Annotated in this window: 57 protein-coding genes and 1 pseudogene (1 of these 58 running past the window's edge); 53 read left to right on the forward strand and 5 right to left on the reverse strand. The window is 48.5% G+C overall.

The window, feature by feature from the left end:
* The 9 genes and pseudogenes from EGV91_RS03085 to mtnN form a co-directional block, all read left to right on the forward strand.
* On the forward strand, window positions 1-222 hold the 3' portion of the coding sequence (locus EGV91_RS03085) for an IreB family regulatory phosphoprotein (protein WP_135500710.1). Its footprint begins 51 nt before the window's first position; only the last 222 of its 273 coding nucleotides appear in the window; its start codon lies off the left edge, out of view; it ends in the stop codon at window positions 220-222.
* Window positions 219-638 (forward strand): annotated as a pseudogene (gene ruvX, locus EGV91_RS03090) (Holliday junction resolvase RuvX). The gene EGV91_RS03085 and the pseudogene ruvX overlap by 4 nt, the downstream one beginning before the upstream one ends.
* A gap of 10 nt (window positions 639-648) precedes the next feature.
* Window positions 649-957 carry a DUF1292 domain-containing protein gene (locus tag EGV91_RS03095; RefSeq protein WP_135500711.1) on the forward strand — a complete coding sequence of 103 codons (309 nt, stop codon included), beginning with the start codon at window positions 649-651 and terminating at the stop codon, window positions 955-957.
* A 99-nt stretch (window positions 958-1,056) separates the two neighbouring features.
* Complete coding sequence (gene mltG / locus EGV91_RS03100) at window positions 1,057-2,181, forward strand: endolytic transglycosylase MltG (RefSeq protein WP_135500712.1); 1,125 nt, start codon at window positions 1,057-1,059, stop codon at window positions 2,179-2,181.
* Window positions 2,182-2,280: 99 nt separating this feature from the next.
* Window positions 2,281-2,892: an O-methyltransferase gene (locus EGV91_RS03105; protein ID WP_135500713.1), complete on the forward strand. Its 612-nt coding sequence runs from the start codon at window positions 2,281-2,283 to the stop codon at window positions 2,890-2,892.
* A gap of 29 nt (window positions 2,893-2,921) precedes the next feature.
* Window positions 2,922-3,545 carry a uridine kinase gene (gene udk, locus EGV91_RS03110; RefSeq protein ID WP_135500714.1) on the forward strand — a complete coding sequence of 208 codons (624 nt, stop codon included), beginning with the start codon at window positions 2,922-2,924 and terminating at the stop codon, window positions 3,543-3,545.
* Window positions 3,546-3,624: 79 nt separating this feature from the next.
* Window positions 3,625-4,101, forward strand: coding sequence for a transcription elongation factor GreA (greA, locus tag EGV91_RS03115; protein ID WP_135500715.1), 477 nt, complete (start codon window positions 3,625-3,627; stop codon window positions 4,099-4,101).
* 136 nt (window positions 4,102-4,237) lie between these two features.
* Complete coding sequence (locus EGV91_RS03120) at window positions 4,238-4,957, forward strand: YrrS family protein (protein WP_135500716.1); 720 nt, start codon at window positions 4,238-4,240, stop codon at window positions 4,955-4,957.
* A gap of 68 nt (window positions 4,958-5,025) precedes the next feature.
* Window positions 5,026-5,727, forward strand: coding sequence for a 5'-methylthioadenosine/S-adenosylhomocysteine nucleosidase (mtnN, locus tag EGV91_RS03125; protein WP_135500717.1), 702 nt, complete (start codon window positions 5,026-5,028; stop codon window positions 5,725-5,727).
* A gap of 43 nt (window positions 5,728-5,770) precedes the next feature.
* On the opposite strand, the gene pssA is transcribed toward mtnN, so the two are convergent.
* A complete protein-coding gene (gene pssA / locus EGV91_RS03130; protein ID WP_135500718.1) occupies window positions 5,771-6,310 on the reverse strand; it encodes a CDP-diacylglycerol--serine O-phosphatidyltransferase in 540 nt (179 codons plus the stop codon).
* A 93-nt stretch (window positions 6,311-6,403) separates the two neighbouring features.
* Between pssA and EGV91_RS03135 the strand changes: the two genes are divergently transcribed.
* The 14 genes from EGV91_RS03135 (at window position 6,404) to EGV91_RS03200 (ending at window position 18,074) form a co-directional block, all read left to right on the forward strand.
* Window positions 6,404-7,177 (forward strand): phosphatidylserine decarboxylase, encoded by a 774-nt coding sequence (locus EGV91_RS03135; RefSeq protein ID WP_135500719.1) that lies wholly within the window; start codon window positions 6,404-6,406, stop codon window positions 7,175-7,177.
* Between the two features lie 36 nt (window positions 7,178-7,213).
* Window positions 7,214-7,738 carry a YqeG family HAD IIIA-type phosphatase gene (locus tag EGV91_RS03140; RefSeq protein WP_277751533.1) on the forward strand — a complete coding sequence of 175 codons (525 nt, stop codon included), beginning with the start codon at window positions 7,214-7,216 and terminating at the stop codon, window positions 7,736-7,738.
* On the forward strand, window positions 7,735-8,838 hold the full coding sequence (gene yqeH, locus EGV91_RS03145; RefSeq protein WP_135500721.1) for a ribosome biogenesis GTPase YqeH: 1,104 nt from the start codon (window positions 7,735-7,737) through the stop codon (window positions 8,836-8,838). The genes EGV91_RS03140 and yqeH overlap by 4 nt, the downstream gene beginning before the upstream one ends.
* 10 nt (window positions 8,839-8,848) lie before the next feature.
* Entirely contained in the window at window positions 8,849-9,676 is an 828-nt protein-coding gene (gene aroE / locus EGV91_RS03150) for a shikimate dehydrogenase (RefSeq protein WP_135500722.1), read from the forward strand.
* Window positions 9,663-9,962, forward strand: coding sequence for a ribosome assembly RNA-binding protein YhbY (yhbY, locus tag EGV91_RS03155; protein WP_135500723.1), 300 nt, complete (start codon window positions 9,663-9,665; stop codon window positions 9,960-9,962). The genes aroE and yhbY overlap by 14 nt, the downstream gene beginning before the upstream one ends.
* Window positions 9,959-10,561 carry a nicotinate-nucleotide adenylyltransferase gene (locus tag EGV91_RS03160; RefSeq protein ID WP_135500724.1) on the forward strand — a complete coding sequence of 201 codons (603 nt, stop codon included), beginning with the start codon at window positions 9,959-9,961 and terminating at the stop codon, window positions 10,559-10,561. Before yhbY ends, EGV91_RS03160 begins: the two co-directional genes overlap by 4 nt.
* Window positions 10,515-11,090 carry a bis(5'-nucleosyl)-tetraphosphatase (symmetrical) YqeK gene (gene yqeK / locus EGV91_RS03165; RefSeq protein ID WP_135500725.1) on the forward strand — a complete coding sequence of 192 codons (576 nt, stop codon included), beginning with the start codon at window positions 10,515-10,517 and terminating at the stop codon, window positions 11,088-11,090. Before EGV91_RS03160 ends, yqeK begins: the two co-directional genes overlap by 47 nt.
* The gene (gene rsfS, locus EGV91_RS03170; protein WP_135500726.1) at window positions 11,087-11,425 is read left to right on the forward strand and encodes a ribosome silencing factor; all 339 of its coding nucleotides are present in this window, start codon (window positions 11,087-11,089) and stop codon (window positions 11,423-11,425) included. Before yqeK ends, rsfS begins: the two co-directional genes overlap by 4 nt.
* Window positions 11,422-12,144, forward strand: coding sequence for a class I SAM-dependent methyltransferase (locus tag EGV91_RS03175; RefSeq protein ID WP_135500727.1), 723 nt, complete (start codon window positions 11,422-11,424; stop codon window positions 12,142-12,144). The genes rsfS and EGV91_RS03175 overlap by 4 nt, the downstream gene beginning before the upstream one ends.
* 207 nt (window positions 12,145-12,351) lie before the next feature.
* On the forward strand, window positions 12,352-12,921 hold the full coding sequence (locus EGV91_RS03180; protein WP_135500728.1) for a helix-hairpin-helix domain-containing protein: 570 nt from the start codon (window positions 12,352-12,354) through the stop codon (window positions 12,919-12,921).
* A gap of 82 nt (window positions 12,922-13,003) precedes the next feature.
* Window positions 13,004-13,576, forward strand: coding sequence for a ComE operon protein 2 (locus EGV91_RS03185; RefSeq protein WP_135500729.1), 573 nt, complete (start codon window positions 13,004-13,006; stop codon window positions 13,574-13,576).
* Window positions 13,577-13,680: 104 nt separating this feature from the next.
* The gene (locus EGV91_RS03190; RefSeq protein ID WP_135500730.1) at window positions 13,681-15,846 is read left to right on the forward strand and encodes a DNA internalization-related competence protein ComEC/Rec2; all 2,166 of its coding nucleotides are present in this window, start codon (window positions 13,681-13,683) and stop codon (window positions 15,844-15,846) included.
* A 160-nt stretch (window positions 15,847-16,006) separates the two neighbouring features.
* Window positions 16,007-16,372, forward strand: coding sequence for a hypothetical protein (locus EGV91_RS03195; RefSeq protein ID WP_135500731.1), 366 nt, complete (start codon window positions 16,007-16,009; stop codon window positions 16,370-16,372).
* 295 nt (window positions 16,373-16,667) lie between these two features.
* Window positions 16,668-18,074 carry an LVIVD repeat-containing protein gene (locus EGV91_RS03200; protein WP_158290561.1) on the forward strand — a complete coding sequence of 469 codons (1,407 nt, stop codon included), beginning with the start codon at window positions 16,668-16,670 and terminating at the stop codon, window positions 18,072-18,074.
* A 51-nt stretch (window positions 18,075-18,125) separates the two neighbouring features.
* Here the strand turns inward: EGV91_RS03200 and EGV91_RS03205 are convergent, their stop codons facing one another.
* Window positions 18,126-18,260: a YqzM family protein gene (locus EGV91_RS03205; protein ID WP_135500732.1), complete on the reverse strand. Its 135-nt coding sequence runs from the start codon at window positions 18,258-18,260 to the stop codon at window positions 18,126-18,128.
* A gap of 156 nt (window positions 18,261-18,416) precedes the next feature.
* Between EGV91_RS03205 and holA the strand changes: the two genes are divergently transcribed.
* The gene (gene holA, locus EGV91_RS03210; RefSeq protein WP_135500733.1) at window positions 18,417-19,451 is read left to right on the forward strand and encodes a DNA polymerase III subunit delta; all 1,035 of its coding nucleotides are present in this window, start codon (window positions 18,417-18,419) and stop codon (window positions 19,449-19,451) included.
* Between the two features lie 51 nt (window positions 19,452-19,502).
* On the opposite strand, the gene rpsT is transcribed toward holA, so the two are convergent.
* On the reverse strand, window positions 19,503-19,751 hold the full coding sequence (rpsT, locus tag EGV91_RS03215; RefSeq protein WP_135500734.1) for a 30S ribosomal protein S20: 249 nt from the start codon (window positions 19,749-19,751) through the stop codon (window positions 19,503-19,505).
* A gap of 217 nt (window positions 19,752-19,968) precedes the next feature.
* Between rpsT and lepA the strand changes: the two genes are divergently transcribed.
* The 20 genes from lepA (at window position 19,969) to recO (ending at window position 40,572) form a co-directional block, all read left to right on the forward strand.
* On the forward strand, window positions 19,969-21,798 hold the full coding sequence (gene lepA / locus EGV91_RS03220; protein WP_135500735.1) for a translation elongation factor 4: 1,830 nt from the start codon (window positions 19,969-19,971) through the stop codon (window positions 21,796-21,798).
* Window positions 21,799-22,437: 639 nt separating this feature from the next.
* Window positions 22,438-23,580 carry a radical SAM family heme chaperone HemW gene (hemW, locus tag EGV91_RS03225; RefSeq protein WP_135500736.1) on the forward strand — a complete coding sequence of 381 codons (1,143 nt, stop codon included), beginning with the start codon at window positions 22,438-22,440 and terminating at the stop codon, window positions 23,578-23,580.
* A gap of 196 nt (window positions 23,581-23,776) precedes the next feature.
* Complete coding sequence (gene hrcA / locus EGV91_RS03230) at window positions 23,777-24,808, forward strand: heat-inducible transcriptional repressor HrcA (RefSeq protein WP_135500737.1); 1,032 nt, start codon at window positions 23,777-23,779, stop codon at window positions 24,806-24,808.
* A 19-nt stretch (window positions 24,809-24,827) separates the two neighbouring features.
* The gene (gene grpE, locus EGV91_RS03235; RefSeq protein ID WP_135500738.1) at window positions 24,828-25,418 is read left to right on the forward strand and encodes a nucleotide exchange factor GrpE; all 591 of its coding nucleotides are present in this window, start codon (window positions 24,828-24,830) and stop codon (window positions 25,416-25,418) included.
* A 23-nt stretch (window positions 25,419-25,441) separates the two neighbouring features.
* On the forward strand, window positions 25,442-27,268 hold the full coding sequence (gene dnaK / locus EGV91_RS03240) for a molecular chaperone DnaK (protein ID WP_135500739.1): 1,827 nt from the start codon (window positions 25,442-25,444) through the stop codon (window positions 27,266-27,268).
* 110 nt (window positions 27,269-27,378) lie between these two features.
* Window positions 27,379-28,491, forward strand: coding sequence for a molecular chaperone DnaJ (dnaJ, locus tag EGV91_RS03245; protein WP_135500740.1), 1,113 nt, complete (start codon window positions 27,379-27,381; stop codon window positions 28,489-28,491).
* Window positions 28,492-28,506: 15 nt separating this feature from the next.
* A complete protein-coding gene (gene prmA, locus EGV91_RS03250; RefSeq protein ID WP_135500741.1) occupies window positions 28,507-29,448 on the forward strand; it encodes a 50S ribosomal protein L11 methyltransferase in 942 nt (313 codons plus the stop codon).
* Window positions 29,449-29,460: 12 nt separating this feature from the next.
* Window positions 29,461-30,198, forward strand: coding sequence for a 16S rRNA (uracil(1498)-N(3))-methyltransferase (locus EGV91_RS03255; protein WP_135500742.1), 738 nt, complete (start codon window positions 29,461-29,463; stop codon window positions 30,196-30,198).
* A 42-nt stretch (window positions 30,199-30,240) separates the two neighbouring features.
* Entirely contained in the window at window positions 30,241-30,909 is a 669-nt protein-coding gene (deoC, locus tag EGV91_RS03260) for a deoxyribose-phosphate aldolase (protein ID WP_135500743.1), read from the forward strand.
* Window positions 30,910-31,004: 95 nt separating this feature from the next.
* Entirely contained in the window at window positions 31,005-31,178 is a 174-nt protein-coding gene (rpsU, locus tag EGV91_RS03265; protein WP_008431605.1) for a 30S ribosomal protein S21, read from the forward strand.
* Between the two features lie 288 nt (window positions 31,179-31,466).
* Window positions 31,467-32,792 (forward strand): NfeD family protein, encoded by a 1,326-nt coding sequence (locus tag EGV91_RS03270; RefSeq protein ID WP_241666094.1) that lies wholly within the window; start codon window positions 31,467-31,469, stop codon window positions 32,790-32,792.
* A 3-nt stretch (window positions 32,793-32,795) separates the two neighbouring features.
* Window positions 32,796-33,782 (forward strand): flotillin-like protein FloA, encoded by a 987-nt coding sequence (gene floA, locus EGV91_RS03275; RefSeq protein ID WP_135500745.1) that lies wholly within the window; start codon window positions 32,796-32,798, stop codon window positions 33,780-33,782.
* Window positions 33,783-33,808: 26 nt separating this feature from the next.
* Complete coding sequence (locus EGV91_RS03280) at window positions 33,809-34,252, forward strand: hypothetical protein (RefSeq protein WP_135500746.1); 444 nt, start codon at window positions 33,809-33,811, stop codon at window positions 34,250-34,252.
* A 147-nt stretch (window positions 34,253-34,399) separates the two neighbouring features.
* Window positions 34,400-35,362, forward strand: a complete 963-nt coding sequence (locus EGV91_RS03285; RefSeq protein ID WP_135500747.1) for a PhoH family protein — start codon at window positions 34,400-34,402, stop codon at window positions 35,360-35,362.
* 109 nt (window positions 35,363-35,471) lie between these two features.
* On the forward strand, window positions 35,472-37,595 hold the full coding sequence (locus EGV91_RS03290) for an HD family phosphohydrolase (RefSeq protein WP_135500748.1): 2,124 nt from the start codon (window positions 35,472-35,474) through the stop codon (window positions 37,593-37,595).
* Window positions 37,596-37,609: 14 nt separating this feature from the next.
* Window positions 37,610-38,092, forward strand: coding sequence for an rRNA maturation RNase YbeY (gene ybeY / locus EGV91_RS03295; RefSeq protein ID WP_135500749.1), 483 nt, complete (start codon window positions 37,610-37,612; stop codon window positions 38,090-38,092).
* A complete protein-coding gene (locus EGV91_RS03300; RefSeq protein WP_135500750.1) occupies window positions 38,079-38,432 on the forward strand; it encodes a diacylglycerol kinase family protein in 354 nt (117 codons plus the stop codon). The genes ybeY and EGV91_RS03300 overlap by 14 nt, the downstream gene beginning before the upstream one ends.
* Before the next feature lie 19 nt (window positions 38,433-38,451).
* On the forward strand, window positions 38,452-38,862 hold the full coding sequence (locus EGV91_RS03305; RefSeq protein ID WP_135500751.1) for a cytidine deaminase: 411 nt from the start codon (window positions 38,452-38,454) through the stop codon (window positions 38,860-38,862).
* The gene (era, locus tag EGV91_RS03310; protein WP_135500752.1) at window positions 38,846-39,766 is read left to right on the forward strand and encodes a GTPase Era; all 921 of its coding nucleotides are present in this window, start codon (window positions 38,846-38,848) and stop codon (window positions 39,764-39,766) included. Before EGV91_RS03305 ends, era begins: the two co-directional genes overlap by 17 nt.
* 11 nt (window positions 39,767-39,777) lie before the next feature.
* Entirely contained in the window at window positions 39,778-40,572 is a 795-nt protein-coding gene (recO, locus tag EGV91_RS03315; RefSeq protein ID WP_135500753.1) for a DNA repair protein RecO, read from the forward strand.
* Between the two features lie 199 nt (window positions 40,573-40,771).
* On the opposite strand, the gene EGV91_RS03320 is transcribed toward recO, so the two are convergent.
* A complete protein-coding gene (locus tag EGV91_RS03320) occupies window positions 40,772-42,148 on the reverse strand; it encodes a glycine--tRNA ligase (RefSeq protein WP_135500754.1) in 1,377 nt (458 codons plus the stop codon).
* A gap of 312 nt (window positions 42,149-42,460) precedes the next feature.
* Here EGV91_RS03320 and ccpN point away from each other — a divergent pair, with 312 nt between their 5' ends.
* From ccpN to EGV91_RS03360, 8 genes are all read left to right on the forward strand, one after another.
* Window positions 42,461-43,099, forward strand: a complete 639-nt coding sequence (gene ccpN, locus EGV91_RS03325) for a transcriptional regulator CcpN (RefSeq protein ID WP_135500755.1) — start codon at window positions 42,461-42,463, stop codon at window positions 43,097-43,099.
* Window positions 43,100-43,109: 10 nt separating this feature from the next.
* On the forward strand, window positions 43,110-43,913 hold the full coding sequence (locus tag EGV91_RS03330; protein ID WP_135500756.1) for a pyruvate, water dikinase regulatory protein: 804 nt from the start codon (window positions 43,110-43,112) through the stop codon (window positions 43,911-43,913).
* Window positions 43,914-44,113: 200 nt separating this feature from the next.
* On the forward strand, window positions 44,114-45,922 hold the full coding sequence (gene dnaG, locus EGV91_RS03335; RefSeq protein ID WP_135500757.1) for a DNA primase: 1,809 nt from the start codon (window positions 44,114-44,116) through the stop codon (window positions 45,920-45,922).
* Window positions 45,923-45,956: 34 nt separating this feature from the next.
* The gene (gene rpoD, locus EGV91_RS03340) at window positions 45,957-47,111 is read left to right on the forward strand and encodes an RNA polymerase sigma factor RpoD (protein WP_135500758.1); all 1,155 of its coding nucleotides are present in this window, start codon (window positions 45,957-45,959) and stop codon (window positions 47,109-47,111) included.
* Between the two features lie 129 nt (window positions 47,112-47,240).
* Window positions 47,241-48,380, forward strand: coding sequence for an acyl-CoA dehydrogenase (locus tag EGV91_RS03345; protein WP_135500759.1), 1,140 nt, complete (start codon window positions 47,241-47,243; stop codon window positions 48,378-48,380).
* 128 nt (window positions 48,381-48,508) lie between these two features.
* Window positions 48,509-48,901 (forward strand): cytochrome c550, encoded by a 393-nt coding sequence (cccA, locus tag EGV91_RS03350; RefSeq protein WP_135500760.1) that lies wholly within the window; start codon window positions 48,509-48,511, stop codon window positions 48,899-48,901.
* Window positions 48,902-48,976: 75 nt separating this feature from the next.
* Window positions 48,977-49,690 (forward strand): tRNA (adenine(22)-N(1))-methyltransferase, encoded by a 714-nt coding sequence (locus EGV91_RS03355; protein WP_135500761.1) that lies wholly within the window; start codon window positions 48,977-48,979, stop codon window positions 49,688-49,690.
* The gene (locus EGV91_RS03360; RefSeq protein ID WP_135500766.1) at window positions 49,677-50,786 is read left to right on the forward strand and encodes a Nif3-like dinuclear metal center hexameric protein; all 1,110 of its coding nucleotides are present in this window, start codon (window positions 49,677-49,679) and stop codon (window positions 50,784-50,786) included. The genes EGV91_RS03355 and EGV91_RS03360 overlap by 14 nt, the downstream gene beginning before the upstream one ends.
* Window positions 50,787-50,848: 62 nt before the next feature.
* On the opposite strand, the gene EGV91_RS03365 is transcribed toward EGV91_RS03360, so the two are convergent.
* The gene (locus tag EGV91_RS03365) at window positions 50,849-51,829 is read right to left on the reverse strand and encodes a 4-hydroxy-3-methylbut-2-enyl diphosphate reductase (protein ID WP_135500762.1); all 981 of its coding nucleotides are present in this window, start codon (window positions 51,827-51,829) and stop codon (window positions 50,849-50,851) included.
* Between the two features lie 125 nt (window positions 51,830-51,954).
* Between EGV91_RS03365 and EGV91_RS03370 the strand changes: the two genes are divergently transcribed.
* The coding region (locus tag EGV91_RS03370; RefSeq protein WP_135500763.1) for a DEAD/DEAH box helicase at window positions 51,955-53,152 on the forward strand (1,198 nt) is incomplete at its 3' end.

Here is a 53,152-nt window from a genome sequence, read left to right on the forward strand (position 1 = left end):
GAGCAGGAAGTGAAGCAAGTGATGCTTCAAGTCCATACGGCACTTGAAGAAAAAGGCTATAACCCGATCAATCAGATTGTCGGATATTTACTGTCAGGTGATCCGGCTTATATTCCTCGCCATCAGGATGCACGCAATATGATTCGCAAACTTGAACGGGATGAAATTCTGGAAGAGCTTGTGAAATTCTATATTAAAAAGAATAACGGGGAACAAGAATGAGAATAATGGGACTGGATGTCGGTTCGAAAACGATCGGCGTCGCCATCAGTGATGCGCTGGGCTGAGACTGCCAAGGCATTGAGACCGTCAAGATTAATGAGGCGGCTGGGGAGTTCGGCATGGCGCGCCTGGGCGAATTGATCAAACAATTCGAAGTGACCCAAGTCGTCGTCGGATTTCCGAAAAACATGAACAATACGATCGGTCCGCGCGCGGAAGCATCGCAAAAATTTGCAGCTTTGCTCGAAGAAGTATATGCTATACCGGTGGTACTATGGGATGAGCGGCTCACGACAATGGCTGCAGAGAAGATGTTGATCTCTGCGGATGTCAGCCGCAAAAACCGCAAGAAAGTAATCGACAAGATGGCCGCAGTGATGATACTGCAAGGCTACCTTGACTTTAAAAAATTATGAGGTGACGTAAATGGAACACGGACAAGAGCACATTACAGTCGTTGATGAAAACGGCAACGAACAATTATTTGAGGTTTTATTCACATTTGAAAGTGAAGAATTCGGAAAATCATACGTATTGTATTTCCCGGTTGGCGCTGAGGAAGATGACGAAGGCGAAATTGAAATCCAAGCATCTTCTTTCACAGAAAACGCTGATGTAGACGGCAAAATCGCAGGCGGAGAACTTCGCCCGGTTGAGACGGATGAAGAATGGGATATGATCGAAGAAATGCTTAACGCGTTCCTTGACGACGAAGAAGAGAACGAAGAACAGTAATCTCAAAAGGAGAGGGACGGAATTGCTTGTTGATTCCGTCTTTTTCTTTTGTCAGGAATTAGGTATACTGATAAAGGAAAAAGCTAAGGGGGGGAACCCGTGGACAAGCAATCAAAAAAAGAGATTATGTTTGAACGGATGAAAGAAAAAAAGAAAGAAGGAAAAACCGTGAGGCGCATCGTAGCAATCATCGCGCTTGTTGTGTTATTGATCGTCGGCATCGCCGGCTTCCAGGTATACAATTTCGTGAGCGGAGCATTAAAGCCGGTTGATCCGGATTCTGAAAAAGTGGTGGAAGTAGAAGTGCCGATCGGTTCGAACCTCGACAGCATCGCGGAACTTCTTGAGAAAAACGGCATCGTGAAAGATGCACGCGTCTATAAATATTACGTCAAATTCAATAACGAATCGGAATTCCAGGCAGGCACTTACGGCTTGCTGCCGTCGATGACGCTCGATGAAATCACGCAAAGCTTGAAGACCGGGAAAGTCTACCGCGAGCCGCTATTTACGATTACGGTTCCAGAAGGGCTGACGCTTGAGCAGATTGCCGAGAATGTCATCGCCAAGAAAACCGATTTCACGGCGGAGCAATTCATGGAGAAGGTCAACGACGAAGCTTACATCGATGAGCTGATGGTGAAATACCCGACTTTGTTGACAGACGAGATCAAAAATGAAAATGTCCGCTACGCGCTGGAAGGCTATCTGTATCCGGCAACCTACCCATTCTATGAAGAAGACCCGTCGCTGACGCTCATCATCGAACAAATGCTAAACGCGACACAGTCAAACGTTGTGCAATACGAAGCGGTGCTGCAGGAGATGGAGAAGACGCCGCATTGGCTCTTGACTTTCGCTTCGCTGCTTGAAGAAGAGGCGACAAGCTTGAGCGACCGCCAAACGATTGCCAGCGTCTTCTACAACCGCATCAATGATGACATGCCGTTGCAGACCGATCCGACGGTCATTTACGCCAAGGACGAAGAGACAGACCGCCTTTTCAATAAAGACTACGAATTCGAGCACCCGTACAGCACTTACACCAATAAAGGGCTGCCGCCGGGGCCAATCGCTTCAGCGGGGATCGAATCGATCCAAGCCGTACTGGATCCAGCAGATACGAAGTATTTCTATTTCCTGGCGGATTCGACAGGCAAAAACCATTTTGCGGAGACCTATGACCAACATTTGGCAAACCGCGATAAATTCATCGGCCAATAAAACACAATAACCCGACAAGAAGGAAGCGACCTCGCATTCCTTCTTGTTTTATGTTAGTATAAGTAGTAATTTTTGCTAGCGCGAGAAGGGGCTTGAATAATGGGACAACAACAATTGGCGGAGACGCTGGAGTCGATTAAAAGCTACGCTGTTCAGCATCATGTGCCGATCATGGAAGAGCAAGGCATTGATGAACTGACCCAGCTGCTGGACCAGCAGAAGCCGGCCTCCATTTTGGAAATCGGTGCGGCCATCGGCTTTTCAGCGATAAAAATGGCGCAGGCTTTGCCGGTTTGCAAAATCGACACAATTGAGCGGGATGACAGCAGATTCGGGCAGGCTGAGAAGTTCATCTTGGAATCGGGCTATGGAGAACGCATCCGTATTTTCCATGCCGATGCACTCGAAATGGATTTTTCCGTATTGCAGCCTTCTTATGACGCCATCTTCATTGATGCTGCCAAAGGGCAATACGAGCGCTTTTTCGAGAAATACGAAACGCTGCTGCCGGAAGGCGGAATCATTTATTGCGATAATATGCTGATGCACGGGATGGCTGACCAGCCGCTCGCCGATATACCGCGAAGAAAGCGGACGATGATCCGCAACATCAAGAAATTCAGGGAACAAATGATGGCCAATCCGCTGTACGACGTGCAATTGCTGCCAGTAGGCGACGGCATCATGGTCTGTAAAAAGAAAAGCCAATAAAAAAGTCGATTTGCAAGGAGCTTGGAATAATGTCGAAAAACCGTCCGGTGGTAATCGGGATAGCAGGAGGTTCGGGCTCGGGTAAAACCAGCGTCACGAATTCCATTTATGAAGTGTTTAAAGAACATTCGGTCGTTGTGATCGAACAAGATTATTATTATAAAGACCAAAGCCATTTGGCTTTTGAAGAGCGTCTCGAAACGAATTATGACCATCCATTGGCGTTCGATACGGATTTGCTTATCGGCCATGTCAATAAGCTATTAGGCCGTGAAGCGATCGAAAAGCCGATTTACAACTACGCAATCCATACACGCGCTGATGAAACGGTACATATTGAGCCGAAAGACGTCATCATCCTGGAAGGCATTTTGGTCCTCGAAGACCAGCGTCTGCGGGAATTGATGGACATTAAATTATTCGTTGATACCGATGCGGATCTGCGTATCATCCGCCGTCTGCTGCGGGACATCAACGAACGGGGACGGACAATCGATTCAGTGATTGAACAATACCTGACTGTCGTGCGGCCGATGCACAATCAATTTATCGAACCAACCAAGCGCTACGCGGACGTTATCATCCCTGAAGGCGGGCAGAATGAAGTAGCAATCGACTTGATGGTTACAAAAATTAAAACAATTCTTGAATAGATTGCCAGATTATAATATGATGATACGAGACTGACGGATGCACCGCATCTAGGGTCAGCAGTTGAAGGAGTGGGGAAAAATGGCTACCGAAAAACAATTTCCGATGACAGCTGCAGGAAAGCAGAAGTTGGAGGATGAACTAGACTTTCTGAAAACGATCAAACGCAAAGAAGTGGTTGAACGGATTAAAATCGCCCGTGATTTTGGTGATTTATCTGAGAACGCAGAGTACGACTCCGCAAAAGAAGATCAGGCATTCGTCGAAGGACGCATTTCGACATTGGAATCGATGATCCGCAACGCAGTAATCATAAATGAAAACGAATCGAATAAAGATATGGTCCGCTTGGGCACAACGGTGACTTTCGTCGAAGTTCCGGACGGCGACGAAGAGTCTTACACAATTGTTGGATCGGCAGAAGCGGATCCGCTTGAAGGCCGTATTTCCAATGATTCGCCAATCGCGAAAAGCATGATCGGCCGCACTGTCGGCGAGATCGTCAAAGTGTTGACGCCAGGCGGCGAAATGGAAATCAAAATCGTATCGATCACTTGATTTAGAAAAACGGCCATTCCAACAAAGAATGGCCGTTTTTGGTAAAAATCGCTCTCCCTTGGAACATTACGTGCGTCTAGACGTTCTATTCGTTATGTGGCAGCACGCAAAAAACATTTGAAGAGGAGGCATTTAAATGGCCAATGAAGAAAAACGATATCCTTCTCGCTTGAATAAGAAGAATCGGTCCAACCCTGTCATGGATAAAAACCGGTCGAACTCGGTCTTGAACATGATGATCGGGCTGGTCTTCACTTTGATCCTCATTACAGGAGCATTTATCTTTCTTGATAAGGAAGAAGGAAGCATTGAGCAACCTGAATCCGTAAAAATCGCTTCTGAAGCGGAGCTGGAAGAAGGCAGCACAGCAAATGAACCGGAAGGCGAACCTGCTGGCAGCGGCACTGAAGCTGACTCAGAAGAAGAAGTTGAAAAAGAAACCGAAGAAACTCCTGCTGATAAGGAAGCGGAGCCTGAAGAAACAAAAGAAGGCAAAGTAACTGGCGGGACCATCACGAAGGAAGATTCAAACGATCCGGTCGTTGAAGAAACAATCATCAACACAAGCTGGGAGCCTGTCGGCACAAAGCAAAAAGGCGAGCACGTTTCTGTTTATGAAAAAGGCTCAGCAGACTGGAATGAAAAAATCAAAGCGATTTCTTACGCCACGGGATTGGCGGCGGACGATATGTACATCATGATGATTAAAAACGGCGGAGGCCCGCAGAAATCAATCGGAGTGGTGCAGTCCAAAGACCAATCGAAGAAATACCGCGTCCATATGGAATGGGTTGACGGCAAAGGCTGGAGCCCAGTAAAATTGGATGTCCTAAAAACACTGAAGGGCGCCTATTAAAAAGGCGTCTTTTTTTATGGCAAGTTTTTGAAAAGAATTTATAGAATCATAGAAGGGATGTAGAATAGATGAAAATCGGAGTAATCGGTGCAATGGAAGAAGAGGTTCATTTGCTGCGTGCAAGCCTCGACAATGTGAAGACGGAGGAAATCGCGAATTGCGAATTCACTTCAGGTACGTATAAAGGGCAAGAAGTTGTCTTATTGAAAAGCGGCATCGGCAAAGTGAATGCAGCGATGTCCACAACGCTGCTGCTTCAGCAATTCAAACCGGATGTTGTCATCAATACCGGTTCTGCAGGAGGATTTGATGCGGATCTTGAAGTTGGAGCCATCGTCATTTCCGACGAAGTCCGCCATCACGATGTTGACGTCACTGCTTTCGGCTATGAAATGGGCCAAGTGCCGCAATTGCCGGCAGCATTCCTGTCGAGCGCGGATTTGATGGATCACGCGATTGCCGCGGTTGAAGAGCTCGGGGAGCACGCTTATGCAGTGGGCCTTATCGCTACCGGCGATTCGTTCATGGACGACGCAGAGCGCGTCGAAAAAGTGCGCGGACATTTCCCGTCGATGAAAGCGGCTGAAATGGAAGCTGCGGCAGTCGCCCAGGTGTGCCACCAATTCGATAAGCCGTTTGTCGTCATCCGTGCATTGTCGGATATCGCGGGCAAACAATCCAATATTTCGTTTGAAGAATTTCTGCCAGTGGCGGCGAAACATTCTACCCAGATCGTCTTGAACGTTGTAGACCGCTTAGCGGCGCAATAAAAACAAAAAAAGCTGGAAGCGGCAAAGGAGCCGCTTCCAGCTTTTATACTTTTCTAAGGGTGAATGTGCTGACCATCAACAACGAGCACAGCAAGAACAAGAACATATAAGCGACAGGCGGAATGACCGCTAAGCCGAAATAGGATAATGTGACAACGGTGCCTGCAGCTGTAATCGGCAAGCCGGTGAAATAGCCGGTAGACTCTGAAATGTTGAAGCGTGCCAAGCGGAACGCGCCGCTTGCGATATAAATGACTGTGAATGCCATGCCCGCAATGCCGAAATCTGCAAGCACAAGCTCGTACATCAAGATTGCCGGGGCTACTCCGAACGAGATGATGTCGCTCATGGAATCCAACTGTTTTCCGAGTTCGGACTCCTGATTGAACTTCCGGGCGACCATGCCGTCGAAACGATCTAAAAATGCGGCTATGAAAATAAATAAAACACTAAAGCTATAATAGCCGTTAAGCGCTGCCATTAAAGACGCGCCGCCAAAAGCCATATTGCCAATCGTGATCATGTTTGCGGCTTGGGATCTCAATTTTTTAATTGTGTGATCCATCCGTTCTATGAGTAGCAATGGAAAACACTCCTTTGTCATAAACTTCTTTAGTTCATTATACTGCCTAAGGCCAAAAAATGGTAGACTATTTTAAGCAACGGAGGTGTCTGTGTGAAGAAGAAGCTTTACCAGCGTTCAATTGAATTGACAAATGGGCCGGTAACTTCCGGCCTGATTAAACATTTCGCCCAGTCGCGGCTGAGCCGCAAGGCGATTCCAGGGTATATTAAGACCTATAAAATAGATATGGCGGATGTTGACGGAAATGTGAATTCGTTTCCGACATTGCACGACTTTTTTATTCGCCAGCTGAAAAAAGACCGGCGTCCGATGTCAGAGCAAGCCGTGGTGTCGCCTGTCGATGCAAAAGTGGAAATTGCCGGCGATCTCGATGACAACATCCATTTCTTAGTGAAAGGCCAGCAATATTCGTTGGAAGATCTGCTGGGCAGCGCGGAACTGGCTGATTTCTACCGCGGCGGAAAATACATTGTGCTGTACTTGTCGCCAGCCGATTACCACCGCATCCATAGCCCAGTCGATGGAACTGTGCTCAAGCAATATGTTTTGGGGAAAAAATCGTATCCGGTGAACCAGGCGGGGCTGCAATACGGCAAGGCCCCGATCAGCGGCAATTACCGGATGATCACCGAACTCGACAGCGAATGCGGTCGGCTCCTGATGGTGAAAGTGGGCGCCATGTTCGTTAACTCGATTGAGCTGACGAACTTCGGCACGAGCTGGAAAAAGGGTGAAGAAGCCGCTTATTTCAGTTTCGGTTCAACCGTCGTGCTGTTTTTTGAACGCGGAAAAGTCGAGTTCAGCAGCAATGTGCAGAATGGAAATTCGGTCAGGGTGGGAGAAGCCCTCGCGCATATGTTATAATCAGTTGAATTAAGTCGCTAGAAACAGGAGTTGTCAATTATGTACCATAAATTCGTACCAAGCCAATATGTAAAAAAAGTGTTTGATATCACACCGCAAATGCTATTGGACAAAGGGATCCGCGGAATCATCACCGACCTCGATAACACGCTGGTGGAATGGGACCGCCCGGAAGCTACACCGATGCTGATCGATTGGCTGCGCTCGATGAAAGAGGCAGGGATCCAAGTGGTCATCGTTTCGAACAACAACGAGCTGCGCGTGAAATCCTTTGCTGATCCGCTCGGCATCCCGTTCATCTACCAGGCTCGCAAGCCGATGGGCCGGGCATTCAGAAAAGCGCTCAAGCTGATGAATGTCAGCCGTGAACACGTTGTGGTCATCGGAGACCAGATGCTGACCGATATTTTCGGCGGCAACCTCAACAAGCTCCATACGATTCTTGTGTTGCCAGTGGCCCAGTCCGATGGCTTTTTTACCCGTTTCAACCGATTGGTAGAACGCAGAATCATGAAGAAACTGAAAGATAAAGGCCAGATCATGTGGGAGGAAGAAAATTGAACGAAATGCCAAATTGCATCGGATGCGGTGCATTAATCCAGACAGAACGCCCGGGAGAATTGGGCTACGCACCGCCATCTTCCTTAGATAAAGAAGAAATCATCTGCCAGCGCTGCTTCAGATTGAAAAATTACAACGAACTTCAGCCTGTCTCGTTGACGGATGATGATTTCTTGAAAATTTTAAACGGCCTTGGCGAAAAAAAAGGCCTGATCGTTAAAATCGTCGACATTTTCGACTTTAACGGCAGCTGGCTCCCAGGGCTCCATCGATTTGTCGGCAGCAATGACATTTTGCTGATTGCCAATAAATCGGATTTATTGCCAAAATCGGTCAAGCAGCATAAATTGATCAATTGGATGAAACAGGAAGCAAAAAAACTTGGCTTGAAACCGATTGATGTGCTGACAGTCAGCGCCCATAAAGGCACTGGCATCGTTGAAGCGATGGAAGCGATCGAACATTACCGAAAAGGCAAAGACGTCTATGTTGTCGGCAGCACGAATGTCGGGAAATCGACATTCATCAACCGCATCATCAAACAGTCGACTGGGCATTCCGATATCATTACGACTTCCCATTTTCCGGGAACAACGCTTGATATGATTGAAATCCCGTTGGATGACGAAAACTCGCTTTTCGACACGCCAGGAATCATCAACCATCATCAATTGGCACATTTTCTGCATACAGAAGATTTGAAAATGATCATGCCGAAAAAAGAAATCAAACCGCGCGTTTTCCAGCTTAATCCGGAACAAACGCTTTATATCGGCGGCTTGGCCCGTTTTGATTTCATCCAAGGCGACCGTTCTTCCTTCACGGTCCATGTTGCCAACGATTTGACCATACACCGCACGAAATTGGAAAATGCAGATGCATTGTATGAACAGCATCTAGGCGGAATGCTGGCGCCGCCATCCGCGGAATTCAAAGATGATTTCCCGGAATTGGTGCGCCATGAATTCCGCGTAAAAGACAGCAAGACCGACATTGTATTTTCAGGGCTTGGCTGGATTACGGTCCAGCATCCAAATGTAGTCATTGCCGCATACGCACCGAAAGGCGTGGAAGTTATTTTGCGGCCATCCTTAATATAGGGGGATTTTGATGAAAAAATGGTATGCGGTCATCGGGGATCCGATTGGACATTCGCTGTCTCCGTTCATGCATGAACAATGGTTTGAAGAGCACAACATCGACGCGGCGTATATTCCGGTCCATACGGAACCATTCGAACTTGAAAAAGTGTTTCATGCTATGAGAACATTGGGCATCAGCGGCTTTAATGTGACGCTGCCCCATAAACAGGCCATTATCCCGCTGCTCGATAATCTCGACGAAACGGCCATTGCCATGAGCGCAGTCAATACGGTCACGTTCAATGGCAAACGGACAACGGGCTGGAACACGGACGGCGACGGCTTTGTGCGTTCGCTGATGGCGAAGCAGCCGGACCTTGAAGGCAAAGTGCTCGTCATTGGTGCGGGAGGGGCGGCTAGAGGAATCGCTTTCGCTTTGAAAAAAGCAGGCTTCGACTCGGTCACCATCACCAACCGCACGTTCCGGCGCGCCGAGGAATTGGCGGAAGCCATGAACGGAAACGCGGTGACGCTGAGGGATGCTGAACTTTCGCTTGCGGAATTCAGCACCATTATCCAGACCACTTCTGTCGGCCTTGCTGAAGATGAAGGGCTGCCTTTGTCGCTTGATCATGCAGCAGCCGGAACGCTTGCTGCAGACATCATTTACAACCCGCTCGAGACGCCTTTTTTGAAAGCGGCTGAAGCAAAAGGATGCCGGACATTGAACGGCATCGGCATGTTCGTCTACCAAGGCGCTATCGCGTTCGAGAAATGGACGGGAGTAAGCCCTGATACAGAAAAAATGATTAGAATTCTTACGGAAAAATTAGGAGGCACTTATGTTAACAGGTAAACAAAAACGATTTTTACGCAGTGAAGCGCATCATTTAGACCCGATTTTCCAAGTCGGAAAAGGCGGCGTCAACGGAGCGATGCTGCGCCAGATTGAAGAAGCATTGGAAGCCCGTGAATTGGTGAAAATCAGCATTCTTCAAAACAACGAAGATGGCAAACATGACGTTGCTAAGCAATTGTCTGAAGGAACGGCGGCAGAATTGGTGCAATTGATCGGCCATACAGTTGTCCTTTACAAGCCATCGGTCAATAATAGACGCATCGAGCTGCCTAGAAAAGGATGAAAAAAGTCGGGATATTGGGCGGAACATTCAATCCTCCACATCTCGGCCACCTGATTATGGCCAACGAAGCTTTTCATTCCATTGGGCTTGATGAAGTTCGCTTTATGCCCAATTTCATCGCACCCCATAAAGAAGTGAGCGGTGCAAACGCTGGCCAGCGACTGGAAATGGCCCGTCTGGCAATTGATGGGCATGCGGGTTTCCGTGTAGAGGATTTTGAAATCCGGCAAGGCGGTGTTTCGTATACGTACGACACCATGCTGAAACTGATGGCTCTCGAACCGGACACCGAATTTTACTTTATCATCGGCGGCGACAGCATTGCCGACCTGTCTTCCTGGCACCGGATTGATGAACTCGCCAGGCTGGTCCGTTTTATCGGCATCAGCCGGCCAGGCTATGAAAATACGACCCCGTACCCAGTGCGGATGATTGATTCGCCGGAAATGCATTTGTCATCGACGATGCTCCGCGACAGAATGGCGCAAGGCAGGACAATTTCATTTCTCGTACCGGAAAAAGTGGAAGCTTTTATTCGAAAGGAGCGGTTATATGGACCAGAGTGCAATGTTGCAGAAGGTGAAGAAACGCCTTCCTGAAAACCGTTATAATCATGTTCTAGGCGTGCTCGGCACAGCAGTGGAATTGGCGAAGCGTTTCAATGTGCCGGAAGAAAAAGCGCAAGTGGCAGCCATTTTGCACGATGTCGCGAAGTTCTCGGATCGGCAATGGATGCAATCAGTGATCATTTCTCAGAAAATGGACCCGCTATTGCTCGATTACCATGCGGAATTATGGCATGCGCCTGTCGGGGCATATGTCGCGAGCTACGAATTCGGCGTGAACGATGAAGATGTTTTGAACGCCATCCGTTACCATACAACAGGGCGGGCAGGCATGTCTGACCTGGAAAAAATCATTTATGTTGCAGACATGGTCGAGCCCAACCGCAAATTCACCGGAGTCGATGAATTGCGACAATTAAAAGAACAAGGATTGGATGTTATGATGGAAGCCTGCATCAAACATTCCATCGAATTTCTTGTATCAAAAAATCAACCGGTTTTTCCGGATTCATTGAAGTGTTACGAATACTTCACGAAACAGAAAGGGAAAGTGAAAGAATGACTAAACAAACTTTACTCCAAATGGCTTATAATGCCGTAGAAGACAAAAAAGCCGAGGATATTGTGGTTTTGAATATGGAAGGCATTTCGCTATTGGCGGATTATTTCCTCATCTGTACAGGGAACTCGGACCGCCAAGTGCAAGCGATTGCCCGTGCTGTGATTGAACAATCCCACGAAGCAGGAAACGAAGTGAAAAGTGTGGAAGGATTTGACTCTGCGCGCTGGATTCTTGTTGATATCGGCGATGTAGTGGTTCACGTATTCCATAAAGACGAGCGTGATTATTACAACCTTGAGCGCCTCTGGAGAGAAGCGCCGACAATGGAAATATGAGGTATGGGAAATTTGCGTCAGTTTATGATGAACTGATGGAAGATATTCCGTACGAAAAGTATGTCGAATGGGTCGGGTCCTCCGTCCAGTCGGGGAAACTCCTCGATCTGGCTTGCGGGACCGGGACCCTTTCGCAACTTTTCAGCGAAGTCGGATTCGATGTGACGGCGAGCGATTTGTCGGAAGACATGCTGGCGATTGCGAGCAATCGCTTCCAAGAAGCAAACTTAGCGATTCCGGTGCTGCAATTGTCGATGGACAATTTAGAAGGCATCGGCGGCTTTGATGCCGTGACGATCGCCATCGATTCGCTTAATTATTTGGAAACGGAAGAAGAAGTCAAGCGGACGTTCGCTGAAGTCCATGCCGCTTTGAATGAAGGCGGACATCTTTTCTTCGACGTCCATTCGCTTTTCAAAATAAACGATATCTATATGGACAGCCCGTTTGTCATGGACGGCGAAAACGTCGCTTATATTTGGCATACGGAAAAGGGCGCCCATGCAAATAGCGTCATCCATGACATCACGTTTTTTATGCGCCACGGAGAAACGTTCGAACGTTTTGAAGAAACGCATGAGCAACAAACGTTTCCGGTAGAAACCTATCAAGCTTGGCTGGAACAGGCTGGTTTCCAAGTGGAATCAATAACGGCCGACTTCACGGGGCAAAGCCCGGATGAAGAAAGCGAACGCATCTTTTTCCACGCAATCAAATAAGCAGCAACAGAACCCGCGGCAAGTCTGCGGGTTTTTTCATGTACTTTTGCAGATCAGCAGCCTAAAAATCGATAGACAGCATCTGGTAATTCGTATACAATTCAGACAGCTTCATTAATTGCCTCCTTGTGAAAGGAGCGCTCACCGCTGAACCTATCCCAGCTTCGCGGAAAATTAGGCTGGCTTGCCATCCCGGCAGCTGCAGCCATGGCTTTGGCCATCTACCTTTTCATCCCCCAGAGCGAGCCGGAACTTGTGCCGGCCCAAACTCTTGAACAAATTCAAGCTGCACCGCCCCAACAGACGGAAACCCCCACCCAGCAGGATGCACTTCCAGAAACCATCATGATCGATATCAAAGGGCAAGTGGCAAGCCCAGGTGTATTTGAACTGCCAGCAGGCGCCCGAGCCCAGGATGCCATAGCGGCGGCGGGCGGCTTTTTGGAAACCGCCGATCCGACGGCCATCAATCTTGCGTTGAAAGTCCAGGATGAAATGGTGTTATATGTACCAGCTATAGGTGAAGAATTGCCCGTTTTAGCCAGTCCGGTACAGACCGGGCCAGCAGCAGGCCCTGCTGGCGGGTTGGTTGACATCAACTCGGCCACCGATGCGGAGTTAATGGAACTGCCGGGCATCGGACCTTCAAAAGCCGCAGCCATCATCACATATCGGACCGAAAACGGCAATTTTGAAAAAATCGAGGATTTGAAGGATGTTACAGGCATTGGCGATAAGTCTTTTGAACAATTGAAAGACGGCATAACGGTCCAATAAGAGGATTTGATCCGGATGGACGGTTGACGAAAATCCACCCTCTGCTAAACTTATTTTATACAGACAAGCAGGAGGCAATTAGATGAAGCGAATAACTTGGGACCAATTTTTCATGGCGCAAAGCCATTTGCTGGCACTTAGAAGCACATGTACACGCCTGGCCGTCGGAGCGACAATCGTCCGTGACCGCCGCATCATGGCGGGGGGCTATAACGGTTCCATTTCCGGCGGCGACCATTGCATCGACCAAGGCTGCTACGTTGTGGACAACCATTGTGTACGCACCATCCATGCGGAAATGAACGCCTTATTGCAATGTGCGAAATATGGCGTCAGCGTCAACGGGGCAGACATGTACGTCAGCCATTTCCCGTGCCTGCAATGCTCGAAATCAATCATCCAGGCAGGCATCTCCCGCTTGTATTATGCGGCCGATTATAAAAATCACTCTTATGCGATTGAATTATTCGAGCAGGCCGGTGTAGAAGTCATACAAGTGATGTTCGATGAACGCAAAATCGATTTCCTGAGCGTCGAAAAAAACAGGCTCTACATGGAAATGCTTGAAAAGCTGCGGGAAAAAGGCAGCACCGAAGAAGAATTGGCCCATTTTACTGAACGGGTGAATGAATTATTCGGAGAAGTGGAAGTGTAAGCGGAAATTTTCTTCTATACAATGCGGCGGCAGCCATCATTGCCACCTATGCAGCCCATGAAACAGCGAAAGAGCTTGTCTTCATCGGGCTGCTTTTTTGTTGGATGTTCTGGAAGCGTGAAGGAGCGAAACTGTTTATTCACATACTGGCAATAACGATCTGTGTCTATATGCTGCAGGAGCAGCGCGTTCCAACTGTCATCACAGCCGCAGCATACAGTGGAGAACTGGATTTTGCGGGCAATTACACGATTGACGGCGATAGCTTGCGCGGCTTTGCGGAACTGGCAAACGGGCAAAAAGTCTATGCCGCTTACCGGTTCAAAGATGCTGAAGAAAAAGCGGAAGCACAAGCGGCGCTGCCGGCTTCAAAACTGGTTGTTGCCGGTGTGTTCGAGGCAGTGGCGGAACCTTCGCACCGGTTCTCGTTCGATATGGCCCGCTACTTGGAAACGAACGGCGCTGCAGCGATGCTGACAATTGAAAAGATTGATGCGTTTAAAGCCCAGCATACGTTTTACGCCAAGATGCTGCAGCAGCGGAAAAAGCTGGGTGCGCATATCAACGCGTCGTTTCCTGCTGAACTCGCCACTGAAGCGGAAGCGTTGCTGATCGGTGAGCAACGGGGGATGGGCATCGAAGAAAGGCAGATTTACCAGACGCTTGGCATCACGCATCTCTTTGCGATATCCGGTCTGCATGTCGCGATTGTTGCAGGGCTCGCTTATTTTTTGCTGGTCCGGCTGCGCGTCCACAAAGAATCCGCGCTGCTCTTGCTGTTGGCCATGCTGCCGCTTTATGCCATCATGGCGGGAGGTGCCCCTTCCGTGCTGCGTGCAGTCTGCATGGTCAGTTTAGTATTGGCAGGCAAGCTCGCTAATATCCGGTTGCCAGCGTCCAGCGTGCTGCTCGGAAGCTTCCTTTTCTTTGTCATCTGGAACCCGTATGCGATCTACAATATCGGTTTTCAATTATCATACGGTGCGGCGTTCGGCATCATCTACTCGCGGCAGCTGTTGGCAAGGTGCCGATCTGCTTTCGAGCAAGGGCTGCTGATTACAGCAATTTCACAAATGACGCTTTACCCTATTTTGCTGTTCCATTTTTACGAAATATCAATTTCGGCTTTTGCCGTCAACAGTCTTTTTGTGCCGCTTTATACCTTGGTCATTCTGCCGGTTAACTTGCTGGCCCTCGGATTGACGCTGGTGTTCCCGCCGGCTGCGAATGCGTTGTTCTTCATATATGCACCTTGCAGAGAATGGATCGGGGACGGAATGGCTTGGCTTGCATCGTGGCCGTACCAGATGTGGAATCCAGGGCGTCCGGCGCCATGGCTGGCAATGGGCCTCCTGGCAAGCGTTTTGCTGTTTTACGGTCTTGCCGAAAAAAGATTCCGTGCGCGGCAGCTATTGATTGTGCTTGTGCCAGCCGCTTTATTTACGGCTATGCCATATCTGGATCCAGCGCTGAAAGTGACTTTCCTGGATGTCGGCCAAGGCGACAGTGCCGTTATCGAGCTGCCCCATAGGCGTGCCGTCTACGTGATCGATACCGGAGGGCTTTTGCGCTTCGGCACGGAAGAATTCCGCCAGAAAGAGCGGCCGTTCGAAATTGGCAGGCAAGTGGTGGTGCCTTACTTAAAAGGAAATGGTATTTCGACAGTCGACCTCCTCGTCCTCAGCCATGCAGATGCGGACCACGCCGAAGGGGCCGACGAATTATTCAAAGCGCTGCAGATCCGCAATCTCCATCTTACACCCGGCTCTCAAACGACGCCGCTCATGCAGGAGTTGGCGAAGGATGCCGGTGAGGCGAAGCTGAGCTATCCCACAAGCGGCAGCGGCTGGACGCAAGGGACAACCCGATTCCGTTATTTGTCTCCAGGGGATGCCGAATACAGCGGCAATGACGATTCGTTGGTGCTGCTTTTGGAAAATAGCGGTTTCCGGGCACTGTTCACCGGGGATTTAGAATTGGCGGGCGAGAAAAAAATTGTTGAGGCGTATAGCGGAGAGTTGGCTGGTTTGACGATCTTAAAAATCGGCCACCACGGCAGCAAAACGTCCAGTGGCCAAGAATTTCTGGAAGCGGCAATGCCGAAGCTGTCGATTTTCTCCACTGGCAAAGACAATCGGTATGGGCATCCGAACCCCGACGTGGTGGGGCGTTTTCAAAAATTGAACCTGCCGGTGTTGAACACAGCGGAAAGCGGCACAATTGAAGTGGAAGTTGTGGACGGTGAGGTGGAACTCCGGAAAATGCGTTAAAAATAGATAGTTGAAATACGTGAATAGCAAAGAGGCGGTGCGGCAGAAAATTTACCGACTGTCTTTTTTTTATTAGCCTCCAAAAACGGTATTCCATATTTTGGGGATAGATGTATACTGAATGTATTGAGGTTTGATCTTGTAAAGGATGGATGCGGAAATGGCGGAATTACTTTTAGCGGTGTTGTACCAAGCAGCGGTTGCAATCGGAAGGCTTCTGGGTTTCTTCGTTTCAGAACTGGCAGCGAGTAAGATAAGCAATGCAATCGAAGACTTTTTTACAAACGACACGAAATTAGAGAAGAATGTAAAATTATTGGCTGAAGAAAAGTGGTTCATTGAATTAGCCGACGATTTCCGCTATAGCCATATTATTTGGCATAATAATCGGGTGGGACGCTATTTGAAAGAGGATTCCAATATCCCTTTGTTGAAAAAGCATGAAGAAGAACAACGGAAATTCATCGAAATGGTGAAGCAGGAGCACAAAAAGTTTGCAGGCATGCCATCCAAAGATTCAAGATAGCTGATCCGGTATAACCCAGGTTCCAAAAAAATTTATGAACGTTAATTTTAGAATGAAGCTCTGCAAAAGAACTATCTCCTACGCATAATCGGAGATAGTTCTTTTTTCTTAAAAGCCTTTTTAATAAAAAATTTCGGCTTATTTTCTGTGTCATTTGAAATGAAGGAGGATGTGCCAAATAGATTATTTTTTAAATATTTAAATAATTAGACTTTCAAAGTATTGCTATTATCGTTTTCTTCCTAATATACTATATTTGGTAAATATAAAATAATATACATTAGGAGGAAAAATATTGAGCATTAAAAAACCGTTTTTGAATGTTTCTTTAGCTGCACTTCTTGTATTGTCGGCAGCACCAGGGGTTCTTGCCCACGATGCGTTGGATGGCAGTGATTTGTCGAAGGGGGAACGCAGTGTTTTCTCCAATGAAGAATTGATTAATTTAAGCGATTCAAGCATCAATGGCTCTAAAAATCTTTCGTTCCTGAAAGAAGGAGCAGCCGCTCAACTCAAGGAACTGAATGGCGTGCAGAACAATACAGCCGATGTCTATGCCCATAAAGGCTATGCCTATCTCGGAACTCATACGGCCAATGGAGGAAACGGCGGCGTCCGGGTATTCGATTTGAAAGATCCTGCCAATCCAAAAGAAGTGGCTGTGTTCGGCCATGATGATGTACCAGGGTCTTGGCAGGAAAAAGTCATCGTCAAGAGCATCGATACCCCAGATTTCAAAGGGGATTTGGCAGTAGTCAGCGTGCAGCAGCTCAATCGGAATAATCCTGAAACGTCAGGCGGATTCTTGCTGTACGACGTAACCGACCCTGCGAATCCGGAAAAACTCGGCTATTGGGAAACGTATGCATCCACTCGTGGCACACATGAACTTTACCTGACAATGCAAGGTGATCGTGCATTGGTATTTGCGTCGAATCCATATGCAGATTTCTATAGTGGCGGAGAACAAAAAGATTTCCAGATTGTCGACGTTTCGAATCCGGCAGAGCCGGAAACATTGTGGCAGTTTGATCCGCGTTCATTACCGGAAGTGCCGGATTCGTTCAACGGCTATAATTGGAACGCTCCGGACGGCAAATCAAGAGCCGTCTTCAACCACAGTGTCATCACGGACCATAACGCGCAATTCGCTTATGTTTCCATGTGGGACCTGGGAACGGTCATCTTTGACATCAAAGATCCCGAAAACCCGGTATTTGTCGGACGCACGGATTTCTCTTCTGAACAGCAAGGGGCGGCACATTCTGCAGCACTGGCTAAAGGCGGCAATGTGCTGATCGAAACGCGTGAAGTGTCCAGTCCGGTACGCCCGGGTTATGAAAAATCGTACGGCTATACGCGCATCTTCGATATTAAAGACAAAGCGAATCCAAAGCTATTGAGCGAATTTAAAACAGACTTGACTGAGAAAGTGGAAGACGGGCCGACATTCGCCAATACCGTCCACGATCCAAAAGTCCACGGCAACACATTGTACTTGAGCCATTATGCCGGCGGCGTCTATGCAGTCGACATTACGGACCCGAGCAAGCCTGAACAGATTGGCCAATACACGCCGGACCAAGCCGATGTATGGGGTGTATTCGTGGACCGCAATTACGTACTGGCATCGGATATGGGCCAAGGCTTGAAAGTCTTGCTGAAAAACAATGCTCCTCAAAAAGAGCAGGAAACAAAATAAGATTCCATAAAATAAAAAGGCCTCCGCAGATGCGGAGACCTTTTTTTCTATTCATCGAGCTACAAATTGTACGACAGCCGCAGTGATAAAGATAAGTGCAAAGAAACCGAATGAAACAACAAACCCCATTCCAGCGTCTATTGCGTCGTTGCGCTTCGACTGTACATTCTGTTCAAATTCATTCATTGCTACCCCTCCTAATTCCCTCTAATTATAAGTGAAGCGTGTGGAAAAATCTAGATTGAAGTTAAACTAATTAGCCCAAAAACCTTGCCGACACAAAAATGTCAAATTACCACGCGGCGCTAAAATCCTTTATAGTAGAAGGAGGGGGTGCAATCCATGATCACTTCAGTATGGAAAGCCATCCGCAGCGGACAGATCGATCCTGTTTATGTCATTGCGGGGACAGAAAGTTATTTCATTGAAAAAACCTTGAATTTATTGAAAGAAAAATTGACCGACGGCGAACCGGAGTTCATCAATTTCGACTTGGATGAAGTGCCGGTTGACCACGTCATAGATGAAGCGGACACGATTCCGTTCTTCAGCGACCGGAAATTGATCATCGCTCGCAATGCATCGTTTTTGCGGGCAGCTGAACGCGGCAAAGAAAAAATCGACCATAACTTGAAGATGTTGGAGACGTGGCTTGAAAATCCGCCATCCAGCTCCGTGACGATTTTCGTTGCGCCTTATGAGAAATTGGATGAACGCAAAAAAGTCACCAAGCTCATGAAGCAGCATGCGGTGATGATCGAAGCGAAACCGCTTCAGGCGAACGATCTTGAAGTGTGGGTTGAGCACGAAGCCAAAAGCTACGGCAAAGCGATTTCGAAACGTTCGGCGCAGCGGCTCATCGAAATGGCGGGCACGAATTTGACGCTGCTGTCGTCAGAGATTGAAAAGATGGCATTGTATCTCGGGTCAGAAGAAGAAATCACGATCGAATTGATCGAACGGATGACTGCCCGGACGCTGGAACAGGACGCTTTCAAGATGCTGCAAGCCTATTTGGATGGCAATATCTCTGAAGCGCTAAGCGTCTACTACGATTTGATCCGGCAGAAAGAAGAGCCGGTTGCGCTGACGGCGTTGCTTGCGTCGCAGATCCGCTTCATGGTCCACGTGTTTTACCTGCAGAAAAAAGGCTACCATGCTCAAGCCATTTCCAAGCAGCTGAAAGCCCATCCTTATCGGGTCAAGCTCTTGGTTGAAAAGCGCCAGCAGATTCCGGAGCAGCGCTTGCTGGAAGTGCTCAACGATTTGGCTGAAATCGATTTGCAGCTGAAGACGCAAAGCGGCAACCGCGAACGCATTCTGGAATTTTTCCTGATGAAGCGCAAACAGCCGCGCAGCAAAGCCCAGCTTTCATAAAAAAAGACCAAGTAAAAAGACCGATTCCCAAGGGAAACGGTCTTTCGTTTTTTACGCTTGTTTCATCAAGCGAGATTTTCTACGAGCTGCAGTGTTTTTGTGGATAAGACCTTTAGAAGCTGCTTTTTCCACCTGTTTGATAGCCGCTTTGATAGAGTCGCTAGCGTTATCATCCTTGTTAAGAAGAGCTTGCTCAGCTTTTTTAACAGTAGAACGCATAGTTGATCTCTGGTGAGCATTTTGAGCGTTTTTCGTTTCATTCGTGCGAACACGTTTGATAGCAGATTTAATGTTTGGCATGTATTTCACCTCCTAGACAAATAGGAACAGAGACGCGAAGGCCTCTTGTCTTTTATGTCTCTATACAACATGAATTATTTTATCAAATCGCGGAACGGATTGCATAGATACGTGCAAAGAAGTTTGCCTTGACACTAAAATGATTTCAACAGGCTTTCATTGCTCAATAGTTGCTCTACTGCTATAATTCAAAGTAGTTTATATAGGAGTGAAGAGAATGAATCATGAGGAACGAGTAGCACGCCAAAGCAAAATCCGTAACTTCTCCATTATCGCACACATCGACCATGGAAAGTCTACATTAGCAGACCGCATATTGGAAAAAACGGAAGCTCTGACTTCCCGTGAGATGAAAGCGCAATCCTTGGACTCCATGGATTTGGAGCGCGAACGCGGCATTACGATCAAATTGAATGCTGTACAGCTGCATTATAAAGCGAAAGACGGAGAAACATACATCATGCACTTGATCGACACTCCGGGACATGTCGATTTCACATACGAAGTTTCACGGAGCCTCGCAGCTTGTGAAGGCGCAGTTCTTGTCGTTGATGCGGCGCAAGGCATCGAAGCCCAAACGCTGGCCAACGTCTATTTGGCACTGGACAACGAGCTCGAAATTCTGCCAGTCATCAATAAAATCGATTTGCCGGCCGCTGATCCTGAGCGCGTCCGCCAAGAAATCGAAGAAGTGATCGGCCTTGATGCTTCAGAAGCGGTTCTCGCATCAGCAAAAGCAGGCATCGGCATTGAAGATATTCTGGAACAGATTGTGGAAAAAGTTCCTGCCCCGACCGGCGACCCTAGCGCACCGCTAAAAGCGTTGATTTTTGATTCGCTTTACGACCCTTACCGCGGCGTTATCGCGTATATCCGTATTGTAGAAGGTACAGTCAAACCGGGAGACCGCATCAAAATGATGGCTTCAGGCAAAGAGTTCGATGTCATCGAAACAGGCGTCTTTACACCGCACGCCTTATTATTGGAAGAATTGACAGTCGGCGATGTTGGATTTATCTCAGCCGGCATCAAAAATGTCGGCGATTCGACAGTCGGCGACACCATCACACTGGCGAAAAACCCGGCGACCGATGCGCTGCCTGGCTACCGCCGTTTAAACCCGATGGTGTATTGCGGATTGTATCCAATCGATACGTCCAAATACAACGATTTGCGCGATGCACTAGAAAAACTGGAATTGAACGATGCTGCGCTGCAATTCGAGCCGGAATCGTCACAAGCGCTTGGCTTCGGCTACCGCTGTGGATTCCTGGGCCTATTGCACATGGAAATCATCCAAGAGCGCATCGAGCGCGAATTCAATATCGATTTGATCACCACTGCACCGAGTGTTATCTATGATGTCCACATGACGGATGGGGAAATCTTGAAAATAGACAACCCTGCCATGATGCCAGATGCACAGAAAATCGCAGTGGTTGAAGAGCCATACGTAAAAGCGACGGTCATGGTGCCGAATGATTACGTCGGTGCCGTTATGGAAATCTGCCAGAAAAAACGCGGCAACTTCCTGACAATGGACTATATCGACGCAACACGCGTCAGCATCGTCTACGAATTGCCGCTTGCCGAAATCGTCTATGATTTCTTCGATCAATTGAAGTCCGGTACAAAAGGCTATGCTTCATTCGATTACGAGCTCATTGGCTATAAAGAGTCGAAATTGGTGAAAATGGACATCCTGTTGAACGCTGAACAAGTCGATGCACTCAGCTTTATCGTCCACCGCGACTTCGCATACGAACGCGGCAAAGTCATTGTCGACAAACTAAAAACATTGATTCCGCGCCAGCAATTCGAAGTGCCGATCCAAGCAGCGATCGGCCAGAAAATCGTTGCCCGCCAAACCATCAGCGCCATGCGCAAAAACGTACTCGCTAAATGCTACGGCGGCGATATCTCTCGTAAACGCAAACTTCTTGATAAGCAAAAAGAAGGTAAAAAGCGCATGAAGCAAGTCGGTTCAGTAGAAGTACCACAAGAAGCATTCATGGCCATCCTGAAAATGGACGACCAATCAAAATAAATCGCGAGAAGGAGGCCGATTTTGTGCCTCCTTTTGCTATTGTGTTTAAACTAAAGAAGAATGGATTACTATATCGCTTCGGTCGCTCAGGGTAGGGCAAAGACGATTGCTCCTGCGCAAGCTCGTCGCAAAGGAGTTGCCGAAAGTGCCCGGCACCACCTTGGCTCTTGCTATGAGACGGGAAAAGCACCCGTCTCACAGCTAAGAAACCTTCTGCTTCTGTCCCTGCATCGCTTCGCTAGCTTCGGGACATGAAAAACCGTTGCATCGCTGCGCTAGCTTCGAAGCAAAGGAAATGGACCAAATTTTATTTGACCATTTCCTTGCCTAGCCCTTTGACGCCCCTCCGCTGGATAAGCTCTCTAAAATTTAGAGAACTAAAGTAATTCATTTCTTTAAAAAAAGATATGGAGCAAAAAATGCCGAGACGCCTGCAAAAGCACTCTGCTCCTGTCTCTGCAACGCTGCGCTAGCTTCGAGACAAAAAGTACATTGCAGCGCTATGCGCTTCGTCGCAAAGACATGGGTCTCGCTGGCTTCGGCCCATGTCTTGCCCGCAGCAAGCGAGGCGTTTTTTGCGGAATATCTAAAGAAATATCATAAATATCTAACTCAACTTATTTAGAAAGAAGGGATGACATGGTAAAAGGATTGTATATCCATATCCCATTCTGCCATCAGATTTGCCATTACTGTGATTTCAATAAGGTGTTCTTCAAAGACCAGCCCGTGGATGCGTACATCGATTCGGTTGGCAAAGAGCTGGCGCTGTGGAAGCAGGAAGGTGCGCTCGATCAGCCGCTTGAGACGATTTTCCTTGGAGGAGGTACGCCGACTTCACTGACACCGGACCAGCTGCGTAAATTATTGGCGTACGTCCATGAATATGTGCCGATGGCGGAAAATCTGGAATGGACGTCGGAAGCCAATCCGGATGAATTGACGCGCGAGAAGATGCAGGTCTTGTTCGATGGCGGCGTCAACCGCTTGAGCATGGGCGTCCAGTCGTTTGATGCTGACTTGTTGAAGCGGCTCGGCCGCACACATAGCAATAACGATGTCCACAACGCTGTAAAGGCGGCACGCGAAGTGGGCTTTACGAATATTTCATTCGACTTGATGTACGGTCTTCCTGGCCAGACGATGGAAGAATGGGAAGATACGCTGCGCCAGGCATTTGAATTCGACTTGCCGCATTTCTCAGCGTATTCGCTGATCATCGAACCGAAAACGGTTTTCTATAACTTGATGACGAAAGGCAAGCTCAACACGGTGACAGAAGATTTGGAAGCCGATATGTACAATAAGCTGATGAATGAAATGGAAGCGCGTGGTTTGATGCAATACGAGATTTCGAATTTTGCCCGCCCTGGATTTCATTCCAGGCATAATTTGCTTTACTGGGACAACGCCGAATACATCGGAGTCGGTGCAGGAGCCCATGGCTATGTAAACGGCATTCGCTATTCAAACGCCGGCCCGCTGAAAAAATACATGGCGCCGCTCGACGAAGGGCAGCGCCCGGTGTTGAATACGCATGAAGTGCCGGTCCATGAAAAGATGGAAGAGGAAATGTTCCTCGGCCTGCGCAAGACGGATGGCGTATCGACCGAACGCTTCCACGAGAAATTCGGCCAGCCGCTCGAAGCGGTCTACGGTGGAATCTTGGAGAAAGAAATCGCGAAAGGCAATCTGACTGCTGAAGGCGGCAGCTTGAAGTTGACGCGCCAAGGAAGATTTGTCGGCAACGAAGTGTTCGAGCAATTTCTATTAGGGGAATAAATACGCTGCACGCTAAATATGAAAGAGGATAGGCCCGCTAATAGGGTCTATCCTTTTTTATTTGGCACAGTCTTTCCGCATTGCCGAATAAAAATACGAAAAAGAGACCTCATCCGTTGACAAGGTTTCTGGAATTTGTTAATTTTAATATAGTCTTAGCACTCGAACCTATAGAGTGCTAACAGAGGTGATGATCATGTTAACAGAACGGCAGTTGCTCATATTGAAAGTAACAGTTGATGATTATATTGAGTCAGCTCAGCCGGTAGGATCGAACCAACTATCAAAAAAATCCGAACTTCCATTCAGCCCGGCAACCATCCGCAATGCGATGGCCGACTTGGAAAAGATGGGCTTTCTTGAAAAGACCCATACTTCTTCTGGGCGCATCCCGTCTCAAAAGGGGTATCGCTATTATGTCGACCATTTGCTGACGCCGCGTCCGTTGCCGAAGCAGGATATCCTGCAGCTGCAGTCGATTTTCGATGATAAAATTGCTGAAACGGAAGAAGTTATCAAGCGTTCAGCGATGATTTTATCGGAATTGACCAATTACACGGCGATTCTGCTCGGCCCCGACGTCCGGAAGCATACGGTGAAAAGGCTGTCGATTGTGCCGCTTGGCGCAGACAGCGCTGTGGCGATTATCGTCACTGATTCGGGCCATGTTGAAAATCGGGTATTCCCGATCCCTCCTGGCCTTGATCCGTCTGACATCGAGAAGATGGTGAACATCTTGAACGAGCGGCTGGCAGGTGTTTCGTTGAACGACTTGCACATGCGGCTCGAACAGGAAACCTTGTCGATATTCAGGCAGCATATCAACCGCTATGCCGAACTTTTTACAACTTTCCGGCAAGCGGTCGTGTTGCCGCATGAAGACAATGTCTATTATGCGGGCAAGCTGAATATCCTGAAACAGCCGGATTTCCATGACATCCATAAAATCAGAAGCTTGATGGATGTTATGGAAGAATCGAAGCACATTCCGATGATCATGCCAGCCGGCAGCCTCGGACTCCAGATTCGCATTGGCTCGGAAAACACCTTGTCTGCGATGGAAGATTGCAGCGTGATTACCGTCGCTTATGCGATCGGGGAGGAACAGACAGGTTCGATCGCGATAGTAGGGCCGAAGCGCATGGATTACAAACGAGTCGTGACGCTTCTGGATACGCTGAGCGGCGACTTGTCTAAAGAACTGACCCGGTTATTGCGGGGCAAGTGAACAAAAGGAGGAACTGGATTTGGCTAAGAAAAAACAAGCTCCAAAAACCGAAGAAACGATTACAGAAGACGTATTGCAGGAAGAATCGGTTGCGGCCGGCGAAACAATCGCGGAGCCAGCCGATGCAGAGGCGCCTGAAGCGGCTGCCGAAGAACCAGCAGTGGATGAAACAGAAAAACTGCGCGAAGAACTGGAAGCAGAACGCAATAAATACCTGCGCCTGATGGCGGATTTCGATAATTACAAGCGCCGGGCGGTCAAAGACCGGCAGGAAGCGGAAAAATTCCGTGCCCAGTCGGTGCTGGTGGATCTTCTTCCGGTCCTTGATAATTTCGAACGTGCCCTAGCAATGGGGACGGGGAGCGAAGAATCGTCTTCTTTATTAAAAGGAGTCGAAATGGTCCAGAAATCATTGCTTGAAGCGGTCAAACGCGAAGGGCTTGAAGAAATCAAATCGGTCGGGGAAGCATTCGATCCGAATATCCATCAAGCTGTCATGCAGGAAAAAGATGATTCGGCTGAAGCGGGTTCTGTCTTAATGGAACTCCAAAAAGGGTATACACTCAAAGGCAGAGTGCTTCGTCCGGCAATGGTAAAAGTAAACGAATAAAAACAGTAATGGAGGAATTTTAAATGAGCAAAATTATCGGTATTGACTTAGGTACAACTAACTCAGCAGTCGCAGTATTAGAAGGCGGCGAACCAAAGATCATTCCAAATCCAGAAGGCAACCGCACAACTCCTTCTGTTGTCGCATTCAAAAATGGCGAGCGCCAAGTCGGTGAAGTAGCAAAACGCCAATCCATCACGAACCCGAACACAATCCAGTCAGTCAAGCGCCTAATGGGCACACAAGAAAAAGTGACTGCTGAAGGCAAAGAATATTCGCCACAGGAAGTTTCTGCAATGATCCTTCAATACTTGAAAGGCTACGCAGAAGAATACCTTGGAGAAAAAGTGACAAGAGCGGTTATCACTGTTCCTGCTTACTTCAATGATGCAGAGCGCCAAGCGACAAAAGACGCTGGCCGTATTGCCGGACTTGAAGTAGAGCGCATCATCAACGAGCCGACTGCAGCAGCACTTGCATACGGCCTCGATAAAATGGACAAAGACGAAACTGTCTTGGTTTATGACCTTGGCGGCGGTACGTTCGACGTATCGATCCTTGAACTGGGCGACGGCGTTTTCGAAGTTAAATCAACTGCCGGCGACAACCGTCTGGGCGGAGATGATTTCGATAAATTGATCATCGATTATTTGGTGCAGGAATTCAAAAAAGAGAACGGCATCGACCTTTCTAAAGACAAAATGGCGACTCAACGCTTGAAAGATGCAGCTGAGAAAGCGAAAAAAGACCTTTCAGGTGTTTCTTCCACTCAGATTTCATTGCCATTCATCACGGCTGGCGAAGCTGGACCGTTGCACTTGGAAGTGACAATGTCACGCGCGAAATTCGACGAATTGACGCATGCATTGGTTGAACGCACGATGGGGCCAACTCGCCAAGCATTGAAAGATGCCGGCATTTCAGCTTCAGATTTGGACCGCGTCATTTTGGTCGGCGGATCTACACGTATTCCGGCAGTACAGGAATCCGTTAAGAAATTGACTGGGAAAGAGCCGCATAAAGGCGTTAACCCGGATGAAGTAGTTGCAATGGGAGCAGCAATCCAAGGCGGCGTCTTGAGCGGCGACGTGAAAGATGTTGTATTGCTTGATGTTACACCGTTGTCACTCGGCATCGAAACTATGGGCGGCGTGTTCACGAAATTGATCGAGCGCAACACGACGATCCCGACTTCTAAATCGCAGACATTCTCAACTGCAGCTGACAACCAGCCGGCTGTTGATATCCATGTATTGCAAGGTGAGCGCCCAATGGCCGCAGCCAACAAAACACTTGGCCGTTTCCAATTGGCTGATATTCCACCAGCACAGCGCGGTGTACCGCAAATCGAAGTTACTTTCGACATCGATAAAAACGGTATTGTCAGCGTAAAAGCGAAAGACCTTGGTACACAAAAAGAGCAGACGATCACAATCCAATCGAACACTTCACTTACAGATGAAGAAATCGACCGCATGATCAAAGAAGCAGAAGAAAACGCGGATGCAGATGCGAAAGTGAAAGAAGAAGTTGAACTTCGCAACGAAGCAGACCAAGCCGTTTTCCAAACGGACAAAACGATCGCGGATCTTGGCGAAGTGGTAACTGAAGAAGAGAAAAAACAAGCTGAAGATGCACGCGACGAATTGAAGTCGGCGCTTGAAGGCGACAGCATCGATACAATCCGCGAGAAGAAAGATAAATTGCAGGAAATTCTGCAAGGCCTTTCGATGAAAGCATACGAGCAGGCTGCACAAGCACAGCAAGCTGCCGGTGAACAAGGCGGCGCACCAGAAAACGACGATATCGTTGACGCAGACTTTGAAGAAGTAAACGACGACAAAAAATAAAAACATGAAAAAGTCAAAGCAAAGCAAGCTGCTTTGGCTTTTTCAATGTCTTTGCAACCGCAATTAGAACCGTGTACAATAACAGTTGATTGCAAGAGGGAGAGTGACGTATGAACAAGCGAGATTATTACGAGGTGCTTGGGGTATCCAAGACAGCTTCTAAAGAAGAAATAAAAAAAGCGTACCGGAAATTGTCGAAGCAATTCCACCCGGATATCAATAAAGAAGCGGACGCTTCTGAAAAATTCCAGGAAGTGAAAGAAGCATACGAAATGCTGAGCGACGACCAGAAACGTGCGCAATATGACCAATTCGGCCATCAGGATCCAAACCAAGGATTTGGCGGCGGCGGTGCTGACGGTTTCGGATTCGAAGATATTTTCAGCACGTTTTTCGGCGGCGGCACAAGACGCCGCGACCCGAATGCACCAAGAAAAGGCGACGATCTCCAGTATTCGATGACAATCGAATTCATGGACGCCGTATTCGGAAAAGAAACGGAAATTGAATTGCCGAAAGACGAAACATGCGGAACCTGCCACGGCTCAGGCGCAAAACCAGGCACGAAGCCGAAAACTTGTCCGTATTGCGAAGGTTCCGGCCAATTGAATGTTGCACAGGATACGCCGTTCGGCCGCATGGTCAACCGACGTGCTTGCCATCATTGCCAAGGGTCAGGCCAAATCATCGAGGAGAAATGCACGACTTGCCGCGGTGAAGGGACAGTCCGCAAAACGAAAAAAATCAAAGTCACCATTCCTGCAGGCGTGGACGATGGCCAGCAATTGCGCGTATCGGGCCAAGGCGGCGCCGGCGTCAATGGAGGACCAGCTGGAGATCTCTATGTCGTATTCCGCGTCAAACCGCATAAGGAATTCGAACGTGAAGGCGACGACATCTATTTGGATCTGCCGATCACATTTGCACAGGCAGCACTTGGAGACGAAATTGAAGTGCCGACTGTTTCGGGCAAAGTGAAGCTTAAAATTCCTGCCGGCACTCAAAGCGGCGCACGTTTCCGCTTGAAAGGCAAAGGCGTCAAAAATGTACACGGCTATGGCACTGGAGACCAGCACATTGTCATCCGCGTCAAAACACCGACGAAACTCAACGAGCGCCAAAAACAATTGCTTCGAGAGTTTGCTGAAATCAGCGGTGACATTCCGGAAGAGCAAGGCAGTTCGCTTTTCGATAAAATCAAACGCACCATAAAAGGTGAATAAAGGAGCCAGTCCTACATGAAATGGTCAGAACTAGCAATCCATACGACAAATGAAGCCGTTGAACCCGTTTCCAATATTTTGCACGAAGCGGGTGCGAGCGGCGTCGTCATCGAAGATGCGGAGGATTTGACGAAAGAGCGCGAATACAAATTCGGCGAAATCTATTCGCTGAATCCGGATGATTTCCCGAAAGAAGGCGTCATCCTGAAAGCGTATCTGCCCGTCAACAGCTTTTTGGGAGAAACGGTTGAGGCCATTAAATTGGCGATCAATAACCTGGTTTCGTATGACATCAATATCGGAGCCAATGTTGTGACGATCAGTGAAGTGAACGAAGAGGAATGGGCAACTGCATGGAAAAAATATTACCATCCGGTCAAAATTTCCCAACGCTTTACAATCGTCCCGACATGGGAAACCTATGAACCGGTTTCAAGCGATGAATTGATCATTGAACTGGATCCGGGAATGGCGTTTGGCACCGGCACACATCCGACGACGGTCATGAGCCTGCAGGCGCTTGAAAAGACAGTGAAGCCTGGGCAGCGCGTCATTGACGTCGGCACGGGCTCAGGTGTCTTGGCGATTGGCGCGGCATTGCTCGGCGCTTCCCATGTGCATGCATTGGATTTGGACGATATTGCCGTCACTGCTGCAAAAATCAACGTCAAACTCAATAAGGTCCAGGACCGCACAACGGTCGTTCAAGGCAATTTGCTGGATACGATCAAAGAGCCTGGAGATGTCGTTGTTGCCAATATTTTGGCCGAAATCATCATTTCCTTCACTGATGATGCGTTTCAAGTGGTAAAACCAGGCGGCCATTACATCACTTCCGGCATCATTTCCGCTAAAAAGAATGATGTGAAAGAAGCGCTTGAAGCATCTGGCTTTGTCGTTGAAGACATCATGATGATGGAAGACTGGGTAACGATTATTTCAAAAAAACCGGAATAACGGGGTGCGGAAATGCAGAGATATTTCATAGAAGGCAAATTTCCCGATAACCGAATAATAACCATAACTGGCGATGATGCGAAGCACATCGCCAAAGTTATGCGCCAAAGCATCGGGGATCAATTTATCGCAGTCATTGAAGAAACAGCTTTTCTTGCAACGATCCAGGCGGCAGATTTTGATATTGAAGCAAAAGTCGGTTCGGCAATCGAAACGGAAGTGGAAATGCCGAAACGGGTGGCGATTGCTTGTGGATTGCCGAAAGGCGACAAACTTGATTTGATTGTCCAAAAAGCGACAGAACTCGGCATGTACGAAATGATTCCGTTTGCGGCAGAGCGGTCCATCGTCAAATGGGATGCGGGAAAAAGCGAAAAGAAACGCAGCCGGCTCGAGAAGATTGCCAAAGAAGCGGCAGAACAATCTCACCGGACGCACATCCCGCAGATACATAACGTCCATAGCTTCAAGCAGTTGGTGGAGAAGGCTGCGGACTTTGACGCTGTCATCGTCGCTTATGAAGAAGAGGCGCGAGAAGGCGCTAGAACGCGGTTTGCTGAAATTTTAAAATCAATGTATGATAAAAGTTCATTCCTATTGATATTCGGTCCGGAAGGCGGAATTTCAGAAAATGAAGTGGTGGCCTTGAAACAAAATGGTGCGATCTTCACTTCTCTTGGGCCGCGCATCTTGCGAACCGAAACGGCTCCTTTATATGCATTGGCTGCAATGTCTTATGAATTTGAGTGATTGAATGACAACTAATTCGAAAAACAGAATGGAGTTTTGAACATGACAAACATCGCATCTTATATCGACCACACATTATTAAAGCCTGAGGCGACAAAAGAACAGATTGTCAAACTATGCCAAGAGGCTGCTGAATATAAATTTGCTTCGGTCTGCGTCAACCCTGCATGGGTATCGCTATCAGCCAAAGAATTGTCTGACAGCCCAGTTAAAGTCTGCACAGTAATCGGCTTCCCGCTTGGCGCATCGACTTCAGAAACAAAAGCGTTCGAAACAGCTGACGCAATTGCGAAAGGCGCGGAAGAAATCGATATGGTCATCAACATCGGCGCATTGAAGAGCGGCGACGAAGAACTTGTGAAAAACGACATCAAAGCGGTCGTTGAAGCAGCAAAAGGCAAAGCGATCGTCAAAGTGATCATCGAAACCTGCCTATTGACTGATGAAGAGAAAGCAGTTGCTTCACGCTTGTCGAAAGAAGCGGGCGCAGATTTCGTCAAAACTTCTACCGGCTTCTCTACTGGCGGAGCAACAGTAGCGGATGTTAAGCTAATGCGCGAAACGGTCGGTCCGGACCTGGGCGTAAAAGCATCTGGCGGCGTAAGAAGCCTTGAAGATCTTCAAGCAATGATCGATGCTGGAGCGACTCGCATCGGCGCCAGCTCTGGCGTGCAGATCATGCAGGGGCTAACTTCAAATTCCGATTATTAAGTATTGACCTTAGATAGGGATTGCGTTATAATTTTATAGTATATAACACTAGTTGTTATCTGCTTCAACGTGTGTTCGGAGGGAGGGAAAAAGAGATGACAAAAACAACTGTTCGTAAAAACGAATCAATTGAAGATGCTCTTCGCCGCTTCAAACGCACTGTTTCTAAATCCGGAACAATGCAAGAGGTAAGAAAGCGCGAGTATTATGATAAACCGAGCGTGAAACGCAAACTGAAATCAGAAGCTGCGCGTAAACGTAAATTTTAATTGACTTTACTTTAAAATTGACTATTAAAAAATATGAACGACAGCCTAAACCGTCTGCACATTCTATGTGCAGGCGGTTTTTCTATATCTTTTTTTTGCACGTGGCCACAACTTGCCTCCAGCCGTTCATAATTTCATCACTCTTTGCCGGAAGCGCTCCGTTTTGTAAGCGCATTCTTTCGTTTTCACGAAATGTTTCATTTATAATAGAATTATCAGCGGAATGTGAAACCATTTCCGCTGCTGTACGTAGAATAAGACAGCAGTAAAATGAAAGGAGCGATTCCTTTGCGCAGCGTCAAAGCCTTTGTGGCTTTTGGATTTCTGTTATTATCTTTTGCAATGCTGCTGCCGGCGTTCAATGCGGCTGGACCCACTGTTTATGTTGTACCGATTGAAGATGAGGTCGAGCGGGGCTTGCAGGCGTTCATTGAACGTGCGCTTGAGGAAGCGGAAGACGCGGATGCGGAAGCGGTCATTTTCGAAATCGATACGCCGGGCGGATTTGTTAACGCAGCAGATGGCATTGCCAGACTGTTGAGCGACACTAAGCTCGAGACCATCGCTTTTGTCAACCGGGATGCTTTGTCGGCCGGTGCGTTTCTGGCATTGAATGCGGATGAAATCTACATGCATCCCAATAGCCGTATGGGCGCTGCACAAGTGATCGACCAAGCGGGCAATGCGGCCGGAGACAAAGCGAACAGCGCTTGGCTCTCGTCAATGGAAAATGCTGCCGCTTCGTCAGGGCGCGATCCGCTATACGCATTGGCAATGGCGGATGCTGGAATCGACTTGCCTGAACTGCAGGCGGCTGAAGGGCAACTGTTGACCTTGAACGCTGCCGAAGCCCGGGAAGTGGGCTATTCGGAAGGGATAGTTTCTTCTATAGAAGAATTGCTGACGGCGAAAGGATGGCAGGATGCACAATTAGTTGCCGTAGATGAAACCTTTTCCGAGACATTGGCCAGGTTTTTGACGAATCCTGTTGTCGTCCCATTTCTGCTGTCGATTGCGGCGCTCGGCTTGCTGCTTGAATTATTTACACCGGGGGTCGGCATTCCAGGATTCATGGGCTTGCTCTCATTGATGCTTTTCTTTTATGGGCATTTGGTGGCAGGGTTGGCCGGCTACGAATCAATCGTCCTGCTGGTCATCGGACTGGGTCTGTTGATCACCGAGTTTTTTGTGCCGGGAGGCATTGCCGGCATTTTGGGCATTGCAGCAGTGCTCGGCAGCATCTTTTTGGCTGGTGGAGATCCGATGGCCACGGCCATCTCAATTCTTATTGCAATGATAGCAGCTACAGCAGGGATGGTGATTATAGTGAAATTTTTCGGCAAACGGCCGCATTTATTCAAGCGGCTGATTTTAACGGATGCAACCGATACGAAAAGCGGCTATGTATCAGCGGTCAACCGTCCGGAGCTTGTCGGCCGGCTAGCGATGACAGCAACAGCATTACGGCCTTCTGGAACGATCAAACTTGACGATGAATGGATAGATGCTGTCTCAGATGGCCGCTTTATCGATCCTAAAACGCAAGTGAAGATCATCAAGGTCGAAGGGTCGCGGATCGTTGTCCGCGAACTTGAAAAAGAAGAGGAGGAATAATTTATGGGTATTGAAGCAATTGGATTAGGTGCAATAATTATCGGCATTATCATCGTACTCGCAATATTCTTCACGTTTGTGCCGATCACGCTTTGGATTTCGGCATTAGCTGCAGGCGTCAGAATCAGCATTTTCACGTTAATAGGGATGCGCCTGCGCCGCGTTATTCCATCACGCATCGTCAACCCGTTGATCAAAGCATCAAAAGCGGGATTGACAGTCACCATCAACCAATTGGAAAGCCATTACTTGGCGGGCGGTAACGTCGACCGCGTCGTTAACGCATTGATCGCGGCTCACCGTGCGAACATCGAATTGCCGTTCGAACGTGCAGCGGCAATCGACCTTGCAGGGCGTGACGTTTTGGAAGCCGTACAAATGTCGGTAAATCCGAAAGTCATCGAAACGCCATTTATCGCAGGTGTTGCGATGGACGGAATTGAAGTAAAAGCGAAAGCCAGAATCACAGTACGCGCGAACATCGACCGCCTTGTCGGTGGTGCGGGCGAAGAAACGATCGTAGCCCGTGTCGGCGAAGGGATTGTCTCGACACTCGGTTCAAGCTCAAGCCATAAAAAAGTTCTTGAAAATCCGGATTTGATTTCGCAAACGGTTCTTGGCAAAGGGCTCGATTCAGGTACAGCATTTGAAATCCTGTCGATCGATATTGCAGATGTGGATATCGGCAAAAACATCGGCGCAGAACTTCAGACAGAACAAGCAGAAGCCGATAAGAAAATCGCTCAGGCGAAAGCCGAAGAACGCCGCGCAATGGCTGTTGCCAGCGAGCAGGAAATGAAAGCCAAAGTTGTCGAAATGAGAGCGAAAGTTGTCGAAGCGGAAGCGGAAGTTCCAATGGCGATGTCAGAAGCACTCCGTGCTGGCAATTTCGGTGTCATGGATTACATCAATTATAAAAACGTCCAAGCGGACACAAGCATGAGAGATTCAATTGCACGGACCGGCTCGGATAAATCAGACGATAAATAACAGCCGCCGGCAAAGGAGGTTTTCGCATGGAAGGTCTCATAATGGCACTCGTCATCATGGCGATTGGCGCATTTTTCAATAACAAAAAACCGGATGGCGCGTCGGAAACACCGGACAAAAGGCGGCGTGCCCCGGCGACAACTGGACAACGCACTCTGAGACGGGTTGAAGACTACGCCAGAGAAAAGTACGGTGAATTGCAGACACAGATGAAAGAACATCCGGAACAGGCGAAAAAGGTCATGGACAAAGTCGACCAAACGAAATCAAGATTGCCGCAGCGAGAAATTCAGCAGGCGATGAAACCGCTCGCTTCAACTGGCAGGCTGTCGGCCCATAAAGCGCCTGAAGAAGTCCGCGATATGCGCAAGAAAGAAGAGTTATCCGATATTTTCCCGTTGGAAGCGGAAGATTTGCAGAAGGCGATCATTTATTCGGAAATCCTATTGCCGCCCAAATCAAAAAGATGAATGCTAGCCGGCCTGAAACATGGGCCGGTTTTTTATTTTTAATAATATTATTATGTAAACTAAATGAGAAGGAAATTGTTTTACAACTCTTCATCATAAATGATACAGTTGTTTTATAATAAATTTGAAATTTCAAGGAGCGACTACATGACAGACAACCCATTACTAGAACTGCATGTGAAGGATCCAAATGAAGCGGTGCTGCTGCTCGGGATTTCCGATAACCACATGACATTGATCGAAGAAGCTTTACAAATCCAAATAATTACCCGCGGTGAAGTCATCCGGCTGTCAGGCTCGGAAGAAGGCCAGCAAGTAGGTAAATTATTAATAGAGCAATTGCTGAAAGTGATCCGCAAAGGTATCAACATCGATCAGCGCGACATCGTTTCGGCGATCGAAATGGCGAAATCCGGCACGATTGAGTATTTCGCTGAATTATACGACGAAGAAGTGGCACGCAACGCCGCTGGCAAAGTGATCCGTGCGAAAACGATCGGCCAGCGCCAATATGTCCACGGCATACGCAACAACGACTTGATTTTTGCGGTCGGGCCAGCTGGTACCGGAAAAACGTATTTGGCTGTTGTCTTGGCCGTTCAGGCATTGAAAAATGGCCATGTTAAAAAAATCATCCTTACCCGTCCAGCTGTTGAAGCTGGCGAAAGCCTCGGTTTTTTGCCTGGTGATTTGAAAGAAAAAGTCGATCCTTATCTGCGGCCGTTGTATGACGCTTTGCACGACGTGCTTGGCTTGGAGCAGACCAATCGTTTCATCGAGCGCGGCACGATTGAAGTGGCTCCGCTCGCTTATATGAGAGGGCGTACGCTTGATGAAGCGTTTGTCATTCTCGATGAAGCGCAGAATACCACGAAAGCGCAGATGAAAATGTTCCTGACACGTCTCGGCTTTGGTTCCAAGATGATCATCACCGGCGATAAAACCCAAATCGATTTGCCGCGCGGAGCGGAATCGGGGCTCATCGCAGCTGAAAAAGTATTGCAAGGCGTTCGAGGCATCCACGTCCAATACTTAGAGCGCGGCGATGTTGTCCGCCATCCACTTGTGTCAAAAATCATTGAAGCATATGAAAACCAGCCTTCTGTCTAGGCTGGTTTTTTTAGTCGATTTAAGTACAGAATTTCAAATATATAGAAATCTTCCGTGATATCCCCGTAGTTAATTGGTATGATAGAAGTACTAGAAGCGGGGTGTCGTTATGGCAGAACGATGGAAGCGAATATATGAAAAAGCAGGTTACCGGACGCTGTCGATAGCGTTGCTGCTGGGCATCGGTTTGGCGATTTTCGGGTTCCTTTATAGTTCAGTAGCGGGCGAAAGTTATGATATTGAATTGTTCCAGCTGTCGGACGAAACAATCCGCTCAGCAAAAACAGTGGAAGACCCTGTCAGGACGGAACAAGAAAGACAGCGTGCAGCTGCGGAAATATTGCCGAGCTACCAATTCAATGAAGAAAGCGCGGGCAATCAGTTGGCGGTCATCGAGTCGCTATTCGGCTATATCAGCGATGCCCGCTTAACGCCGGGGCAGAAGCCGGAAGAAGGGCCGAAGATGCCTGAGATGCTGGATGCCCTGAGCGAAAGCTTACGGCTCATGGAGACGAGCGACAATGGCCTGCGGCTGACTAAAGAGATGCAGCGCGAATTGCTGCTGCTGCCTGAAGACAGCCTGCAAGCCATGGAAGCGATCATTAAGCGGCTTGTCGAAGCGGAACTCGCTGAACCGGTCCGGCTGGACGAATTGCCAGGGGCCCGCAATCGAGTCGAGCAGCAATTGCGGGAGGAAAGCGGAATTCCGGCTTCTGTCCTGCAGGCGGCGATTTCAATCGGGCGTTTCGCGATTGTCCCGAATGACATCATCAATGAGGAATTGACGCAAGCCCAAGCAAAACAGGCTATGGCAAGCATCGAGCCGACGCGCATCCTGCAAGGCCAGGTTCTCGTACAGGAAGGCCAAGTTGTGGATAAGGAAATCTATCGCCAGCTGCAATTAAGCGGCATGACGCAAGACCAGGCGGATTATAAACCAATCTTCGGGCTCGCATTGTTTGTCTTTATCGCCGTTGGACTTCTTGCAATTATCATGCATCGCACCAATAAACAGCGGATCAATAAACTAAAATGCCTGCTCGTCATCGGGGCGGTGCTGCTGATTTCGTTGTCGTTGATGAAACTTGTGGCTTCGGTCAGCGGCAATTTCGATGTCATCATCGCGTTCCTGTTTCCTTCCGCGTTAGCGGGCATGCTTGTGCGGTTGGTGCTGAATGAACGGGCTGCAATTTACACGACGTTTTTAGTAGGGGCCATCGGGGGTATGATGTTGCAAGAGGGCAGTGCCTTCACCTTGCAGATGGAAATCACACTTTACATCCTTTTCGGGGGATTGGCGGGCGTTTACTTGATCGACCAGGAAGGGCGCCGCGGCAAAGTGCTGCAGACAAGTATGGCGGTTGCCGCCACCAATGCGCTGTTTATCGGTTTTTATTTATTGATTGCCCAAAGCCAGTATGACTGGCGTGAAATCGGCTTTTATTTCGCAGCTGCGCTTGTATCGGGGATTGCTTCCGGGGCAATGGCGATCGGCTTGCTGCCGTTCTTTGAAATTGCATTCGGCATTTTGTCGACGATGAAGCTGATTGAGCTGTCGAACCCCAATCATCCGCTGATCAAACGCATCTTGATGGAAACGCCTGGCACCTATCATCACAGCGTAATGGTGGCGAATTTGGCGGAAGCTTCGTGCGAGGCGATCGGAGCGGATGGTTTGCTTGCGCGCGTCGGCTGTTATTACCACGACATCGGCAAAACGGTGCGGCCGCAGTTTTTCATTGAAAATCAGGTCCATATGAAAAATCCACATGATTCGCTGCCGCCTGAAATGAGCCGCGATATCATCATTTCCCATGGTACACTGGGTGCGGACATTCTCCGCGAACATAAGATGCCGAAAGAAATCGTCGATATTGCGGAACAGCATCATGGCACCAGCTTGCTGAAGTTCTTCTATTTCAAAGCGAAGGAAAAAGATCCGGCGCTGGATGAAGATGAATACCGTTACGCGGGGCCGAAGCCGCAGTCAAAAGAAGCGGCTGTCATTTCAGTAGCTGACAGCGTAGAAGCGGCTGTAAGGTCAATGAAAGAACCAACATCAGAAAAGATAAAAAAATTGGTCAATGCGATTGTAGAAGATAAACTGAAAGATGGGCAATTCGATGAATGTGATCTGACGATGAAAGAAATCCATGCGATCAAACAGGTCATGTGCGAAACCTTGAACGGGATATTCCATTCCCGCATCGAATATCCGGCAGAAACGAAATAATGGGAGGGACAGCCATGCTGACAATCGATTTGATGGACGAAACTGAAACATTGGGAAACAGTGAACTGTCATTTGTGGAAAAAGTGCTGAAGCACGCTGCAGAGACGGAAAATGTAGGCGAAGCGGAAGTCTCGGTGACTTTTGTGACGAATGCTATTATCCAGGAAATGAATAAAGAATACCGCGGCAAGGACACGCCGACCGATGTCATTTCGTTCGCCATGGAAGAATTGGGCGAGGGAGAGCAGGCAATCGTCGGATCCGAAGAGCCGCGCATGCTTGGAGACATCGTCATCTCACTGGACCGCACGAAGGAACAAGCGGCGGATTACGGCCATTCGTTCGAACGCGAGCTTGGTTTTCTCGCGGTCCATGGCTTTTTGCACCTGCTTGGCTATGACCATATGGATGCAGAAGAAGAAAAGGAAATGTTCGCAAGACAAGAGGAAATCCTTGCTTCACTCGGCATAACGCGTGGCGAGCATGGCGGGGAATAAGTTTTTACAGTCTTTTAAATTTGCTGGCCAAGGGATTGTGGCCGCAGCCAAGCGCGAACGCAATATGAAGTTCCATCTAGCGGCCGCGGTTGTGGTGATTGTGGCTGCTGCGCTAACGGGAGTATCCAGCAGTGAATGGCTGGCACTCATCGGAGTAATTGGTGGAATGCTTGCGCTGGAAATGATCAATACCGCGATTGAGCGGGTGGTTGATCTGGCATCTCCGGAACTGCATCCATTGGCGAAAGAAGCGAAAGACATTGCGGCGGGCGCAGTTTTGGTATTTGCCGCCGCAAGTGCTATAATTGGTTTACTAATATTTCTACCAAAATGGTTTTAACTTACAGAGGTGATTCGCAATGGAAAAAGAACAATTGATCAAAGAAGCCATAACAGCACGCGAACAGGCATATGTGCCTTATTCGAAATTCAAGGTCGGCGCCGCGCTGATTACCAAAAGCGGAAAAGTATACCACGGCTGCAATATCGAGAATGCAGCTTACTCAATGACGAATTGCGCGGAACGTACAGCGATGTTCAAAGCCGTATCAGAAGGCGATAAAGATTTTGCAGCGATTGCTGTTGTCGCCGATACAAAAGGCGCGGTTTCGCCGTGCGGAGCATGCCGCCAAGTAATTGCGGAATTCTGTGCGCCGGATATGCCGGTCTACTTAACAAATTTGCAAGGCGACGTACAGGAAACGACAGTCAGCGAACTGCTTCCAGGCGCGTTTTCAACGGAGGATTTAGATTATGCAGCAGGGAAATAAGAACGGCTTCAAATCAGGTTTCATTTCGATTATCGGCCGCCCGAATGTCGGGAAATCGACATTCTTGAACCGTGTTGTCGGGCAGAAAATCGCCATCATGAGCGATAAACCTCAGACAACCCGTAATAAAGTGCAAGGCGTTGTGACGACTGACGAAAGCCAGATGGTTTTCATCGACACGCCAGGCATCAATGAACCACGCCATAAACTGGGCGATTTTATGCTGAAAGTGGCAAAGAACACGTTCCGTGAAGTGGACGTGCTGCTTTTTGTTGCCAGTGCAGATGAGCGCATCGGCAAACAGGACCGTTTTGTCCTCGACATGCTGAAAGGCATCGACGTTCCGGTTTTTCTGGTTTTGAACAAAATCGACCAGGTCCATCCGGATGATCTGCCAAAAATCATCGAATCGTATAAAAAAGAATTCGATTTTGCTGAAGCTGTGCCGATTTCGGCCATTCAAGGCAATAACGTCGACAACCTGTTGGCGAAAATCGCCGAACGCTTGCCGGAAGGGCCGCAGTATTACCCGTCCGACCAAGTAACGGACCATCCAGAGCGTTTCATCATTTCTGAACTGATCCGTGAAAAGGCGCTGCATCTGACGCGCGAAGAAATTCCGCATTCGATTGCGGTCGTTATCGAGAAAATCGCACCGGACGCGGAGCATGAAGGCATGATCCGCGTTCAGGCGACGATTATGGTTGAACGCGATTCCCAAAAAGGCATCGTCATCGGCAAAAAAGGCGTCTTGCTGAAGGAAATCGGCTCACGCGCCCGCAAAGATATCGAAAACTTGCTTGGTTCAAGAGTTTATTTGGACCTTTGGGTTAAAGTACAGAAAGATTGGCGCAACAAAGCAATGCACCTCCGCGATTTCGGGTTTAGAGACGACGAATACTAAGGAGCCGGCTTATGCTGAATCAAATCGAAGGTATCGTGATCCGCGCCCGCCCGTATGGTGAAAACAATAAAATCGTGACCTTATTCACACGCGATGCCGGCAAAATCACGTGCATGGCGCGGGGCGCGAAAAAACCGTCCAGCCGTTTGGCGGCAGTGACACAGCCTTTCACGCATGGCAGTTTTTCCATCTTCAAAGGCAAAGGCATGGGAACGCTGCAAGGCGGGGACCAGCTGGAATCGCTGCGCCATATCCGGGAAGACATCATGAAAACCGCTTATGCCAGCTACATCGTTGAATTGATCGACCGGCTGACGGAGCAGGACGAGCCGCAGCCAGCGATTTACGACTTGCTGTACCAGGCACTTCATGCAATCGAAGAAGAGTACGACCCGGAAGCGATTTCGCTGTTCGTGGAATGGAAAATGCTGCCGACCGCTGGATTGACGCCGACGCTGCACGAATGTGCGAATTGCGGGGCGACAGATGGCGAATTCGCCTTCTCGTTCCAGGAAATGGGCTTCTTATGCCATCGCTGTTTCCATATCGACCGCTACATCATCCGGCTCAGCCCATCGCTCGTCAAGCTTATCCGCACGTTTTATTTCGTGCCGATCGAGCGAGTCGGATCGCTGAAGCTGAAAAAAGAAACGAAATCGATCGTCAAAGGAATCGTCCGTTCGATTTACGAAGAACAGGCGGGAATCCGGCTGAAGTCGAGGAGCTTCCTCGAACAGCTTGACCGGACGCCAGAGTTTCTGCCGAAAAAACCAGAAAAAGACCCGCAGCAGGATGAATTTTCCTGAGCGGGCCTTTTTTTGTGAGTAAAATATATTTGGGAGATCGAGACTGTCCGCATTTTAGGAATACTGTCCGTTCGAGGTGAAATACGGTCCGCAACTGCTCCAATACTGTCGGGAAGCACTCCAATAAGGTCCGGAAGCTGCTAAAAAGGAATCCAATAAAAAAACCGGTGCATCACGAAGATGCACCGGTCTAAAATGTTTAGAACTGGATGTGTTTTTCGATGTAAGCTTGGACGTCAGCGATTGGCATGCGCGTCTGTTCCATTGAGTCGCGGTGGCGCACAGTAACTTGGCCGTCTTCGACTGAATCGAAATCGTATGTGATGCAGAACGGCGTACCGATTTCATCCTGGCGGCGGTAGCGTTTACCGATTGACTGGGAATCGTCGTAGTCCACCATGAAATGCTTGGCAAGATCAGCGAATACTTCAGTCGCGCCGTCAGCCAATTTCTTCGACAATGGCAAGATTGCCGCTTTATACGGTGCAAGGGCAGGGTGCAGTTTCAGCACAGTGCGCTTATCGTCGTTTTCAAGTTCTTCCACGTGGTAAGCATCCACAAGGAAAGCAAGGGTTACACGGTCCGCACCAAGTGAAGGCTCGATGCAATAAGGCACATAGCGTTCATTCGTAACCGGGTCGATGTAATTGAAATCTTCGCCGGAATGCTCCATATGGCGCTTCAAGTCGAAGTCTGTGCGGTCAGCGATGCCCCAAAGCTCGCCCCAGCCGAATGGGAATTTGTATTCGATGTCGACAGTGGCATTCGAGTAATGGGACAATTCGTCTGCATCGTGTTCGCGCAGGCGCATATTGTCTTCTGACATGTTGAGGTTCAACAGCCAGTTTTTGCAGAAATCGCGCCAGTACGCGTACCATTCCAAGTCTTCGCCCGGTTTGCAGAAGAATTCAAGTTCCATTTGCTCAAACTCGCGCGTACGGAATGTGAAATTGCCTGGTGTGATTTCGTTTCGGAAACTTTTGCCGATTTGTGCGATGCCGAATGGCATTTTCTTGCGCATCGAGCGCTGGACGTTCTTATAGTTGACGAAAATCCCTTGAGCCGTTTCAGGGCGCAGGAAGATTTCGTTTGTGGAAGCTTCAGTTACGCCTTGGAACGTTTTGAACATCAAATTGAATTGGCGGATGTCCGTGTAATCTTGTTTGCCGCAAACTGGGCATTTGATTTCGTGTTCTTGGATCAATTCAGCCATGCGTTCGAAAGACAGGCCGTCGACGATCATTTCAATGCCTTTTGCGTCAAGCGCGTCTTCGATCAATTTGTCTGCGCGGTGGCGCGTTTTGCAGCTCTTACAGTCGATCATCGGATCGTTGAAGTTTCCGACGTGGCCGGAAGCCACCCACGTTTTCGGGTTCATCAGGATGGCAGCGTCCAAACCGACGTTATGCACCGATTCCTGGACGAATTTTTTCCACCATGCTTTTTTGATGTTGTTTTTCAATTCGACGCCAAGTGGGCCGTAATCCCACGTATTTGCCAGGCCTCCATAAATTTCAGAGCCTGGGAATACAAAGCCTCTGTGTTTTGCTAACGCTACTACATCTTCCATTGACATAAAAAAACCTCCATAAAATAAAAAATCGCACACGTCCCGGACATATAGTCCGAGGACGAGTACGTTATGACCCGCGGTTCCACCCCGATTGGCTGCACAGCATGCAACCCTCTTAAAAAATATGGCTCCAGAGTGCCTTTTCCTGTCGTTGCGGGCTTTCACCATCCCCGCTCGCTTTATGCAACAGTACTCTAATCTCTATCATTGCCAGCTATTTAATTCTATAGTATTGTAACATGGCATTCTTTTCTTCGCAATATGGCTTTAATTAGTATATAATAATTAACATTGAGTATAACATATTTTGAGGCGGTGAGTCCGATCGAACTCAATAAGAGACAAGAAGAGATATTGCGCATCGTCAAAGGCAATGGCCCGATTACGGGTGAGCAGATTGCAGATCGTCTGCATTTGACGCGTGCTACATTACGGCCCGATTTGGCCATTTTGACGATGGCAGGGTTCCTGGATGCCCGACCGCGTGTCGGTTATTTTTATTCCGGCAAAAAACCGGGCCAGGACATTTCGGATACGATGAATAATATGAAAGTAAAGGATTTCCAGTCGATTCCGGTTGTTGTCCGGGAAGACGTCAGTGTCTATGACGCCATCAGCCAGATGTTTCTTGACGATGTCGGAACGCTGTTCGTCGTCGATAAGAATTCTTATTTGACTGGCGTCCTGTCCCGCAAAGATTTGCTGCGGACGAGCCTAGGCAGCCAGAATCTGGGCGCTATCCCTGTACATATCATTATGACGAGGATGCCGAACATTACATTCTGCACCAAGAACGATTCGCTGATCCAAGCGGCACATCGCCTGATCAACCAGCAAATTGACGCGCTGCCGGTCGTTGAAGAGCAGCCTGACGGATTCAAGGTTGTCGGCCGCCTGACCAAGACGAATATTACACGCGCATTTTTATCTTTATCGGAAAGCCATGAATTGTGAGGTGCATAAAATGAAACAACTCCGCTTGTTCGTTGTCTCCGATTCAGTAGGGGAAACGGGTGAATTGGTCGCCAAAGCCGCCGTAAGCCAGTATCTATACGCGGATCAAAATGCGGTGATGAAACGCTTCCCATACATTGATTCGATTGAACATCTGCATGAAATCATCAAATTGGCGTCTCAGCAAAACGCATTTATCGTGTATACGCTTGTTTCGAAAGAACTAAGAATGTATCTGTCTGCGGAAACGGTGAAACTCGGTGTTCCCGCAGTCGATTTGATGGGGCCGCTGATGGATGCGCTCGAAGACCAGCTCGGCGCGAAGCCGCTTGAAGAAGCCGGACTCGTTCGGAAACTCGACGACGATTATTTCAAAAAAGTCGAAGCGATCGAATTTGCAGTCAAGTATGACGACGGACGCGATCCGCGCGGCATCCTGATGGCCGATATTGTGCTTGTTGGAATCTCCCGGACTTCCAAGACGCCGCTGTCGCAGTATTTGGCGCATAAACGCCTGAAAGTGGCGAATGTCCCGCTGGTGCCTGAAGTGGACCCGCCGGAGGAGCTGTATCAAGTGGACCCGGCTAAATGCTTCGGCCTGGTGATATCACCGGACAAGCTCAACCATATCCGCAAAGAACGCTTGATTGCGCTCGGCTTGAACGACGATGCCAATTACGCGCAGATCAACCGCATCCATGAAGAAATCACCCATTTCTATAAAGTGGTCGACCGCATCGGCTGTGAAGTTCTCGATGTCACAAACCGGGCAGTAGAAGAAACGGCCAACCTGATTTTAAATAAACGAAAATAGAACGACAGATGAAGCCACCTGTATAGGCGGTTTTTCTGTTTTATGTGTGGATTATTTCAGGAAAACGTTTTATAATGAAGAATTGTGGATAAAACTATACTAAGGCGCGCAAAACGTGCGTCATCTTTTTGCAAAAAGATGAAGGAATTCACCAAAGAATCTCGAATTAAATATGTTAAGCAAAAAAGAATGGTGATGAAATGTCAAATCGAGTTCCTGAAGAAGTAATCGAGCAAATCCGCTCTACGGCAGATATTGTAGATATAGTCGGCGAGTACGTGCAGCTGACGAAAAGGGGGCGCAACTGGTTTGGCCTATGCCCTTTCCATGGTGAAAGCACACCTTCATTTTCTGTAACATCCGACAAGCAGATTTTCCATTGCTTCGGTTGCGGCGCAGGCGGAAATGTTATTACATTTTTAATGGATATTGAAAATGTGACTTTCCAGGAAGCTTTGGCAAAGCTTGGCCAACGCGCAGGAATTGAAGTGGAAGTCAATGCCCCGGGCGATTCGGCACCGGCGATTTCCAAAAGCGACAGCCAGTTGATTGTGATGCATGAATTTGCTGCTGATATGTACCATCACATCTTGCTCAATACAGAAGAAGGGCAGGCAGCATTGGATTATTTGGAGAATCGTGGATTCACCCGTGAATTGATTGAGAAATACCGCATTGGCTGGTCTCTTCCAGAGTGGAATTACATGGCTACAGCGCTGCAGCGCAAAGGCTTTAGCGAAGAGGAATTGACGGCAAGCGGATTGGCGATCCAGCGTGAGCAGGGCAATGGCTATTTTGACCGTTTTCGCGGTAGAATTATGTACCCGATCATGAACGAAAGCGGCAAAACCATCGCATTTTCGGGACGGGTCCTTGAAAACACGAAACAGGAAGCCAAGTACATGAACAGCCCGGAATCGCCCATTTTCCAAAAAAGCCAGGTTCTCTACAACGTCAACCATGCAAGAGGCGCGATACGCAAAAACCGGAAAATCGTTTTATTCGAAGGCTTTATGGATGTCATTGCGGCATCCAAAGCCGGCGTTGAAAACGGTTTGGCGACGATGGGGACATCCCTGACAGCCCAGCATATCCGTGCGATGAAGCGTTTTGCGCAGGAAGCAGTCATTTGCTTTGACGGGGATGATGCAGGATGGGAAGCGGCGAAACGGGCCGCAATCGCCTTGAATGAAGAAAATTTCAAAGTTGAAGTAGCGGTTCTGCCAGGCAAAATGGACCCCGATGATTATGTCCGGGAAAATGGCAGCGAAGCCTTTAAAGACCAAATCATCGGCAAACCGCATGCTTTTATCGCGTTCGCGATGATGCATGCACGCAGGCACAAGAATTTTCAATATGAAAATGACTTGCTGCAATATATCCAGGAAGTGCTGCAATTGCTGGCAGGCCGTTCGTCCTCGATTGAGCGGGACTTGTACATTAAGCAATTGTCTAATGAGACAGGGTTGTCTGAAGAGGCGATTTTACAGCATTACCGAAAGCTTGAAAACAAATCGATTGAACGCAGCCGGCCTCCGAAAGAGCAGCCCGTCAACACCCAACCGGCGAAGCGGAGCCCTAAAAAAACGACTTCGCTGAATCGTGCAGAACGGCTATTATTCTCCCATGCATTGGCCGATCAGCGAGTCATGGAAAAATTAGCGGCGGTCCAGTCGGGCATGCCATTTATCAGTGAAGAATACCAAGCGCTGTATGTCCAGCTCCTCGGCTTTTACGAAGAATGGGACAAAGCCGATTTCCATAAATTTTTGGAAACGCTGCAGGATCCGGAACTCCGCAAAATCGTCATGGAGACCGCAATGACCGAACGCGACCCGGAACATTCCGATGAGGAAATAAAAGACTGCATCAAGCATCTTGAAAAGCATTTGGTCGAACAGGAAATCAATCTTAAGATCCAGCAATCAAAAGAGGCGGAAAAACAGCATGATTTGAAACGTGCACTGCTTCTTGCCCAAGAAGTGATTGCTTTACGGAAATCATTGTAAAATCAATTCCGGTTTTTTTAAAGGAGGAAGTCGTATGGCTGAGAAATCAGAACACCAAAACGAAGTAGAAGCAAGCAATGTGTCATTGAGTTCAGAAGCGCCAGAAGCAACAGTCGAAGAAGCGAAAAAGCAATTAATTGAAATAGGTAAAAAAACCGGAGAACTGAATTATGAGCAGATTGCCGATAAATTAGCGGTTTTTGAAATGGAATCGGATGCAGTGGAAGAATTCATCGACCAGCTCGAAGGCCATGGCATTGAGCTTGAACGCAAATCAGATGACGAAGAGCATTTGGACCGCCTCATGAAACCGACTGAAGACAAATTCGACTTGAACGACTTGAGCGTTCCTCCCGGCGTCAAAATCAATGACCCGGTCAGAATGTACTTGAAGGAAATCGGGCGTGTCGACCTTTTGAAAGCCGAAGAAGAAGTCCGTCTCGCAAAATTGATTGAACAAGGCGACGAAGAAGCCAAGAAACGGTTGGCAGAAGCGAACTTGCGCCTTGTAGTCAGTATCGCAAAACGCTATGTCGGGCGCGGCATGCTGTTCCTGGATTTGATCCAGGAAGGGAATATGGGCCTGATCAAAGCGGTGGAAAAATTCGATTACTCAAAAGGCTTTAAATTCAGTACGTACGCCACTTGGTGGATCCGCCAGGCCATCACGCGCGCGATTGCTGACCAAGCGCGGACAATCCGCATCCCGGTGCACATGGTCGAAACGATCAACAAATTGATCCGCGTCCAACGCCAATTGCTGCAGGACTTAGGCCGCGAACCTTCACCGGAAGAAATCGGAGAAGAAATGGACCTTTTGCCTGAAAAAGTCCGTGAAATCTTGAAAATCGCACAAGAACCGGTATCGCTGGAAACGCCGATCGGCGAAGAAGACGATTCACATTTGGGTGATTTCATCGAGGATTCCGATGCGCAGTCGCCATCGGACCACGCTGCTTACGAATTATTGAAAGAACAGCTTGAAGACGTTCTGGATACTTTGACAGACCGTGAAGAAAACGTTTTGCGCCTGCGTTTCGGCCTTGACGACGGCCGCACGCGCACACTTGAAGAAGTTGGCAAAGTTTTCGGCGTCACACGCGAACGCATCCGCCAAATTGAAGCGAAAGCGCTCCGCAAATTGCGCCACCCTTCACGCAGCAAACGATTGAAAGACTTCCTGGAATAAGCCGAAACCGTTCCCTCTAAAAAAAGGGAACGGTTTTTTTGCGCTAATTTAGGTTAAAGGTTGAGTTTGTCTAAATTTTTCCTATATAATGAATACTGAAAGCGCATACACAAAGGGGATGTAATAAAAATGAATTTCGATTTAACGCAAGAACACCAGATGATCAAAAAAGCAGTCAAGGAGTTTGCCGATAAAGTGGTCGCTCCTGGCGCCATTGAGCGCGACCGTACGAAGCAATTTCCAACAGAGATTTTCAAACAGCTGTCCGACATGGGGATGATGGGCTTGCCGTTTGATGAGAAATATGGCGGCGCAGGAGCGGATACAACGAGTTTCGCAATTGTTACTGAAGAATTGAGCCGCGCATGCGCTTCGACAGGCATCACGTACTCGGCCCATATTTCACTTGGAGGCGCACCGCTGAATTTATTTGGCACCGAAGAACAGAAAGAAAAATACCTAACGCCGATCTGCACAGGTGAATCGTTCGGCGCGTTCGGGCTGACAGAACCGAATGCGGGATCTGACGCGGGCGGCACGGAAACGCGCGCAGTGGAAGACGGCGATGACTGGGTCATCAACGGATCGAAAGTATACATCACAAATGCTAGCCACGCCAAGCACTTGGCGATTACGGCCATCACCGGCATGAACGACGGCAAAAAAGAAATCAGTGCAATCATCGTGCCGACGGATGCTGAAGGTTTCACGATCATCGACAATTACGATAAAATGGGCTTGAATGCATCAAACACGACGGAATTGGTGCTGGAAAACGTCCGTGTACCGAAAGAAAACCTCCTAGGCAAGCGTGGAGAAGGCTTCAGGCAGTTCCTGGTCACATTGGACGGCGGTCGCATCGGCATCGCTGCAATGGCTGTAGGAATCGCTCAGGCGGCATTCAATAAAGCGTTGAATTATTCGAAAGAGCGCAAGCAATTCGGCAAAACATTATCGGAATTTCAGATTACACAATTTAAATTAGCGGATATGGCGATGAAAATCGAATTGGCCCGCAATATGGTCTATAAAGCGGCGTGGCTGAAAGACCAGGGGCGCCCATTCACGAAAGAGGCATCGATGGCGAAATTATATGCTTCTGAAATGGCGATGGAAGTGGCGGATGAAGCGATTCAAATCCACGGCGGCTACGGCTATATGAAGGAATACGAAGTCGAGCGCTATATGCGCGATGCGAAATTGCTGGAAATCGGCGAAGGGACTTCCGAAGTTCAGCGCATGGTCATCGCTCGCCAAATCGGCTGCTAAATTACTGATTTTGTCACAATCTGCTAAAACTTATCCGTTAAGACTTTTCGTTTTGTAAATAATACAGTACAATAATGAATGATACGAACACTATCATTAACGCAGAACTTGAAGAGGAGGGGTAACGGATGCAAAAAAATGCAATTGTACCTTATATCTTAATCATGGCTTTCGGTATTGGTCTAATTTTCTTCTTATCATTAGAAGGCGTTGGCAACCAAGAGGAAATCGCTGAAGAACATGCAACTGAAGAAGAAGGCGGAGCTGCCGGAGAAGAAGGCGCTGAAGGCGGCGAAGAAGCTGCTGCTGAATTCGATCCTGAAGCTGTCGCACAACAAAGCTGTGTTTCTTGCCACGGTTCAAGCTATGAAGGCGGAGTAGGTCCATCATTAGTCGACACGCAACTTGACCAAGCAGGAATTGAAGAAATTTTAGTAAACGGTAAAGGCGCTATGCCAGCCGGCCTTGTTGAAGCCGAAAACGCACCAGCAATGGCTGAGTGGATTTTGACACTCGAATAGTATTGAAAACCCTTAGTTCTTTGAGCTAAGGGTTTTTCTTTCATTGTTCAGCTTATTTCAGTTAGGAGGCATTACATGAACGCTCAACAATTATCATACCGGCTTGGCCGGGTCGCAAGCCACGTACCGGAAGGCGCAATTGTTGCCGATATCGGCAGCGACCACGCGTATTTGCCGTGTTATTTAGTGGCAGAAGGGCTCGCGGAAAGGGCCATAGCGGGAGAAGTGGTGAAAGGGCCTTTCGAGTCAGCGAAAAAACAAGTCCGGCAGGAAGGCCTGGAAGACCGGATTACGGTACGGCTTGCCAGCGGCCTGGCGGCAATTGAGCCTGTTGACGGCGTGACGGCGATTACGATTGCCGGCATGGGCGGCCCGTTGATCGCATCGATTCTGGAACAGGACAAAGCACGTCTCGAAGGCGTCCAGCGTCTGATCCTGCAGCCCAATGTCCATGCAAAAGCGATCCGCGAATGGGCGGCAGCAAATGGCTGGCACATCGTCAACGAAGAAATTTTGGAAGAAAACAGCAAGATTTATGAAATCATTGTGCTGGAACCTGCAGGAAAAGCTGTAGAGTTCGAGGAGAAAGAGCTGCTTTTTGGACCGGTGCTCATGGCACAGCGTTCGGACGTTTTCCACACAAAATGGCAGCGCGAAATGTCGCAATGGCAAAAGATTGTCGCGTCGATGGATGCGAACGCCGAAGCTGCCGATATTGGGGAGAAGAAGCAGGAATTGGCACAAAAAATAAAACTGGTTGAAGAGGTGCTGAATGGTGAAATTTCCTAACGGACAGCAAATCATCGAAGAGTTTGAAAAATGGTCGCCGAAATATTTGGCGATGGAAGACGACCCGGTCGGCTTGCACGTCGGCACATTGAACAAGAAAATCGAACGGGTTTTGGTGACACTTGATGTCAACGAAGCGGTCGTCGATGAAGCCATCGAAAAAAGGGCATCGCTGATCATCGCGCACCATCCGCCGATATACCGCCCGTTGAAAAACCTGCAGACGGATTTCCCGCAAGGGCGCTTGATGGAAAAGCTCATCAAGCATGATATTGCCGTCTATGCCGCGCACACCAATCTTGACGTTGCACAAGGCGGCGTCAACGATTTGCTGGCGGACGCACTCGGCCTTCAGGATACATCCGTAATGGTGCAGACCTACGAAGCGGAATTGGTGAAAATCGCCGTCTTCGTTCCGGAAAGCCACGAAGACCAAGTGCGTGAAGCATTAGGCAAAGCAGGCGCAGGCGCGATCGGCGATTACGAATTCTGCAGCTACACTTTATCGGGCACGGGGCGTTTCCGTCCTACGCAAGGCGCGGATCCGTTTATCGGCGAAGCCGGCAAGATGGAAAAGACGGCCGAATCGAAAATCGAAGTGGTCATCCGGAAACAGGAAAAAGACCGCGCCATCAAGGCGATGATTGCTGCACATCCTTACGAGGAAGTGGCATACGATGTGTTCACCCTTGAAAACAAGGAATTGCCGATGGGCCTCGGACGTGTCGGCACGCTCGAAACCGGCATGTCATTGGAGGACTTTGCGGAATTCGTCAAACAACGGCTCGACGTTCCTGCCGTGCGCGTCGTCGGGGATTTCGCGAAACCGGTCAAGAAAGTTGCTGTGCTAGGCGGCGATGGCAATAAATACATCACCGCTGCGAAACGCGCGGGAGCGGATGTTTATGTGACGGGGGACCTTTACTTCCACGTCGCCCAAGATGCGGAAGCGATCGGCCTTGCCGTTGTCGACCCAGGCCATCATGTGGAAAAAGTGATGATCCAAGGGGTAGTGGATTATATGGCACAACATAGCGGCTTGAATTGCACATTCCTGGCGTCGGAAACCAATACCGAACCGTTCCGTTTCAAATAAATCCGTGCACGATAAAAAAGACACGCTCCGATGGGGGGCGTGTCTTTTTGCTGTTTATGAGTTTATTCGCCGACCGGGTATGGTTCGATGCGGTCAGACGGTTTCGGGTGCTTGATTTTCGGTAAAATTTTGTTCAGCGGAACAGAACGTGCCAAATCGTGCGTCGACGGATCTTCCGGATCGTATTTATCCAAGAACACCATCACTTCTTTGACAATCGGCGTTGGCGTTGAAGCGCCGGCTGTGACCCCGACAGTTTCAATGCCTTGCAGCCAGTCCAGATTCAGTTCGGACAAATCGGAAATGCGGTATGCCGGTGTGCCGGCAATGTCTTGTGATACTTGCGCCAAGCGGTTCGAGTTATTGCTCATCGGGTCGCCGATGACAATCAGCAAGTCGGCGTCGACTGCTTGTGTCGCGACCGCTTCCTGCCGGACTTGGGTCGCCAGGCAAATCTCTTTATGGACTTCGGAATGCGGGAATTTCTCTTTCAGGCGTTCCATCAATTCCACAACATCCCATTGGCTCATCGTCGTCTGGTTCGTAACGATGATCTTGTCGGAATTCAGCTCAAGTTCATTGACATCTTCGACAGTTTCTACAAGGTGAACGAGGTCCGGTGCGACGCCGATTGCGCCTTCCGGTTCCGGATGACCGCTTTTGCCAATGTAAATGATGTGGTAGCCTTCAGCCGTTTTTTCACGGATCAGGTCATGCGTCACGGTGACATCCGGGCAAGTGGCGTCAATCGATACGAGGCCTTTGCGTTTAGCCAGTTCACGCACTTGCGGCGAAACGCCGTGTGCGGTGAAAATGACCGTGCCTGTTTCCACTTTCTCCAAAATTTCGAGCCGGTTTTTACCGTCAAGCGTGATGATGCCGTCTTGTTCGAAAGCGTCGGTGACGTGTTTATTGTGGACGATCATTCCCAGTATATAGATCGGGCGTGGCAAGGTTTCATCCATTGCCGCATTTTTCGCAATGACCATTGCATCCACTACTCCGTAGCAATAGCCCCTTGGCGATATTTTCATTACTTTCATAACCGCACTCCTTTCAAAATCATATCTTCATTATAACGGAGACGGCGCGGCTTTACAAAAGTTGCATTACGGAAAAAGTGATTTTGTGCTATAATGTCAAGAGCATAAGGAGGGGATTCAATCCCATGACAAAATTTAGTGATTACAACTTGAAGCCGTTTATACTAGAAGCGGTAGAAAAACTAGGCTTTAAAGAGCCGACGCCAATCCAAAAAGAAATAATGCCCCATATATTGAAAGGCACGAGCGCTATTGGACAATCCCATACAGGGACAGGCAAAACTCATAGTTTCATCATTCCGATCGCTGAAAGGATCGATACAAGCCGCCACGAAGTGCAGGCGGTTATTTGTGCGCCGACACGCGAATTGGGGACGCAGATCTACAATGAAATGATGAAGCTCGTCGAAGGCTCCGACATCGAAGTGAAGAGCTTTATCGGCGGTACAGACAAGCAGCGTTCAATCAATAAACTGAAGACGCAGCCGCATATCGTCATCGGGACACCGGGGCGTTTGAGAGACTTAGTGAAAGAAAATGCATTATTGGTCCACACAGGCAAAATCCTGGTAGTCGACGAAGCGGATCTGGCCTTCGATCTTGGCTTTATCGAGGAAATCGACCAAGTGGCGGGCAAAATGCAGGAACACCTGGAGATGTATGTCTTCTCTGCGACGATTCCTGAAAAGCTGAAGCCGTTTTTGAAAAAATACATGGAATCACCAGTCCATATTAAAATCGGCGACAAGCGCCCGACTGCAGAAGGATTGGATTTTTACCTGATTCCTGCCCGCAGCAAGCGCAAAGTTGAACGGTTGAAAGAAATCATGGGAATCATCAATCCTTATTTGGCAATCATTTTCGTCAATACGAAAACCAATGCGGATTATGTCGCTGAAGAACTGGGCAAAGCTGGAATCCGCGTCGGCCGTGTGCACGGCGATTTAGCTCCACGCGAACGGGTGAAAATGATGAAACAAGTCCGTGACTTGGAGTATCAATACATCGTAGCGACGGATTTGGCTGCGCGCGGCATTGATATCCAAGGCGTCAGCCATGTCATCAACTATGAATTGCCGGAAGATCTTGAGTTCTTCATCCACCGTGTCGGACGTACCGCACGCGCTGGCATGAAAGGTTTGGCCATCACGATTTTCAACCCGGAAGAAGAAGATGCAATCGTCCGCGTCGAAAAAATGGGCATTCCGTTCCAGCAAAAAGACATCGTCAAAGGCGAATTCGTTGATTTGAAAGACCGCCACAGCCGTAAAAACCGTGTCCGGACAGCAGATGCAGCGGATGCGAAAGCGAAATCGATGGTCC

Source organism: Planococcus koreensis (assembly GCF_004761975.1).
GTDB lineage: Bacteria > Bacillota > Bacilli > Bacillales_A > Planococcaceae > Planococcus > Planococcus koreensis.

Coding starts and splice junctions, on each gene's coding strand:
- EGV91_RS03095 (WP_135500711.1), top strand. CDS start 649: ATGGAACACGGACAAGAGCACATTACAGTCGTTGATGAAAACGGCAAC.
- EGV91_RS03105 (WP_135500713.1), top strand. CDS start 2,281: ATGGGACAACAACAATTGGCGGAGACGCTGGAGTCGATTAAAAGCTAC.
- udk (WP_135500714.1), top strand. CDS start 2,922: ATGTCGAAAAACCGTCCGGTGGTAATCGGGATAGCAGGAGGTTCGGGC.
- greA (WP_135500715.1), top strand. CDS start 3,625: ATGGCTACCGAAAAACAATTTCCGATGACAGCTGCAGGAAAGCAGAAG.
- EGV91_RS03120 (WP_135500716.1), top strand. CDS start 4,238: ATGGCCAATGAAGAAAAACGATATCCTTCTCGCTTGAATAAGAAGAAT.
- mtnN (WP_135500717.1), top strand. CDS start 5,026: ATGAAAATCGGAGTAATCGGTGCAATGGAAGAAGAGGTTCATTTGCTG.
- aroE (WP_135500722.1), top strand. CDS start 8,849: ATGAAAAAATGGTATGCGGTCATCGGGGATCCGATTGGACATTCGCTG.
- yhbY (WP_135500723.1), top strand. CDS start 9,663: ATGTTAACAGGTAAACAAAAACGATTTTTACGCAGTGAAGCGCATCAT.
- EGV91_RS03160 (WP_135500724.1), top strand. CDS start 9,959: ATGAAAAAAGTCGGGATATTGGGCGGAACATTCAATCCTCCACATCTC.
- yqeK (WP_135500725.1), top strand. CDS start 10,515: ATGGACCAGAGTGCAATGTTGCAGAAGGTGAAGAAACGCCTTCCTGAA.
- rsfS (WP_135500726.1), top strand. CDS start 11,087: ATGACTAAACAAACTTTACTCCAAATGGCTTATAATGCCGTAGAAGAC.
- EGV91_RS03175 (WP_135500727.1), top strand. CDS start 11,422: ATGAGGTATGGGAAATTTGCGTCAGTTTATGATGAACTGATGGAAGAT.
- EGV91_RS03180 (WP_135500728.1), top strand. CDS start 12,352: ATGGCTTTGGCCATCTACCTTTTCATCCCCCAGAGCGAGCCGGAACTT.
- EGV91_RS03185 (WP_135500729.1), top strand. CDS start 13,004: ATGAAGCGAATAACTTGGGACCAATTTTTCATGGCGCAAAGCCATTTG.
- EGV91_RS03190 (WP_135500730.1), top strand. CDS start 13,681: ATGTTCTGGAAGCGTGAAGGAGCGAAACTGTTTATTCACATACTGGCA.
- EGV91_RS03195 (WP_135500731.1), top strand. CDS start 16,007: ATGGCGGAATTACTTTTAGCGGTGTTGTACCAAGCAGCGGTTGCAATC.
- EGV91_RS03205 (WP_135500732.1), bottom strand. CDS start 18,260: ATGAATGAATTTGAACAGAATGTACAGTCGAAGCGCAACGACGCAATA.
- holA (WP_135500733.1), top strand. CDS start 18,417: ATGATCACTTCAGTATGGAAAGCCATCCGCAGCGGACAGATCGATCCT.
- rpsT (WP_135500734.1), bottom strand. CDS start 19,751: ATGCCAAACATTAAATCTGCTATCAAACGTGTTCGCACGAATGAAACG.
- lepA (WP_135500735.1), top strand. CDS start 19,969: ATGAATCATGAGGAACGAGTAGCACGCCAAAGCAAAATCCGTAACTTC.
- hemW (WP_135500736.1), top strand. CDS start 22,438: ATGGTAAAAGGATTGTATATCCATATCCCATTCTGCCATCAGATTTGC.
- hrcA (WP_135500737.1), top strand. CDS start 23,777: ATGTTAACAGAACGGCAGTTGCTCATATTGAAAGTAACAGTTGATGAT.
- dnaK (WP_135500739.1), top strand. CDS start 25,442: ATGAGCAAAATTATCGGTATTGACTTAGGTACAACTAACTCAGCAGTC.
- dnaJ (WP_135500740.1), top strand. CDS start 27,379: ATGAACAAGCGAGATTATTACGAGGTGCTTGGGGTATCCAAGACAGCT.
- prmA (WP_135500741.1), top strand. CDS start 28,507: ATGAAATGGTCAGAACTAGCAATCCATACGACAAATGAAGCCGTTGAA.
- EGV91_RS03255 (WP_135500742.1), top strand. CDS start 29,461: ATGCAGAGATATTTCATAGAAGGCAAATTTCCCGATAACCGAATAATA.
- deoC (WP_135500743.1), top strand. CDS start 30,241: ATGACAAACATCGCATCTTATATCGACCACACATTATTAAAGCCTGAG.
- rpsU (WP_008431605.1), top strand. CDS start 31,005: ATGACAAAAACAACTGTTCGTAAAAACGAATCAATTGAAGATGCTCTT.
- floA (WP_135500745.1), top strand. CDS start 32,796: ATGGGTATTGAAGCAATTGGATTAGGTGCAATAATTATCGGCATTATC.
- EGV91_RS03280 (WP_135500746.1), top strand. CDS start 33,809: ATGGAAGGTCTCATAATGGCACTCGTCATCATGGCGATTGGCGCATTT.
- EGV91_RS03285 (WP_135500747.1), top strand. CDS start 34,400: ATGACAGACAACCCATTACTAGAACTGCATGTGAAGGATCCAAATGAA.
- EGV91_RS03290 (WP_135500748.1), top strand. CDS start 35,472: ATGGCAGAACGATGGAAGCGAATATATGAAAAAGCAGGTTACCGGACG.
- ybeY (WP_135500749.1), top strand. CDS start 37,610: ATGCTGACAATCGATTTGATGGACGAAACTGAAACATTGGGAAACAGT.
- EGV91_RS03300 (WP_135500750.1), top strand. CDS start 38,079: ATGGCGGGGAATAAGTTTTTACAGTCTTTTAAATTTGCTGGCCAAGGG.
- EGV91_RS03305 (WP_135500751.1), top strand. CDS start 38,452: ATGGAAAAAGAACAATTGATCAAAGAAGCCATAACAGCACGCGAACAG.
- era (WP_135500752.1), top strand. CDS start 38,846: ATGCAGCAGGGAAATAAGAACGGCTTCAAATCAGGTTTCATTTCGATT.
- recO (WP_135500753.1), top strand. CDS start 39,778: ATGCTGAATCAAATCGAAGGTATCGTGATCCGCGCCCGCCCGTATGGT.
- EGV91_RS03320 (WP_135500754.1), bottom strand. CDS start 42,148: ATGTCAATGGAAGATGTAGTAGCGTTAGCAAAACACAGAGGCTTTGTA.
- EGV91_RS03330 (WP_135500756.1), top strand. CDS start 43,110: ATGAAACAACTCCGCTTGTTCGTTGTCTCCGATTCAGTAGGGGAAACG.
- dnaG (WP_135500757.1), top strand. CDS start 44,114: ATGTCAAATCGAGTTCCTGAAGAAGTAATCGAGCAAATCCGCTCTACG.
- rpoD (WP_135500758.1), top strand. CDS start 45,957: ATGGCTGAGAAATCAGAACACCAAAACGAAGTAGAAGCAAGCAATGTG.
- EGV91_RS03345 (WP_135500759.1), top strand. CDS start 47,241: ATGAATTTCGATTTAACGCAAGAACACCAGATGATCAAAAAAGCAGTC.
- cccA (WP_135500760.1), top strand. CDS start 48,509: ATGCAAAAAAATGCAATTGTACCTTATATCTTAATCATGGCTTTCGGT.
- EGV91_RS03355 (WP_135500761.1), top strand. CDS start 48,977: ATGAACGCTCAACAATTATCATACCGGCTTGGCCGGGTCGCAAGCCAC.
- EGV91_RS03365 (WP_135500762.1), bottom strand. CDS start 51,829: ATGAAAGTAATGAAAATATCGCCAAGGGGCTATTGCTACGGAGTAGTG.